The sequence below is a fragment of the Eubacteriaceae bacterium ES3 genome (assembly GCA_030586155.1).
GTDB lineage: Bacteria > Bacillota > Clostridia > Eubacteriales > Eubacteriaceae > Acetobacterium.
Genome location: CP130741.1, coordinates 461,374 through 519,044, shown reverse-complemented (window position 1 = coordinate 519,044; position 57,671 = coordinate 461,374). Strand labels below are relative to the sequence as shown.

General features: G+C 39.3%; 57 protein-coding genes and 1 riboswitch (2 of these 58 only partly in view). Of the genes, 21 read left to right on the top strand and 36 right to left on the bottom strand.

All coding sequences use genetic code 11. From position 1 onward, the window contains the following. From Q5O24_02300 to Q5O24_02290, 3 genes are all read left to right on the top strand, one after another. Positions 1-340, top strand: partial view of a transposase gene (locus Q5O24_02300; GenBank protein ID WKY48185.1) — the 3' portion only. 197 nt of this gene lie to the left of the window's left edge; the window shows 340 of its 537 coding nt (coding positions 198-537); its start codon lies off the left edge, out of view; the stop codon is at positions 338-340. Positions 341-488: 148 nt separating this feature from the next. Beyond that, on the top strand, positions 489-1,748 hold the full coding sequence (locus tag Q5O24_02295; protein ID WKY48184.1) for a DDE-type integrase/transposase/recombinase: 1,260 nt from the start codon (positions 489-491) through the stop codon (positions 1,746-1,748). Further along, a complete protein-coding gene (locus Q5O24_02290; protein ID WKY48183.1) occupies positions 1,741-2,541 on the top strand; it encodes an AAA family ATPase in 801 nt (266 codons plus the stop codon). Before Q5O24_02295 ends, Q5O24_02290 begins: the two co-directional genes overlap by 8 nt. Before the next feature lie 159 nt (positions 2,542-2,700). On the opposite strand, the gene Q5O24_02285 is transcribed toward Q5O24_02290, so the two are convergent. The 3 genes from Q5O24_02285 to Q5O24_02275 all read right to left on the bottom strand — a co-directional run bounded on the left by Q5O24_02285 (position 2,701) and on the right by Q5O24_02275 (position 5,092). Then, entirely contained in the window at positions 2,701-3,690 is a 990-nt protein-coding gene (locus Q5O24_02285; protein WKY48182.1) for a uroporphyrinogen decarboxylase family protein, read from the bottom strand. Between the two features lie 131 nt (positions 3,691-3,821). After that, a complete protein-coding gene (locus tag Q5O24_02280; GenBank protein ID WKY48181.1) occupies positions 3,822-4,652 on the bottom strand; it encodes a LysR family transcriptional regulator in 831 nt (276 codons plus the stop codon). 107 nt (positions 4,653-4,759) lie between these two features. Continuing rightward, the gene (locus Q5O24_02275; GenBank protein ID WKY48180.1) at positions 4,760-5,092 is read right to left on the bottom strand and encodes a zinc ribbon domain-containing protein YjdM; all 333 of its coding nucleotides are present in this window, start codon (positions 5,090-5,092) and stop codon (positions 4,760-4,762) included. Between the two features lie 295 nt (positions 5,093-5,387). Between Q5O24_02275 and Q5O24_02270 the strand changes: the two genes are divergently transcribed. Then, positions 5,388-6,281, top strand: a complete 894-nt coding sequence (locus Q5O24_02270) for a cysteine synthase family protein (GenBank protein WKY49194.1) — start codon at positions 5,388-5,390, stop codon at positions 6,279-6,281. Between the two features lie 156 nt (positions 6,282-6,437). Here Q5O24_02270 and Q5O24_02265 read toward each other — a convergent pair whose 3' ends face one another. Beyond that, positions 6,438-6,992, bottom strand: a complete 555-nt coding sequence (locus tag Q5O24_02265; GenBank protein WKY48179.1) for an acetate uptake transporter — start codon at positions 6,990-6,992, stop codon at positions 6,438-6,440. 495 nt (positions 6,993-7,487) lie between these two features. Next, positions 7,488-8,471 carry a uroporphyrinogen decarboxylase family protein gene (locus Q5O24_02260; protein WKY48178.1) on the bottom strand — a complete coding sequence of 328 codons (984 nt, stop codon included), beginning with the start codon at positions 8,469-8,471 and terminating at the stop codon, positions 7,488-7,490. A gap of 254 nt (positions 8,472-8,725) precedes the next feature. Between Q5O24_02260 and Q5O24_02255 the strand changes: the two genes are divergently transcribed. After that, the gene (locus Q5O24_02255) at positions 8,726-10,264 is read left to right on the top strand and encodes a helix-turn-helix domain-containing protein (protein WKY48177.1); all 1,539 of its coding nucleotides are present in this window, start codon (positions 8,726-8,728) and stop codon (positions 10,262-10,264) included. A 219-nt stretch (positions 10,265-10,483) separates the two neighbouring features. Continuing rightward, on the top strand, positions 10,484-11,170 hold the full coding sequence (locus Q5O24_02250) for a zinc dependent phospholipase C family protein (protein ID WKY48176.1): 687 nt from the start codon (positions 10,484-10,486) through the stop codon (positions 11,168-11,170). 120 nt (positions 11,171-11,290) lie between these two features. Here the strand turns inward: Q5O24_02250 and Q5O24_02245 are convergent, their stop codons facing one another. From Q5O24_02245 to Q5O24_02235, 3 genes are all read right to left on the bottom strand, one after another. Then, positions 11,291-12,040, bottom strand: coding sequence for an SDR family oxidoreductase (locus Q5O24_02245; GenBank protein WKY48175.1), 750 nt, complete (start codon positions 12,038-12,040; stop codon positions 11,291-11,293). Between the two features lie 26 nt (positions 12,041-12,066). Further along, positions 12,067-12,696, bottom strand: coding sequence for a carboxymuconolactone decarboxylase family protein (locus Q5O24_02240; GenBank protein WKY48174.1), 630 nt, complete (start codon positions 12,694-12,696; stop codon positions 12,067-12,069). Between the two features lie 78 nt (positions 12,697-12,774). Further along, positions 12,775-13,131, bottom strand: coding sequence for a DUF1801 domain-containing protein (locus Q5O24_02235; GenBank protein WKY48173.1), 357 nt, complete (start codon positions 13,129-13,131; stop codon positions 12,775-12,777). Between the two features lie 338 nt (positions 13,132-13,469). Here Q5O24_02235 and Q5O24_02230 point away from each other — a divergent pair, with 338 nt between their 5' ends. Beyond that, complete coding sequence (locus tag Q5O24_02230; GenBank protein WKY48172.1) at positions 13,470-13,997, top strand: nitroreductase family protein; 528 nt, start codon at positions 13,470-13,472, stop codon at positions 13,995-13,997. 105 nt (positions 13,998-14,102) lie between these two features. Here Q5O24_02230 and Q5O24_02225 read toward each other — a convergent pair whose 3' ends face one another. From Q5O24_02225 to Q5O24_02215, 3 genes are all read right to left on the bottom strand, one after another. Next, entirely contained in the window at positions 14,103-14,237 is a 135-nt protein-coding gene (locus Q5O24_02225) for a hypothetical protein (GenBank protein WKY48171.1), read from the bottom strand. An 84-nt stretch (positions 14,238-14,321) separates the two neighbouring features. Continuing rightward, positions 14,322-15,302, bottom strand: coding sequence for a lamin tail domain-containing protein (locus Q5O24_02220; protein ID WKY48170.1), 981 nt, complete (start codon positions 15,300-15,302; stop codon positions 14,322-14,324). A gap of 106 nt (positions 15,303-15,408) precedes the next feature. After that, positions 15,409-15,726 (bottom strand): hypothetical protein, encoded by a 318-nt coding sequence (locus Q5O24_02215; protein WKY48169.1) that lies wholly within the window; start codon positions 15,724-15,726, stop codon positions 15,409-15,411. A gap of 405 nt (positions 15,727-16,131) precedes the next feature. Between Q5O24_02215 and Q5O24_02210 the strand changes: the two genes are divergently transcribed. Further along, a complete protein-coding gene (locus Q5O24_02210) occupies positions 16,132-17,895 on the top strand; it encodes an ABC transporter ATP-binding protein (protein ID WKY48168.1) in 1,764 nt (587 codons plus the stop codon). A 79-nt stretch (positions 17,896-17,974) separates the two neighbouring features. Here the strand turns inward: Q5O24_02210 and Q5O24_02205 are convergent, their stop codons facing one another. Continuing rightward, positions 17,975-18,343: a hypothetical protein gene (locus tag Q5O24_02205; GenBank protein ID WKY48167.1), complete on the bottom strand. Its 369-nt coding sequence runs from the start codon at positions 18,341-18,343 to the stop codon at positions 17,975-17,977. Between the two features lie 216 nt (positions 18,344-18,559). Between Q5O24_02205 and Q5O24_02200 the strand changes: the two genes are divergently transcribed. Further along, positions 18,560-19,696 carry an aldo/keto reductase gene (locus tag Q5O24_02200; protein ID WKY48166.1) on the top strand — a complete coding sequence of 379 codons (1,137 nt, stop codon included), beginning with the start codon at positions 18,560-18,562 and terminating at the stop codon, positions 19,694-19,696. Positions 19,697-19,806: 110 nt separating this feature from the next. On the opposite strand, the gene Q5O24_02195 is transcribed toward Q5O24_02200, so the two are convergent. Beyond that, complete coding sequence (locus Q5O24_02195; protein WKY49193.1) at positions 19,807-20,355, bottom strand: phosphatase PAP2 family protein; 549 nt, start codon at positions 20,353-20,355, stop codon at positions 19,807-19,809. A 98-nt stretch (positions 20,356-20,453) separates the two neighbouring features. Then, positions 20,454-20,576 (bottom strand): hypothetical protein, encoded by a 123-nt coding sequence (locus Q5O24_02190; protein WKY48165.1) that lies wholly within the window; start codon positions 20,574-20,576, stop codon positions 20,454-20,456. Between the two features lie 265 nt (positions 20,577-20,841). Here Q5O24_02190 and Q5O24_02185 point away from each other — a divergent pair, with 265 nt between their 5' ends. Then, positions 20,842-21,177, top strand: coding sequence for a FlxA-like family protein (locus tag Q5O24_02185; GenBank protein ID WKY48164.1), 336 nt, complete (start codon positions 20,842-20,844; stop codon positions 21,175-21,177). 65 nt (positions 21,178-21,242) lie between these two features. Here the strand turns inward: Q5O24_02185 and recQ are convergent, their stop codons facing one another. From recQ to Q5O24_02155, 6 genes are all read right to left on the bottom strand, one after another. Next, on the bottom strand, positions 21,243-23,450 hold the full coding sequence (recQ, locus tag Q5O24_02180; protein ID WKY48163.1) for a DNA helicase RecQ: 2,208 nt from the start codon (positions 23,448-23,450) through the stop codon (positions 21,243-21,245). 36 nt (positions 23,451-23,486) lie between these two features. Next, on the bottom strand, positions 23,487-24,665 hold the full coding sequence (locus Q5O24_02175; GenBank protein WKY48162.1) for a glycoside hydrolase family 5 protein: 1,179 nt from the start codon (positions 24,663-24,665) through the stop codon (positions 23,487-23,489). 218 nt (positions 24,666-24,883) lie between these two features. Next, complete coding sequence (locus Q5O24_02170; GenBank protein ID WKY48161.1) at positions 24,884-25,993, bottom strand: iron ABC transporter substrate-binding protein; 1,110 nt, start codon at positions 25,991-25,993, stop codon at positions 24,884-24,886. 11 nt (positions 25,994-26,004) lie between these two features. Then, positions 26,005-26,757: an ABC transporter ATP-binding protein gene (locus Q5O24_02165; GenBank protein WKY48160.1), complete on the bottom strand. Its 753-nt coding sequence runs from the start codon at positions 26,755-26,757 to the stop codon at positions 26,005-26,007. Then, complete coding sequence (locus Q5O24_02160) at positions 26,754-27,845, bottom strand: iron ABC transporter permease (protein WKY48159.1); 1,092 nt, start codon at positions 27,843-27,845, stop codon at positions 26,754-26,756. The genes Q5O24_02165 and Q5O24_02160 overlap by 4 nt, the downstream gene beginning before the upstream one ends. Beyond that, positions 27,846-28,331: a hypothetical protein gene (locus Q5O24_02155; protein ID WKY48158.1), complete on the bottom strand. Its 486-nt coding sequence runs from the start codon at positions 28,329-28,331 to the stop codon at positions 27,846-27,848. Between the two features lie 147 nt (positions 28,332-28,478). Between Q5O24_02155 and Q5O24_02150 the strand changes: the two genes are divergently transcribed. Further along, the gene (locus Q5O24_02150) at positions 28,479-29,930 is read left to right on the top strand and encodes a transposase (GenBank protein ID WKY49192.1); all 1,452 of its coding nucleotides are present in this window, start codon (positions 28,479-28,481) and stop codon (positions 29,928-29,930) included. 157 nt (positions 29,931-30,087) lie between these two features. Here Q5O24_02150 and Q5O24_02145 read toward each other — a convergent pair whose 3' ends face one another. Further along, positions 30,088-30,420 (bottom strand): methyltransferase domain-containing protein, encoded by a 333-nt coding sequence (locus Q5O24_02145; GenBank protein ID WKY48157.1) that lies wholly within the window; start codon positions 30,418-30,420, stop codon positions 30,088-30,090. Between the two features lie 213 nt (positions 30,421-30,633). After that, a riboswitch (cobalamin riboswitch) is annotated at positions 30,634-30,807 on the bottom strand. A 271-nt stretch (positions 30,808-31,078) separates the two neighbouring features. Between Q5O24_02145 and Q5O24_02140 the strand changes: the two genes are divergently transcribed. From Q5O24_02140 to Q5O24_02130, 3 genes are all read left to right on the top strand, one after another. Beyond that, complete coding sequence (locus Q5O24_02140) at positions 31,079-31,903, top strand: exodeoxyribonuclease III (GenBank protein ID WKY48156.1); 825 nt, start codon at positions 31,079-31,081, stop codon at positions 31,901-31,903. Positions 31,904-32,171: 268 nt separating this feature from the next. Continuing rightward, positions 32,172-33,467 carry a metallophosphoesterase gene (locus tag Q5O24_02135; protein ID WKY48155.1) on the top strand — a complete coding sequence of 432 codons (1,296 nt, stop codon included), beginning with the start codon at positions 32,172-32,174 and terminating at the stop codon, positions 33,465-33,467. 263 nt (positions 33,468-33,730) lie between these two features. Next, a complete protein-coding gene (locus Q5O24_02130; protein ID WKY48154.1) occupies positions 33,731-34,147 on the top strand; it encodes a GNAT family N-acetyltransferase in 417 nt (138 codons plus the stop codon). 21 nt (positions 34,148-34,168) lie between these two features. On the opposite strand, the gene Q5O24_02125 is transcribed toward Q5O24_02130, so the two are convergent. Continuing rightward, complete coding sequence (locus Q5O24_02125; protein WKY48153.1) at positions 34,169-34,783, bottom strand: DUF3786 domain-containing protein; 615 nt, start codon at positions 34,781-34,783, stop codon at positions 34,169-34,171. A gap of 256 nt (positions 34,784-35,039) precedes the next feature. Between Q5O24_02125 and Q5O24_02120 the strand changes: the two genes are divergently transcribed. After that, positions 35,040-37,373 (top strand): methyl-accepting chemotaxis protein, encoded by a 2,334-nt coding sequence (locus Q5O24_02120; protein ID WKY48152.1) that lies wholly within the window; start codon positions 35,040-35,042, stop codon positions 37,371-37,373. A 93-nt stretch (positions 37,374-37,466) separates the two neighbouring features. Here the strand turns inward: Q5O24_02120 and Q5O24_02115 are convergent, their stop codons facing one another. The 11 genes from Q5O24_02115 to Q5O24_02065 form a co-directional block, all read right to left on the bottom strand. Beyond that, positions 37,467-38,273 (bottom strand): methyltetrahydrofolate cobalamin methyltransferase, encoded by an 807-nt coding sequence (locus tag Q5O24_02115; protein WKY48151.1) that lies wholly within the window; start codon positions 38,271-38,273, stop codon positions 37,467-37,469. Positions 38,274-38,324: 51 nt separating this feature from the next. After that, positions 38,325-38,954, bottom strand: coding sequence for a cobalamin-dependent protein (locus Q5O24_02110; protein ID WKY48150.1), 630 nt, complete (start codon positions 38,952-38,954; stop codon positions 38,325-38,327). A 96-nt stretch (positions 38,955-39,050) separates the two neighbouring features. After that, positions 39,051-39,176, bottom strand: a complete 126-nt coding sequence (locus tag Q5O24_02105; protein ID WKY48149.1) for a hypothetical protein — start codon at positions 39,174-39,176, stop codon at positions 39,051-39,053. 10 nt (positions 39,177-39,186) lie between these two features. Next, a complete protein-coding gene (locus Q5O24_02100) occupies positions 39,187-40,347 on the bottom strand; it encodes a uroporphyrinogen decarboxylase family protein (protein WKY48148.1) in 1,161 nt (386 codons plus the stop codon). Between the two features lie 346 nt (positions 40,348-40,693). Next, entirely contained in the window at positions 40,694-41,593 is a 900-nt protein-coding gene (locus Q5O24_02095; GenBank protein WKY48147.1) for a DMT family transporter, read from the bottom strand. 326 nt (positions 41,594-41,919) lie between these two features. Further along, a complete protein-coding gene (locus Q5O24_02090) occupies positions 41,920-43,305 on the bottom strand; it encodes a uroporphyrinogen decarboxylase family protein (protein ID WKY48146.1) in 1,386 nt (461 codons plus the stop codon). Positions 43,306-43,495: 190 nt separating this feature from the next. Next, positions 43,496-44,164 (bottom strand): Crp/Fnr family transcriptional regulator, encoded by a 669-nt coding sequence (locus tag Q5O24_02085; GenBank protein WKY48145.1) that lies wholly within the window; start codon positions 44,162-44,164, stop codon positions 43,496-43,498. Positions 44,165-44,192: 28 nt separating this feature from the next. After that, complete coding sequence (locus tag Q5O24_02080; GenBank protein WKY48144.1) at positions 44,193-45,104, bottom strand: ketopantoate reductase family protein; 912 nt, start codon at positions 45,102-45,104, stop codon at positions 44,193-44,195. A 244-nt stretch (positions 45,105-45,348) separates the two neighbouring features. After that, positions 45,349-46,332: a uroporphyrinogen decarboxylase family protein gene (locus tag Q5O24_02075; protein WKY48143.1), complete on the bottom strand. Its 984-nt coding sequence runs from the start codon at positions 46,330-46,332 to the stop codon at positions 45,349-45,351. Positions 46,333-46,426: 94 nt separating this feature from the next. Then, positions 46,427-47,056 (bottom strand): corrinoid protein, encoded by a 630-nt coding sequence (locus Q5O24_02070; GenBank protein ID WKY48142.1) that lies wholly within the window; start codon positions 47,054-47,056, stop codon positions 46,427-46,429. Positions 47,057-47,112: 56 nt separating this feature from the next. Then, complete coding sequence (locus tag Q5O24_02065; protein WKY48141.1) at positions 47,113-47,910, bottom strand: methyltetrahydrofolate cobalamin methyltransferase; 798 nt, start codon at positions 47,908-47,910, stop codon at positions 47,113-47,115. A 307-nt stretch (positions 47,911-48,217) separates the two neighbouring features. Here Q5O24_02065 and Q5O24_02060 point away from each other — a divergent pair, with 307 nt between their 5' ends. Beyond that, positions 48,218-48,877: a helix-turn-helix domain-containing protein gene (locus Q5O24_02060; protein WKY48140.1), complete on the top strand. Its 660-nt coding sequence runs from the start codon at positions 48,218-48,220 to the stop codon at positions 48,875-48,877. A gap of 34 nt (positions 48,878-48,911) precedes the next feature. Here the strand turns inward: Q5O24_02060 and Q5O24_02055 are convergent, their stop codons facing one another. Beyond that, on the bottom strand, positions 48,912-50,237 hold the full coding sequence (locus Q5O24_02055) for an ADP-ribosylglycohydrolase family protein (protein ID WKY48139.1): 1,326 nt from the start codon (positions 50,235-50,237) through the stop codon (positions 48,912-48,914). A 213-nt stretch (positions 50,238-50,450) separates the two neighbouring features. Here Q5O24_02055 and Q5O24_02050 point away from each other — a divergent pair, with 213 nt between their 5' ends. After that, positions 50,451-51,572, top strand: a complete 1,122-nt coding sequence (locus Q5O24_02050; GenBank protein WKY48138.1) for a GGDEF domain-containing protein — start codon at positions 50,451-50,453, stop codon at positions 51,570-51,572. 1 nt (position 51,573) lies between these two features. On the opposite strand, the gene Q5O24_02045 is transcribed toward Q5O24_02050, so the two are convergent. Then, on the bottom strand, positions 51,574-52,308 hold the full coding sequence (locus Q5O24_02045; protein WKY48137.1) for a hypothetical protein: 735 nt from the start codon (positions 52,306-52,308) through the stop codon (positions 51,574-51,576). Between the two features lie 212 nt (positions 52,309-52,520). On the opposite strand from Q5O24_02045, the gene Q5O24_02040 reads away from it, so the two are divergent. Continuing rightward, complete coding sequence (locus tag Q5O24_02040; GenBank protein WKY48136.1) at positions 52,521-53,150, top strand: DUF2179 domain-containing protein; 630 nt, start codon at positions 52,521-52,523, stop codon at positions 53,148-53,150. Positions 53,151-53,189: 39 nt separating this feature from the next. Here the strand turns inward: Q5O24_02040 and Q5O24_02035 are convergent, their stop codons facing one another. Beyond that, positions 53,190-53,777, bottom strand: coding sequence for a hypothetical protein (locus tag Q5O24_02035; protein ID WKY48135.1), 588 nt, complete (start codon positions 53,775-53,777; stop codon positions 53,190-53,192). Between the two features lie 225 nt (positions 53,778-54,002). Between Q5O24_02035 and Q5O24_02030 the strand changes: the two genes are divergently transcribed. The 3 genes in view from Q5O24_02030 to Q5O24_02020 are tightly spaced (at most 13 nt apart) and all read left to right on the top strand, a layout consistent with a single transcriptional unit that may run on beyond the window. Beyond that, positions 54,003-56,819, top strand: coding sequence for a cation-transporting P-type ATPase (locus Q5O24_02030; GenBank protein WKY48134.1), 2,817 nt, complete (start codon positions 54,003-54,005; stop codon positions 56,817-56,819). Between the two features lie 2 nt (positions 56,820-56,821). Further along, positions 56,822-57,463 carry a TrkA family potassium uptake protein gene (locus tag Q5O24_02025; protein ID WKY48133.1) on the top strand — a complete coding sequence of 214 codons (642 nt, stop codon included), beginning with the start codon at positions 56,822-56,824 and terminating at the stop codon, positions 57,461-57,463. Positions 57,464-57,476: 13 nt separating this feature from the next. Continuing rightward, positions 57,477-57,671, top strand: the beginning of a protein-coding gene (locus Q5O24_02020; GenBank protein WKY48132.1) for a TrkA family potassium uptake protein. It continues 477 nt past the right edge of the window; only the first 195 of its 672 coding nucleotides appear in the window; its start codon is at positions 57,477-57,479; the stop codon falls past the right edge of the window.

Here is a 57,671-nt window from a genome sequence, read left to right as displayed (position 1 = left end):
TTGCGGTAAGACAGTCAGTGTCCTGCCTTCTTTCTGTCATCCAGGATTTCAGCTGGCGCTTCCATTTCTGCTGGAACTGCTTTGGGCCTTCTTTAACGGGGCTCATTATGCCAATACTTTAGCGCATCAGCATCGTCGCTTTATCACCCGGCGTTTTTTACTTTGTCTGAACCGGCTGATTGAATTTTTTCGCATCTGCCATGATCCTTTAATCGACTTTCCTGATTTTTGGCATAAAAAAGCCATAAAGCTTCTTGAAATGGTCTACTCGGTGGGCAAGCCCCCCATCTTCGGCAAAAGATATCACGATCATTTTAAGAAAGGATTTATGGCACATTAATTGTACCATCCTTCCGCATTTTTTTGAAGAACTATTTAGCCCACAGAGCTTTTGCTTTGCCTTTTATCCATTGATCCGTTATGCTCTATTTACTGAGTTTTATGGATCCTTAAAACCTCAATTCTTTAAAAACGGAGGTTTTTTTACAATGACTGAAAAAGACAAAGAACTGATTGCTTTATTTCGCTATGGCCTGATTGCGCCATTGCTTACGGATACCGTCTCGTCCCACGCCGCTTATCTGGATGAGATCAGTGCCAAAACCCATGATGTTCCGCATTATGGCACGCGCACCTACAACCGCAAAACCCTGCTGGAATGGCTCCGTCTGTACCGGCGTCATGGTTTTGATGCGCTCAAGCCCAAGGTTCGGACAGACAAGGGTTCTTCCCGGGCTTTATCAGCGGAATCGACTAAACTGCTCCTTACGTTACGAACGGAAAACATCCATTTATCGGTGAAGTTGTTCCATGAGTGGCTCATTCATGAAGGGCACTTCACCAGCTCTGACTGTTCCTATTCCACAGTGTATCGGCTGCTGAAAAAACATCAGCTGTTAAAGCCATCCCAGACGGATACGGCTGACCGCCGCCGTTTTGCCCATGTTGATATCAACACCCTGTGGCAGACCGATGTTTCCCACGGCCCATATCTGACTCTTAACGGTAAAAAGCGCAAAACCTATCTGATCGCTTTTATCGATGATGCTTCCCGGCGAATTACCGGGGCTCAGTTCATGCTGGCTGAAAAGAATGAAGATCTCCTTCATGTCCTTAAATCTGCTTTACTTACCTGTGGCAAGCCCACCATGCTTTATGCTGATAATGGCAAGATTTTCCGTTCTCACCAACTGAATACTTCCTGTGCCACTCTGGGCATTGCACTGGTCAATACCAGACCTTACGATCCCAAAAGCAAAGGCAAAATCGAGCGCTTTTTCAAAACCGTCCGCAGTCGTTTTTATCCGCTTTTGACGGATTCCGACCTGATGGATCTGGATGTCCTCAACCAGCGCTTTGAGGCCTGGCTGGCCCGGGATTATCATCATAAGCTTCATTCAAGTCTCAATGAAGCACCGATGGTCTTTTATATGCGGGGGAGCGACCGAATCAAACATTTCTCTGATCCCCGGATCATTGATGAAGCCTTTCTGATCCGGGCAACCAGAAAGGTCAAGTCGGATGCCACCATTTCGCTGCACAACGCCCTTTTCGAAGCTTCGCCAATGTTTATCGGCAAGAGCGTGGATATCCGCTATCCCAATGAATGCCCTGATGAGATCTATCTTTATGAAAACAGTGTCCGGATTCTTACCTGCAAAAAAGTCATCATGGCGGACAATGCCATTGCCAAACGCAATAACAATGTTATCAGCTACAGCACGTTAGGCGGTGTTCCTCATGTATAAATCATTTTTCGGGTTCCGGCAGGCACCCTTTGACAAAAGCATTGATTCATCGATGCTCTTTCAGTCCGAAGCTTACAGGGAAGTTCTGGCCCGACTGGATTATCTCAAAACCACCAAAGGTTTTGGTCTGATTACCGGTGACCCCGGGGTTGGTAAAACATCGACCCTGCGGGTCTTTGCCGACAATTTGAATCCGTCCTTATATAAGGTCATGTATTTCCCGATGTCTTCCGGAACAACTATGGACTTTTACCGGGGTCTGGCCTTTTCGCTCGGGGAACAGCCGAAATTCCGCAAAGTGGAGCTGTTCTTTCAGATTCAGAACGCGATTATCGATCTTTATGATAAGCGCCGCATCACGCCTGTCTTTATCCTCGATGAGATGCAGTCGGCTTCAGCTCAGTTTCTTCACGATCTGAGCATCATTTTTAACTTTGACATGGACAAACGCAATCCTTTTATTCTGATACTCACCGGTTTACCAACGCTGGCCAACCGCCTGGCTTTAAACCAGAACCGTTCGCTGGATCAGCGGCTGGTGACCCGTTTTCATTTTTCACCACTGACACCGGATGAGGTCAGAGACTATATCAAACACCGCTTTAAACATGCCGGTGTTTCACGAAATCTGATCAACGAGAATGCTTATGCAGCTATTTCGTCTTCGACTGGCGGTTATCCTCGATTAGTCGGCAATCTCGTTACCCAATGTCTGATTCTCGCCTTTCAAAAGCAAACTGATCTCATCGATGAAGAGATTGTTTTTGCCGCTTCGGCAGAAGCCGGGATTTAACGCCTGACAGCGTTATCTCCCTTTTTTTCTGGAAAAATGGAACGTGATTATGTGATTAAAAACGAGATTTATATTCTTAATAAGCCATTATTTTCGCATTATTTCTTCCTTTTTCATCCGATTTATTGTGACTAATTCAGTCCGAAATAATGTGAAAATTTACACTACATAATCAAAGCCAATGGTGATGGGAAATACTACAAAACTACCGGCTGGGGCGAGACCATCGACAACCCTACGATACTCTGCTTTGATCTCATCTTCAGTAACATCGGGAAGCTCAAGAACTCCCTGATTATCAAATCCACCACAAAATGTTATTCGATCGCCAAATTCTTTTTTTAGGGCAACTAAATTTTTATTGCTTCCACCTTGTAATGTATCAATTGCATCAACCCCAATTTCAACCAGATCCTCTAAAATTGGCTCGATATGTCCACAAGAATGATGCTGATATAAGACACCTGATTCATGACAGGCTTCCACCATCCGCTTGAGATGAGGTTTAATTAATTTTCGCCATGTGTCCGGTGACATAAACATCCGATCTTTGGACCCATAGTCATCATGACCGTTAATTACATCAACTTTATAATACTTGGCAATTTTTTTAAAGTATTCTATTTTCCAGTCAGCCACTGCTTTAAAGTATTCGTAACACTCTTCAGGCTCAGTCGCCAAAGCAATCAGGGCATTTTCAAACCCCATCAGTGCATGAAGTCGCTCAAACGGACCATTAATGACCATGCATAAAACCAACTTATCTTCATCATAAGCACTTTTCCCATCAGCCATGGGAACAAGCCCAGCGCCTGCAACCAAGGCCATAAAGTCAGTATGAACATCAATATCCGCCTGTTTTTCCCAATCTATTTTTTCCAGGTCAGGAAAATTCACGTATTCTCGCCAGTCTGAAATCTCATCGAAGAGTATTTTTCCAGGTGTTGTCATCGGCGCATGAGCGTTTTCTACATAAGTCCATTCAACGCCAAATCCGTCCACACCTGATGTACTACCACAATATCGTTCCATTGACGGATTTGCCTGTATCATTGTTATGTCAGTAAAAAGTGTCGGGATATAAGCAGGAACGCCATGTTTATAGGCGATCAAGGCGTTCTCCCTGGGCGATAACTGTCTTTCTTCCATAAATAAAAGCCTCCTTAGAATAATCGATTTTAATATCATTATAACGATTACATAGAGGCTGTAAAATGCTTATAGCTGTTAGTCATCATGCCTTTTGAGCATAATAATTTTTTAGCAGGTTTAAAGCAAAATTATGATTTCCGTCCTTTAATATCACTAAAACGTTCTTCTAGTTCAAAGGGATATATTTTCACTACATCTGAATGTTTTAAAACCATATCTGTGTTCAAAAGAGCGCATCGCATTCCCGACTCGACCCATAAAAGCACATCCGCCATCGACTCAAGAAAATGCAATCGCGGATAAAAGCCCGCATTTTTAAGAAATGAGTTAATCACCAGTTCCACACCACTGGGACATTCTTCTTTTCTGACAATAGCCAGCGGTTCATCTTTAAAATCTGAAAAAGTAAGCTTTTCCTTTTTCGACAAAGGGTTTTTTATTGGCACAATAAAAGCTGGAATATTTTTTTTAATCCAAATTGTTTTAAGTTCTGGATATTCTTTGAGATGAAAATCAAAAGAAATGGAAGCATCCAGCCTGCCATTATTTAAATCTTCCAGCAGAGCGAAAAAACTTTTTCGGTGAAAAATAATCTCAATGTTGGGATGATTAATTTCAAAATAAGTGACCATTTGGGGGATAAAACTTTTAATTTCCAGCCCATCCACTATTCCAATATTTAGTACTCCAGCAATGCACTGACTGGCTAACGTGGCCTTTTTGACCGCCTGACCGTAATCATCAATAATTTTCGAAAATTCTTCATATAAAACAATTCCGGCTGGCGTTAATGTAAGGCCCTTATTACTTCTGATAAATAACAGTGTATTGAGTTCAGTTTCAATTTTTGAAATTTGTCTGCCTAAGGTTGGCTGAGTAATAAACAGGTTTTGAGCCGCTTTGGAGATATTGAGACATTTCGCTGTTTCCAGGAAATACTCTATTTGCGATATATTCATATTTAAATATCCTTCTAAACACTATCAAATCAGCAAAATACAAATGATAATTTGATAGTGTTCCAAAAATTTTCATTATTGAATCATCACAGTTTTTAATGAAGCTGCTAGGCTTTCTTGACAAACTCCGATTTTAAAGACATGGCGCCAAAGCCATCAATCTTGCAGTCAATGTTGTGATCGCCATCAACCAGGCGAATGTTCTTGACCTTTGTTCCTTTTTTAAGGTCCTGGGAACTGCCTTTGACTTTTAGATCTTTAATTAGAATAACGGTATCACCATCGCTTAAAATATTTCCGTTGGCATCTTTAATAGTTACTTCTTTTTCGGCCATAGAATCCACAGTCCATTCATGTGCACATTCCGGACATATAAGCAAAACACCGTCTTCATAAGTATATTCAGAATTACATTTTGGGCAATTAGGTAACTGTTCCATTAATTGTTCTCCATTCATTATTTTTCATTTGGGTTTTTCATACTATCATACTATTTAGAAAATAACAAGTTATTCGCCCTTATCTAAATCACAATAGCCTTAACCATGCCTCCCCTATTATAATGATACTAATTGATACTAGTTTGCTTCAAAGTGATTTTATCGAACTCATTATCGATATCCTGACTAAGTAATATCAATGCTAAATTTTAATCTCTTGTTTTCCACTGCGTTTTTATACTATAATGGAGATACACCATACCTGAATAGAGAGGACAAAAAATTGCACAAGTTAATTTATGACAATATTTTAGAAACCATCGGCAATACACCAATGGTTCGCATTAATCATTTAAACCCCAATCCCAACGTGGAAATTCTTGCCAAAGTTGAGGGCTTCAACCCTACCGGCAGTATTAAAGACCGGATTGCTCTAAAAATGCTGGAACAGGCTGAGGCAGAAGGTACGTTAACCAAAGACAAAATTATCATTGAACCAACCAGCGGTAATACCGGCATTGGTCTGGCTATGATTGGAGCCGTTAAGGGTTATCAGGTAGAAATCGTAATGAGCGAAGCCGTCTCAATCGAAAGACGAAAAATGATTCAGGCTTTTGGCGCTACCGTTACCCTAACATCACCCGATGAAGGAACCGACGGTGCAATTCGTAAGGTTCGGGAACTGACAGCGCAATATCCTGACCGCTACTTCAATCCTGACCAATTCAGCAATCAGTACAATAAACTGGCCCATTATACGACAACAGCCGAAGAAATCTGGGAGCAGACAGAGGGAAAAGTGACCCACCTGGTTTCTTCATTAGGGACTTCCGGAACCATTATGGGCATCGGCATGGGCCTGCGCAAACATAATCCAGATGTGAAAATTATCGAAGCCTTTCCTGAACTTGGACATTATATCCAGGGGCTTAAAAACATGGAAGAAGCTATCGTCCCAGCTTTGTATCAGCCTGAAGAAATTGATGAGCATATCATGATTGAATCAGAGGTTGCTTTCGAATATGCCCGACAAATTGTTAAACAGGAAGGGATCTTTGTCGGCATGAGTAGCGGTGCTGCCATGTTTGCCGCCGCCGAGGTAGCAAAGAAAATTGATTCTGGTCTAATAGTTGTCATCTTCCCTGATCGCGGTGAAAAATACCTAAGTACAGATTTGTTCAAACTGTAATTTTTATATTATTTGAAAAGTAATTCTAAATTATGAACGCAATAATGAAATCGGCAGCCATCTTTTTTGCATCAAAAAAATCAGTATAGGTCTTATGGACCATACTGATTTTTTGTGGGCAGTTTACCGACTCCCCCTTAAAGCTATTATAAAAAATTATAATGGCATAATGGTTTTACCGAATTCCTGGTTAATAATCTGAGCGACAGCATTGTAGAAAGCACAAAGACCGCAGAAAATTCCAACATATCCGGCAATAACGTGTACAGCCGAAGATTCAGTAAAATTTGCGACAGCCAGCAGTAAAAATAAAGCTGTAAGCGAACCAAATACGAATTGGGAAGTCCGATTGTGTTTTAGTGTTCCAAAAAACATAAAAACAGTGAATAGTCCCCAGAGTCCCAGATAAAAGCCTAAACTTAAAGAATCAGCGGCTTCAATAGTGGAAAAAGGATTTATCCAGATTATAACCAGTGACAACCAGAAGAAACCATACGCGGTAAAAGCAGTTGCACCAAAGGTATTGTTTTTCAGAAATTCCATGATTCCAGCGATAATCTGAGAGATACCACCGATAGTAATACCCATTGAGACGATAACAATAGAAAGTGGCAGAAATCCAGCATTGTGTAAATTTAAAAGAATTGTGGTCATGGCAAAACCGATTAGACCAAGAGGAGCTGGATTAGCAATGTTTGATTGATTTGACATGTTAAATGAGTTCCTTTCGAGATTTATTAAAATTAGTCAGACTTTTGATAGAATAACATCTTTTTAATAAAAATACAATGGATATTTTCAGCAGATAGTGGCTCTAAAAGAAATATTTATATTAAGCCTACAAAAAAGATTTAATGCATTTATGTTTGATCTTTTACAGTATAGAAAAATATTGCAGTGCTAAAAGCGCTTCACTGCGGATCGTGTGAAGCCTCCTGAATATCAAAGCACCCGGTTTTCAAAATGAAAATCGGGCGCTTTGCATACAAAGAGCGAAATATATAAAGTCTTTGACCTTCCATAGTGCCAGCTTATTCATATTTATACCAGCCTATTTAAATCGAATTTAGGGGATTTTACACTAGACACTTAGGATACTAATCTGAAGCTGAGTATAACGTCCAGTTACTTTTTATAAAGTTCATTAAACACCTAACTGTCATGAACATTTCTAGCGTCACAAAGACATAATGTATACACCGCCTATTATAAATTTTTATACTTTTCCACGGCAGCATTAATTGGTATAACGCCTTCCATAAAGCTTTCCGGACCTGCTCCGCTCATCAGTCTGAAGCCCATAAAGGCATAGCTGCCCTGCGGTCCGTAGGTTTCCATACAGCGTTTGACCTCTGTATCCATTTCTTCCTGAGTTGCTGTTTCCAGTCCTGGTTTTCCATTCGTATCGTATCCGCCGATAACTGAAATTTGCGAACCATATTTTTTTTGTATTCCTACAATATCGTTCATCGGCTGGGCCGAAGACCAGCCAACTGTACCAATTTCCACATAATCTGGAATGACCGCTTCAACACAGCCACAGGTATGGATAAAAGGAATGATATCCAAAGATTTAATGGCATCGTTTAGGCGTTTATGCTCAGGTTTAATCAATTCACGATAAGTAACCGGCGACATAAACAAACTCTTTTCCGTCGCAATATCATCAAAATTGGTGATAATGTCCGGTTTAAAGTGTTTAGCAATTCGTTCAACCAAATTGATCTTATAATCAGTGATTGCAGAAAATAAGGCCTGGCAGGCTTCGGGCTCCTCAACCATGGCACACAAAGCGTTCTCAAATCCCATCAGATGCGTCAATCTTAAAAACTGTCCATTCCAAATACCATATTCAACGACACGTTGATCGCGGTCTGCCCCCATAATCCCAAACTGCATAGCCGCACTGCCTTCCCAGTCAACGGCATCAAGCTCGGGGAAAGTCACCAGATCTTCCCAGGCCGTTACATCTTCAAGAACTGGCTTCCCACCTGGAACCGGTTGTCCGCCAGCCGATTCAGTCGCATGCCAGGTCACTCCAAAGCCATCAAGTCCTCCTCCTAGCGGGCCATTCTCAAAAACTTCAAAAGATCCTCCAACCAATATTACATCACTCATTTCGTTGGGAACCCATTCTGGTTTCTTATGTTCAACAGTAGCCATTAAAAAATTCTCTCGTGGTGTAAGCATTTCTATACCTCCGTAATCATTTTCATTGTAATTTTTTCTAATTATATCGATATTTTTACGAAATGTATATACAGCACAATAGCAGTTTTTTTTCTTAACTTATCCTACACATTGTAGGTCTTTTGAAAATTTCGCTTGCATATTAAAAACCACTGACCTAAAATGAATACTAAAGCTCAACAGTCATTACTCGGTCCGCCAAACTAATTATAACCTGTTTATACAAAATTCAATTTTTATAGAAAGGCTCCGCTATGAATCTGTCTCAGGATATCATCTACTACCAGCTGCAAAAGAAATTTTCTCTGCGCTACCTAAAAAAAAGCAGTCAAAATTCAAGTTATTCTCGACCAGTTTTTTGGGAACCAGCTATTGAAGATTCTAATTTAACGCTTCTGGTCGATTCCAAGGATTTTAACGACCAATTACCGGCTAAATCACTGTTCATTCTTACTCAGCCACCACTTTTCGACCTGACACATATTGACGCTACGATCCTTCTTATCGACACCAAACTCTCAATGCATACGCTTTTTAATACACTGCAAAAGATATTCAATCTGTTTGATCACTGGGATGCCCACCTTCAGAAGTCGGTCTTTGAAAACGGCAATTACCAGGATCAGATTAACAGCTGTGAACAGGTTTTAGATGAGTGGATTATGCTGGTCGATCATAAATTTCACTATGCTGCCTTTTCAAAGGCCTGCGAAGAACTTTTTGATGACACGGTCATTGATGAACACTACAATATGCCCATCGATGCGGTCAACGATTTTATTTCTGATCAGAAATTTCAGGCCCTTTATGACGAACGTGATATTTTTCTTTATGAGGCTATCACTCCTGATGGAACAGACCAAATGTTATGCCGCAACTTTTTTAACCAGAACACCTATGCCGGACGACTCATTATTATGCTGGTAACTGGTCGAGATGAATTTTTGAAAGCCTATATCCGTTCTATTCTGGAACACTTATATTATTATAGTAACTTGCTTTTTGAAAAATATCAGTCTTTGGATATTAAATATATTGTTTTGAACAATATGCGGGAGCCGCTAATCAATCTACTGAATGACTTACAAAATCCAATCGGCCAATGGGAACGAATTGCCTTGGAAAACGGCTGGAAGAAGGCCGATTCACTGCAGCTGCTCCAGTTTTCTTCAAAAGCATCTTATACAATGAATATTTACAGCGAATTCTTAGGTTTTGAAATCGAATCCCAATGGCCGGGATGCATCTCGCTTTTTTTTGATGAAAAACTATTACTATTAATTAACCTCAATTTATACAAACAATCCTGTAAAAATGATTTTTACCAGCAGCTTCCTTTATTTCTGCGAGAAAGTCTATTGATTGCTGGGCTAAGCCGAATTTTTGACGATATCAATGGTTTAAAAACAGCTTATCAGCAAACAAAAATTGCCCTTGAAACAGGAAAGATTCATGCTTCAACAGCCTGGATTCATTATTTTGATGATTTCGCTTATTATCAAATGCTCAAAAATTGCACCGGCCACTTTAATGATCAGCAGATTTGCAATCCTAAGCTACTTGAACTTAAAGCCTACGATGACCGTAAGCACACTGAATACTATCAGACCTTGTCTATTTATTTTCAATGCCGTCTCAACGCCTCTCTAACGGCAAAAACCTTACATATTCATCGCAGCTCGCTGCTGACTCGCCTGGAACGGATGAAAAAACTGTTTGATATTGATTTAGAATCTAATCATGAACTGCTCTACCTTCTGCTTTCCTGGCAGGTACTGGAAGAAAATCAGTAGTACTTATTAAAACACCAACAATTGCATAAAGAAGAAAGGACTAAAACAAATGTTTAGCTCCTTTCTTCTTTTGTTTAAATGCTTATGTAACCCTAGTTTATTAAATTAATATTTTGCAGATTAATTCCTCTGAAATTTAACAAAACTTTATCCAATTCTAACATTAATAGAAATCTTTTTTTACAGCAGAATGCTAGACTTGTTATGGAGGTGAAGACTATGTTTTTTGCAACCCATATACATATTGGCCAGTTTTTGTATGAGCAGTTGAATAAACAGGAGTTTGATAGTTTTCAAATCATCAAGTCCGCATTCGTATATGGCAATGTTAAGCCCGATATTACAAAAATGCTTTTTCTGAAACACCAATTTTCTCACATCTATGATTTGTTTTGTAATCAGGTTTATACAGTAAAAGATACTTCCCTCAGCGACTGGGATCGGTCTGTCGCTCTGGGAGTCGTTGCTCATTTTCTTTGTGACTTCTTTTGTAAATTCCACGCCAAGAACCCATATAATGAATCGTCCAAATGGACTCATTTCTGGTATGAATGGGATCTCCACATCACCGTTCTGCAGGATCTGATTAACAGAAATCCATCTGAAAAGCAGACTATCGCTGATCCTTTTAAGTACCAGGTCAGTTTTTCAAATATAAACGGCCAAATTGATGGCTTTGTCCAGGGTGATCCTGATTTTCAATATCTTGTTGACTTAATCAACCGTTATTGTATTAAAGAAGAACATACAGTCGTTGATAAGGACTTTGCCTTTTATGCAATCAATAAAACTTTTGAAAAAATCTTCGGATTTGAACTATTTATGAGCAGAGAAAATGAAATGCAGAAAGCCAGTTATACTCCTTCACCGGATGAGGAATTCTTGAAACGAAAGGCAGTGGTTTAGAAGATTAATACGAGAACAGCAATCTTTACAATAACTTTTTTACCGCAAGTCAATGGTGTAAACAATACTCTGGGACGTATGGTTGCTATTTTAAATCAAAAAACGCTGAATACATCTTTATCACACCGGATCAGAAAAATGATATTCCCAGTTCCAGTCCCCGTGATAAATCATTCGCTTATTCATGCCACCATCAACATTTATGGTTTCACCTGTAATAAAATCCTGTTCTGACAAAAAAAGTACCATCTGCGAAATATCCTCAGGTCTTCCAACTTTCCCGGCTGGTATCGCCGATTTGTCAGTGTGGCTGTGTTCATCACATCCATCCACCTCAATCCACCCCGGTGCTATGCCATTGACCAAAACTTCTGGCCCCAATGAAATGGCCAGTGCGTGTGTCAGCGCCACAATCCCTCCTTTGGCACTGGCATAAGCTTCCGTATCCGGTTCTGACTGAAAAGCCCGGGTTGAGGCAATATTTATAATTTTACCTTTATTCCGGGTTAGTTCTTCACGACAAAGCCGACTAAGTTCATAAGGAGCTTTTAAGCCCACTGCCAATACATAATCAAAGTCCTCATAGCTAAGATCCGATAATATTCCACTATTTCCTTTGCATGCGTTATTGACCAGTACGTCTATTTTTTTTATTTTTTCTTTAGCGTATATTACAAATTCTCTCAAACTATCCGGGTTCGCAACATCGCCATAAAAAAAGTACAGATCTGAGTACTGATCTGCAAAGCTCTTGCCTGCATCCTCGTTAAAATCGATAAAACAAACCTGTTCACCTTTATTTAGGAAATCCAAGCAGATTTGGCGACCAATACCATGAGCACCCCCGGTTACAACAACTCCTCTTTTCATAGTTTCTCCTTGTATAATATCAATAATCAGCTTTTTCTCAGTTTATCTTCTGAATACAGTAAGCAACGATCTGAAAAACCTGCCGGAGGAATGCCAAGTCCCTGATTCAATCGAGCCCAGTAATTAACGCTGGCAATGGTACTGGCCAGCATGACGATTTCTCTTTCTGAGAATTCACGAGTCAGGTTACTGATAAATCGTTCAGAGAAATTTGGTGGGGTTATAGATAGACTGACCGCGTACTCCAGCGCCAGAAGCTCTCGCAGGCTGAAGGAATTGACATCCTGAATATCTCGTTTCCCCTGCAGCACTTCCAGTTCTTCGTCGGTGATGCCATTCTTTTCAATCCCAACAGCGTTCATATCGATACAAAACCTGCAGGAGCAAATCAACGATGCCTGCAGTCTGACTAGATTTAAGAGCCTTTGTACCTCTTCATTTTTCCCTTTTGCTGTCAATATCTCAAGAACGCCAGAACCGATGGCTGCTCGTGGATACCAGGTCAAAAGACGGGCCGGCAATAGATCTTTCCCGGTTTCTTTTTTAGCAATTAATAGCCCCAGCCGAAATAATAATGGGATTTTTTTCGGCGGATTGATAAATGTATTTTTGATAGCAACCTCTTCAATGGAAACATTTTCTCTTTCTTTTTTCATAACTAACCTCCGTTTTTGAATTCATACAACTCCGACTATTTGATCAATAATTATCGACATTTTTAATAATCCATTGATTTATTTACGCAGATTCTCCTCAACTCTAAATGCTACGATTTTTTTGATCAGCTCAATCGGCATCGGCTCATCGATGGGAAACTGAACCGAGCCTTTCGCACTTTTGTAACCCGACAGTTCCTCTTTAAATGCTTCAATCCCCGAAGGTGCGGGATAAAATCCAATATGTTTTTTATAAGCCGCAAAATGGACCAGGTTCCCATTTAAATAAAAAGTTGGCATCTGATAAGAGATTTTTTCCATTGCTTGTGGCGCCTGCACAGCAATCGCCTGCCTGATCTGTTCAAGCATGAGCTGTACTGATTCCGGAAATTGTGAAATGTAGGCATCAATTGTTTTGAATTTTTCGACTGTCATCATCTTCCCCTTTTCTAATAGTCTTACACTGCTATTAATACCCGCTTTCAGATGAAAGTCTTCATTAAATTTGTTCCTGTTCTGCAATTAAAATCGATCTTAGATATAATGGCACTTTCCTCCACCTATTGAATACTTATATTAATTTTCTTTTTCTCTGTTTATTCCTGATATAAATGCCTATAAATCTTATATAATCTATGTCTTACCGATTTCTCCAGGACAAATTCATTCTGAATTTATTTTTAAATTAATTGCTTAAAACAAGGCTTCCTGGAAAATCAAAAATCCGAAAAAGATACACTTTACGCAAAAATCTACAAACGGAGGATTAGCAAATGGAAACCAAACAATTATTCAGAGTCAGAAAGTCAGTAAGAGACTACACCGGAAAATTATCTGAAGAAGCCCTGCAGTCGGTACTGGATGCTGCTCAGCTCTCGCCTGTCGGTAGGGGGGATTTTAAATCTATGCACCTGACCGTCATTCGCAACAAATCACTTCTAGCTGATATTGAAAAAAATGCTGGTGAATTTTTCGATGACACCAGCCGACAAATTCTTTACGGTGCCCCTTGCCTGATTCTAGTTTCAACTATTCTGGGCGATGTCAAGACCATCAATGTTCCCTATTCTAATGCGGCTATCATGGCCAATAATATGGCCTTAGCTGCAATCGATTCTAATATTGGGAGCTGCCTGATCTGGGGGGCAGTTATGGCAATGATCTATAATCCAGACCTTCTTAAAAAGCTGGAGCTGCCTGAAGGCTTTTTACCCTGCTGTGGCGTTGTTCTAGGTGAGACTGATGAGAATTTTAAGGAAAGAACCGTTCCGCTCAATCGGATTGCGGTTGAATATATATAAGAATCAACACGCTTGAATATCTAAAAGAGAAGGGGAAATCAGACCAAGCAGTTTCCCCTTCTTCATTACCTATTCAAATTTAAAAAGCAACTGAAAATCACGTAATTACTCTTTCTTTTCTTTTTCATCCTTTTCATCAGGAATCTGACAGGTTGGAAAGCTTTCTGGATAACCGGCTTCCTTTTCTTTTTTAATCAGATAGTAAGAAGTTTCAGCTGTAACTTTAAACAATCCCATCATTATATGTTGACTTTATATAACAACTACACCCTTATTGCATGTTCATTCTACTACAACATTCTCTTTCTTATAGTTTGCTATGCTTCAATCATTATACCGATCAACAAGTTGTCCGATGCTGTCATACAGCTCTGCCGGATCACTCTGACTATTATTCCAGGTACCACCGCCATCGAGCCAGTGGAAATCAATGCCGGTACTGTTCGCCGAATCTCCAACCTTAACCGAAGCACCTGGCTCTAAGCTGAAATCCGGAAAGATAAATGACTGGTTCCCTCTCACGGAAACAATTTTCCAGTCAGTCAGATCAACCGCATCAGTGCCGGTATTTTTAATTATAATATATTCGGCTTTTTTATCCAGCTCACTAATAAAAACGTCGGAATCTTTCTCTTCAGACAATTCTGCTGTACCATTAAGCTCTTCATTCACCTCATCCGGGTTTACATTGTCAAATTCATCATGAATCACTTCACCCTTTAAAGTATAAGTATAAGAATAATGGCTTGGAATCTGCGTCGTTGTTGAAGGATACGTGATAATCGCCGTAAAATCTGTACAACCTCCAGCATCTCTGATAACTTTTTCCATATATGCCTGGTCGCCATCACGATTTAGTGTACTTTCCTGTGGTGTAATATTATAGGCATTGGAAACGCCGCCAAGAGAATCTGCAATCACATGACCTTCATCCAGTGTTGGGCTCTCAACACCAGGAACCTTAGCTTCATCCGAATAATAACGACCCGTTGAAAGAACCGGCTCTATATCATCATCCTGTAAAATTATTTCTTCTGCGGTCACTTTGACCAGTTGACCATATTCATTGGTAAAGGCCCAGTATTCCCTATCCCCATAGCCAACATCAACAACCACATTTGCTTCACGTTCACCAGATAAATCTCCACCATCGACTTCGATTAGTGTATATCCCGCGAAATCCGCTCCATTATCAAGCGCAGAAAAATCACATCCTGCCGATATAAATAAAGATAATATAATTAAAATGAATACTGCTGTCTTTTTCAACTCTATCCTTTTATACATAACTTTGTTTTTTTTCATATTTAGTTCCTTTAATTGATTAGTCCCAGTAACTTTACAGATCATTATAAATTGTTCACTTTTGTTTAAATCCGCTTAAAATCAAATTTATCAAATAAGGTTCTTATTATTCAAGATTCCACGTTTCTAATTCTCGAAGACATTCCGAAACTGTAATCGGCTGAAAAAAGACTTTATCATTTTCATAGTCTGCACTGATCTTCATTTTCCGGGCAATTGTTTTTTCGTTATCCTTCACCGTCAGTTTCAGCATTTCCTGCATCACTTCATCAGAAAATGACCAGTCAACGATTGGATAATATCCTTCATAGACAGACTGATTAGAACGTCTTATCTGAATCATATGACTGCGCATCAAAACCCCTTTTGTCAGCAATATGTTTAACTCATCGATTTTCTCTCTATAACCATAAAATGCATTCATCAGATTCTCCTTCTTATTCTTTAATCAATCACTATAAAAGTTCAAACAAGCTTTATCTATCATTTTTTTCAATATAAACCTCTATTTTATTATAGGGTTTAATTTCTAAAATGACAAGTGTCGATAACTGGTCGCACAAATTTTTTTGAGTTCACAACTTGACGATTTTTTTGAAATCTATTATACTGACTTTACTAAAAATTCTTCACAAATATAAGTTGACCATAAATGGGCAGTTGAAAAAATTTCATCACATTTGTCGAAAAGCTAAGGTGATGATGCTTTTCAATTGCCTTGAATTTTTTAACATCAACACTACTCTAACTCCATATCTCAAGATATAGTGTGAAATATAAGAAATCACCGATATTGATTCTTAAATTTGAAAAAGAAAGAAGGACTATTTTGACAAACAGCCAATTAATCAGACGTTTTATTCCCTACTACCAAAAATATAAGTGGATCCTGGTGCTGGATCTTTTTTGCGCAACCTTAACCACCATGTGCGACCTGATTCTACCTCTAATCGTACGCTATATCACCAACTCTGCTATTAACGACCTGTCCGCTCTAACTATTTCGACCATTCTCAAATTGGGGCTTCTCTATTTAATTCTTAGGCTAATTGACGGCGTAGCAAACTATTTTATGGCCGATATCGGCCATGTAATGGGTGCTCGAATTGAAACCGATATGCGACGTGACCTCTTCTCCCATCTGCAAAAGCTGCCCTTTTCTTTTTATAGTGACACCAAGATCGGCCAGCTGATGTCTCGAATTACTACAGACCTTTTTGATGTTACCGAATTTGCTCATCACTGTCCCGAAGAATTCTTCATCGCTGCCTTAAAAATCGGAATGGCCTTTGCCATCCTCGGTTCAATCAATATTTGGCTGACTTTAATCGTCTTTATGGCTTTGCCGGTAATGCTTTTTGCCACCACTCATTTCAGACGACAGATGCGTAAACAAATGATGCGCACCCGGATTCAGACTGGAGAGATCAATGCTCAGGTAGAAGACAGTCTGCTGGGTATTCGGGTGGTCAAGTCTTTTGCTAATGAAAATATTGAGGAAATCAAATTCGACTTTGGCAACAGCCAATTTCTTGACATCAAGAAAAAAACCTATCGCTATTTTGCGGGATTTCAGACAACAACTCGACTTTTTGACGGACTAATGTATTTGCTGGTGGTGGTTTTTGGTGGAATCTTCATGGTTCAGGATGCCATTAATCCCGGCGATTATGTGGCCTACCTGATGTATGTCACGACACTTTTAACTTCAATTCGCCGAATTGTCGAATTTGCCGAACAGTTTCAACGGGGAATGACCGGCTTTGAACGTTTTGTCGAAATTCTTGATCAGCCTACAGAATATGAAAATCTGGAAAATGAAGTCCCACTTAAAAATGTAATAGGCGAGATTACTTTTGACCAGGTCAGCTTCCACTACAATGATGGTGCTGACGAAGTCCTCTCAAATATTGCTTTTAACGTTAATGCGGGTCAGAACGTTGCCATAGTCGGACCTTCCGGAAGTGGTAAAACAACCCTCTGTCATCTGATCCCCCGCTTCTATAATGTTACCAGCGGGAAAATTTTAATCGATGATCAGGATATCAAAACCCTAACCCTTGATTCACTTCGTTCTCAAATCGGCGTTGTCCAGCAAGATGTCTATCTCTTTGCCGGTTCAGTCTATGATAATATTGTTTACGGCAGACTGGATGCTGATCGGGAGGCAGTCATTGATGCTGCCCGTCTGGCCGGAGCCGATGAATTTATTAAAAAACTCCCAGACGGTTACGACACCTATATCGGGGAGCGCGGAATTAAATTATCTGGCGGCCAGAAGCAGCGTATCAGTATTGCCCGGGTATTTTTGAAAAACCCACCAATTCTGATTCTGGATGAAGCCACTTCAGCACTTGATAATGAAAGCGAACGAATTATTCAGGCGTCCTTAAAAGAATTGACTAAAGGTCGCACTACTCTAACAATTGCCCATCGCCTGACTACCATTAAAAACGCCGACCATATCCTGGTTCTGACAGAAGACGGAATTGTTGAGCAAGGCTCTCATACCCAACTTTTAAAAGAAGAAGGGCTCTATTACGATCTCTATCAGATGTATCGGGAACTGGATGAGCTTAATGAGGAATTTTAAGCGACCTCATTTCTATATTTTTCCTCGATTTTTAAATTATTTTTTGAGCACAGGTTTTTATCTGCATGAATAATGTTAATTAAACGCCGGCCAACCATTCAAGAAGGGCCAATTCAATAACCAGAATAAAAAATGTCAGACATAATCCAAAACCAATATTTCGGGCGATTTCTTTTTTTCCTGCAATCATCAACACAAATGCAACCAGTATTCCAGCACCTAGGCCAAAAAATCCGCCTATAAAAAGGTTGTTGGAAATCTCTGAAACAGAAATTTCACCAGCAGTATTATGAATAATCTGGACCACAACTGAAACTAAAGCAAGAACAAAAGATAAAATCATTACGCCAAGGCCAAATAGACGGGCATGTTTCGTGTCCGTCGAACGGGGTCTGAAAAGATAAGCTAAAACCCCAATCAACACTGACAAAGGAATTATTATAATCATCTGCTTAGCTCCTTTTCTTTCTTCAATTCAATATATTTAACGTTCTCTTCTTACTAATTTATACCACTCTTATGCCGGTTTTATCATCTATTTATGGTCTCAATAATACTTTTACAAATTCATTTTCCCTATCTTTTCTTTGTAATAAAATACTTGACATAAACATCAATCAGTGAGTAAATTTTATTAACAACAATTTTCAGGAGGAGCAGAGTTATGAATAATAAAAAATGGTCAACCACTGGAATCGAAACCTCACAGCTGGGTTTTGGCTGTATGCGTCTGCCCGTACAGGCAGATGGAAAAATAGACGAAGCTTTAGCCACAAAGATGCTTGACAAGGCCTATGCGGCTGGTATCAATTACTATGATACCGCTTACGTCTACCATAATGGTGAAAGCGAAAGCTTTTTAGGCAAGTGGATGAAAAATCAGGAACGGGAAAAACTCTATGTAACCACGAAGATGCCTATGATGATTATTCAAAGTCTTGATCAGGCTAAAGCAATTTTTGAAGAACAGTTACAAAGGCTTCAAACTGACTACATCGACTGTTATCTGATGCACGGCCTGAATGAAAACTTTTTTAAAACTGCAAAAGATCTGGGTATCATTGATTATGCCGAAAAATTAAAAAAAGAAGGAAAAATTAAAGCATTAGGTTTTTCATTCCACGATAATTACAAAACTTTCGAGGAGATTATAAATTATCGAGACTGGGATTTGTGTCAGATTCAGTTAAACTACATGGATGTAGACATTCAAGCCGGACTGAAAGGCAGTCAACTGGCAACCCAAAAGGGAATTCCCTTAATCATAATGGAACCGCTAAAAGGCGGTTCGCTTACCAATTTACCAGATGATATTGCTGTTTTTCTGAAAGAAATTGACCCCGCCTCTTCGCTGGCCTCTTTTGCCTTCAGATGGTTTGCGGATCTGGAAACTGCAGTAATTTTAAGTGGAATGTCGACAATGGAACAGCTTGATGAAAATCTTCAAATCTTTGAGAATCTGACGCCACTGGGTAAGGATGAAAAAAATGCCATCGAAAAAATACGAACAATTATTGGTCAAAAGGTTAATAACGGCTGCACTGCCTGCCGTTATTGTATGCCATGCCCGGCCGGAGTCGATATTCCCCAAAACTTTTCATTATGGAATGATTATGGGATGTATCATGATGACGGCTTAGTTAAACGCCGATGGGGTGGCTTTATGCCTGACAGTGTAAAAGCCAAGCACTGTATTGACTGCGGAAAATGCGAAGAATTATGCCCGCAAGAACTCAGGATTCGGGCAGACCTGGCCAAACTTCAAAAAGAGTTTGATGCTGTTTGCGGTATAACCGACTAGTATATCAGACTGTTTACTTTTTAAGTCGAATTTAAAACCGTCAGCCTTAAAGACTGGCGTTTTTTTTATTACTTAAGGGGTTAAGTATAGAAGACAAATATTTAAATAATTCATACCATTGGTTTTTTTTGCATTAAAAACTCACTGCTTTTATAAACTAAAACTGCAACAAAGCTGCCAATTAGCGCACCACACAAAACATCCGATAGATAATGAACGCCTACATATAGTCTTGAAAAAGCTATCAGGGTCGCTAAAATCAAAGCCGGAACCCCAAATTTTTTGGGCAGATTCAAAAATATTGTGACTGCTGCAGTGAAAGAAGAACCACTGTGGCCTGATGGAAATGAATATGTATTTTGTTTTTCTATCAGATATTGAAGGCCGGGAACCACTTCATAGGGTCTGGGTCTAGCCACAAGATTTTTTAATAGCACTTCGTCAATCAGCGAAGTAATCGCTAAGGCTGCAATAATCATGATTCCGACCTTCCGGGTATTTTCAGAAATCATTAAGAGCATCGCTGTAATAATCCAGATAACACCAGCATTTCCAAGTTTTGTTATCATTATAAAGAAGGGCGTTAAAAAATCATTACGGACACTTTCCTGAATCCATATTAAAATATTCTGATCTAATGTTATTAAAAATGGAAGCATTTTTTTCATCTCCAAAGGTTTTTAACAAAGTATAGCTGTTTTTTATTGAACTGTCGATGCTATTTCTAAATATTTTCTAAACTTTATCCTAATCCATATTAATTGCTAAAGACCCTTAAAAGGCTGGCAATACTTTCTGCCAAACCTTCAATAATCCCTACCATCACTGGTATTGCACCAAAGACTGCCGTCAGATAGATCGGAATAATCGGATAAACCATTTATGAACTGATGTCAGAAAAAAACTGATATTCCAATTAATACTCTATTATTCATTTGATCATCTTCCCGTTCATCACACATCTATATTTATAATGAACCGTTCCGCTGCTACTCCTCAGTTTTCACGCTAAAAACAGGTTCTCTTCACCTGATCTTCACATTCAAAAACGATTTCTGTGATAATCTATAGATAACAGTATGTATAAAAAAAAATCTATAGCCCTAGCTTTTCTTTATTTTTTTAAATCTATTAAGGAGGATACCATGAACATTTCAGCGATTTCGTCAACGTCATCAAGCTCCAGCACAACGACAACGACCACCACTACAACCACTATTAAAAATCTGGAGAACCAGATCAGGATACTCCAGAAGAAAATCACCAAAATCAACTCAGGTAACGGTGATACTGAAACCAAACAAACCCAGGTCGAACTGGTTCAGTCTCAGATACAGCAGCTGGAATCAAGAATTGCTCAGATTGAAAAACAACAGGCACAAAAAACTGCCAGCGAGCAACAGGCCACTACTGCAACTACAGAACAAACCACCAGCACCCAGACAAAACCAGTTGAAAACATTCTGGATGTTTATGCTTAAAATTCTAATTTATTTAAACCTTTCTTCCATGACAAAAGCATCGTTCTCTATCAACGGTGTTTTTGTCATTTTTTTTGCAAACCATTTTTATATATTACCACTTTTATCTCATCGTACGAAAAATCTGCTGGCAAAGCTTCCTTAATGCTCTTTAGGCCATCCAGTCCGACCTCTTTAATGATATCCAAAACTTTAACTTCCCGCGCATTTTCTACCAACCCAGACCAGTCGACACACTCCCCTTCATCCGCACAACGGCAGAGATGACCAAGAATCGTCGTTTCTGTGTAGCCCCGTTCTTTTGCAATTTCAGGAATAGATCTACCTTCTTTAAACAGTTCAAAACTGATAATATTTGACGATCTTTTTTTAACCTGCGTCCCCTTAATTTTAGTATCCTGTTCAGCTTCTGATCTTTGTTCAACCGGTTCAGGTCTGACACGGGCTTTGACTGAGTGGTCATTAGTGTAGTCTTTTATTATTTTAATAAATAAATCGCCATAAGTCTCAAAGCGTTTTTGTCCAGCTCCATTGATTAATAAAAAATCTGCCTGATCCACCGGAAAATAAGCGGCCATTTCTTTTAAGCTGGAATCCGGAAAAATAACATAAGGGGGCAGTCCTTTTTCTCTGGCAATCTCTGATCTGAGGCTTCTCAAATTTTCAAACAATTTATTGTCATAATCTTCTGAGACTGCAGTATTCCTGTTTTTTTCAGTTTGTTTGCGGTTAGAAGAACTTGAAGTGACTATCAGCTGCTTTTTAAGAAAAATCTGTTCTTCCCCTTTCAATACACGGCGAGCGTTATTAGTCAGTTTAAGAACAGGATAATCATCTGCTGTAATCATAATATATCCTTTAGCCACCAGGGTCATAATAATTTCCCGCAGGTATTCGGGTCGACTTTCTTTCATGATTCCATAAGTTGAAAGGGATTCAAATCCTAAATCCAACACCCTTTTGTTTTTTGATCCGCGAAGAACCGCAATCACCATATTAAGCCCAAAACGTTTGTTCATCCGATAGATACATGACATTACCTTCTGAGCTTCTATTGTAATATCAAGCGACTCAGACTGATCCAAACAATTCCCGCAGTGACCACATTTTTCATAATCGGCATTTTCACCAAAATACTCAAGAATTTTTCTTCTCAAACATTCATCAGTATGGCAGTAGTCTACCAGATACTGCAGGTTTTCAAAAAGAATCTTTTCACGTTCGGGTGATGTGTTATTAAGACCAATTAACTGCTTCTGCCTGACAATATCTGATGGCGAATACAATATCGTACAATGGCAAATTTCTCCATCTCGGCCGCCGCGACCAGCCTCCTGATAATAGGCCTCCATATTCTGGGGCATATTATAATGAATAATAAAACGGACATCAGGTTTATTAATTCCCATCCCAAAGGCATTCGTTGCCACCATTACATCAATTTCATCATTGATAAACGCCTGCTGACTCTTAGCCCGATTTTCCGCACTCATGCCACCATGATATGCAGCCACAGAAATTTTCATCTGTTTAAGCTTCTCAGTAACACTTTCAACGGCTTTGCGGGTGGCACAATAGATAATCCCGGACTGATTGGGAAATTCCTGAATCGTTGTTTCGATAAATGATAACTTATCACCTGTTTTTACTACCCTATATAAAAGATTTGGCCGATCGAATCCAATAATTGATTCCACCGGATTTTCAAGTTCTAATAACTTTTTGATCTCTTCTGTCACCTTTTGGGTCGCTGTAGCCGTATAAGCTGCTACCACCGGTCGGGGAGATATTTTTTTAATAAAGCCGGGTATATCGCGATAACTAGGTCTGAAATCATGGCCCCACTGGCTGATGCAGTGGGCCTCATCTACAGCTAATAACACAATTGAAGTCTTTTCGACAAGCTGCAAAAACTCCGGATCATTAAGCCTTTCGGGCGCAATATACAATAATTTGTACTGACTTTTTCGAACCCCCTCTAATCGGCGCAAATAAGTAGACTGGTCAAGACTACTGTTTAAAAATGTTGCTGAAATACCCATCTCTATCAGAGCGTCAACCTGATCCTTCATCAAAGATATCAGTGGTGAAATTACAATTGTAAGGCCTTCAAGCGTCACCGCAGGCAGCTGATAACATAGCGATTTCCCGCCACCTGTTGGCATTATGCCCAAAACATCCTGGCCATTAACTACCGCTCTGACTATTTTTTCCTGTCCTACTTTAAAGGTCTGATAGCCAAAATATTTGCTTAGATTTTTTTCGAGGGTCATTATTGCCTTCTTTCCATAATACTTCAGAATTTTCGCCTATTTAACCAATATATCACGAATTTCCGGGAAATCAAAACTCAAATTATTCCGATTTAAAATCCGAAAATTATTCTGTTCCGCATTTCCACCATTATCCCACCATATTAACTCAACATTATTTTGATCTGCTTTGTTTTTAAAATAATTTAACCAGACAAGTCTTGCTTCAAGATTATCTTTATCCAGCGCGCCAAATTCTGTAATAACTACCGGAATTTCCTGTTCCAGAAAAAGCTCCTTAAGATTTTCAAACAGCTCATCGATGTCGTTGGTATCTTCGGGATTCCCGGTACTCCAAGTATTTCTGCCTTCCTGATTCAAAGCAAAGTCATATGGAATATAGGCATGTACCGATACGATCAGATATTCGTCATCAGGCAATGATATTGCCTCTAATGCTGCCCTTTGAAATGATGCACAATAACCAGGCAGTAAGAGATAACGAGACTCATTACCACCTCCAGATTCACGAATTACTTTTACAAATTGTGCATTTAACTCATTGACAGTTTGTCGGGCCGATTCAGTTCCTGCAGTCCATTCATCAGCAGTACCAATCAGTCTTGGTTCATTCATCGATTCGAATAAAAGATGGTCATCATAATCCTTAAAAAACTCCGCGAGCTGTTGCCAGACTATAGTTAATGTTGAACTCGCTATCTCCTTATTTTCGATAGACGGCATTAACCAGTCATCATGATGAACATTTATGATCACATACATTCCTTCATCGATCCCATAGTCAACCACTTCTTTCACCCGACTAAGAAATGCTTGATCAATATTCCCCGATGCATCCATATGCTCCGACCAGCTGACAGGCACTCTAAGTGTAGAAAAACCGGCTTCATGAACAGCCCTTATCATTTCCCTGGTTGTAACCGGATTTCCCCAATATGTTTCTATACCCGATATATCTTCGCCTGACAGCCCAGTATGGGCAACATCCAGTGAATTACCCAGATTCCATCCTGAACCCATTTTTTCGACAAAACTGAGTCCTTCGCTTTTTTCAGGATTCCCGATCTCCTTTGCAAACTCATTTTCCTGGACACTTTCATTTTCATTAACGATTTGACTTTGATCAGATTGAATTCCACAACTACAGCATAATAAAAGAATCGCAGCCAAAAATAAGCACATTGTTTTTAACTTAAACCATGTCTGTTTGAACACGTCGCAAAGCCCTCCTTCTATATCTTTTAGCAATTTCATTAAAAGTATATTAAGTTTATTCTAACCTGATTAGTAAAAAAATTACAACTATTCTTTTTTACTCATTTCAACTCACATCAAAAACCAAGCCAGATATCTAACTAATCTTCACTTTCATTCCCAATAAAAAGCCGCCAAATTGCGGCAGCCATTTTTAAAAATTCCTAAAATCTATTTTATTAGTCAATCATCATTTTACCAAAAGTACCGTAATCAGCAACCATCTGTTCATAAACTGCTTCTCCCAAAAGATTTTCAGAGACTTCATCCATGATCTGGTCCGGTTCCACATCGGTAAATTTATCGGGATATAGTACCTTGCCAATATAATAGGCATCAGCAATGGCCACTTCGATGTTTGTCCCGTAAAGGATATACGGCAAGATATTATAAACTTCACCGTTCTTAAATGCTTCCAGGGCCTCATAATATTCTGAATTAGCAGCCGTATTTTCATAGACCTTTTCAATTCCATCATAATCAATAAAAATAGTATTCGGATTCCATTCAAGAAGTTGTTCCTTATCAATCATCAAGCTGCCAGAGGTTCCCGTCTCATCTACTACATTTTTGGCACTCACGGCCACAAAAGGCGGATACTCCGCTCTGGTGCTCTCTATCCCCTGTGGCCCTTTAGATCCTAAAGCGCCTACATAACTGGTTAATTTCGTCGATTCTTCAATACCTTCGGTTCGCATATTCAGATCTTTTTCATAGTCTTTTATAGATGCAATGATTTCTTCACTTTTCCCGCTATTACCAGTTACATCCCCTATCAGTTCCAGGGATTGATATAAAGTATCATCGAACAAGCATGTTGATCCGCTAATTAAGGCCACTACCGGAATACCTGTCTTCGACTGCAGTTCATCAGCAGTAGATGCATCTGTTGCCAGAGTTGTAAAAATTACATCTGGTTCAACCGACAGAATTTGTTCCGGATCAATTGTAGCATTTGGACCACCTGTTCCAATAACCGGTAATTCTAAAAACAGTTCCCTATTAGCTATGACATAAGGTTTTCCCACAAAAGATTTCTGATCAATTTCTTCGATACCCACCAAATCTTCAACATTTCCGACATAAGTATAAAGCCTTAGTGCACCGACACCGATAGCCACTGCCGTTTCTGGAACACTCCCAAATTCAACTGTTCTACCAGTTACATCCGTAACCGCAAAGCCACCTTCTGTTGTTTGACTTTCTGTTGTTTCCGCGGTTGTACAACCTGACAAAGCAAATACCATCACCATTACCAGCACGATCGAAATAAATCTTATTCTTTTCATCTCTTCTCCTCTTACATAGGAACTACTACAGTTCTTTGTTCAACTGTTTCCACTTTTACTAAAACCTCATACACTTCTCTGATATTTTCCTTAGTAATAACCTCCTTGCCACCAGCAGCATGAATCACACCGTTTTTAAGCATAATAAATTTATCTGCAAAACGCAGGGCTAAATTTAAATCATGAATTGTCACAACAGCCGCAATCTGTCTCTGTTCTGCGATTTCTTTAATAAGTTCCAAAACCTCCAGCTGATTTTTCAAATCCAAACTGCTGGTTGGCTCATCCAGCATCAAAACATCTGTTTCCTGAGCCAGAGCCCTGCCAATAAGAACTTTCTGAAATTCTCCACCACTGAGTTCGTCAACATTTTTGAGGGCATACTTTTCCAGCGACAAAGTTTTAATGGTATGATTGACAATTTCCAAATCTTTTTTGCCAACATCCCATTTTATATAAGGTCTTCTACCGATAAGGATCGAATCAAATACTGTAGTCGTAGAGCTCTGATTCGTTTGAGACACATAGGCGATTTTTTGAGCCAATTGATTTCCTTTAAGGCCTTTAACATCATTTTCTTTAATCAAAACCTCACCCCTCTGAGGCTTAAGTATTTTATTGATGCATTTTAAAAGGGTTGATTTCCCTGCTCCATTGGTTCCAAGAATCGCCAGACATTCACCTTTTTTAAGTGAAAAAGAAATTTCCTTTAAAACATCCTGACTTGGATAAGTGAATGCCAGTCCTTCAACCTGTAAATTCATTTTCCTTTTCCTCCTTTAATAAGTAAGTACAGAAACAATGGCGCCCCCAAGAATGATGTAATGGCACCAACCGGCAAAACAATAGGCGAAACAATTGTCCGGGCCAATGTATCTGAAAGCAGGAGAATCACTGCACCCATTAAAGCCGAAATCGGAATCAGAAAACGATGGTCACCACCAATTATTCTTCTTACCATATGTGGTGCGACCAGGCCTACAAATCCAATACTACCTAGAAAAGCAACTGTCACCGCAGTAATCAAAGATGAAACCATCATCCCGCCAAAACGGCTCTGTTCCACATTTACACCTAAACTCCTGGCCGCATCCTCCCCAGAATCCATGGCATTGTAGTCCCAACGCTTAAACATAAAATAAATCATTCCTGCCCCAACAACCAGGACAATCATACCAACTTCTTCCCAGCTGGCTCTACCCAAATCTCCAAATGACCAAAATACGGCTGCCGCTAATTGAACAGAATCAGCAAAATACTGAATCAATGTAGTTCCTGCCGAAAAAAGAGACGTTAAAGCCACACCTGCCAGCACGATAGATTCCGGCGAAAAACTTTTCATTCTTGCCAGCATTAAAATAACAAATGTCGCCAGGATTGAAAAACTAAAAGCAAAAATTGCTACCAGATAAGGATTGTTAACAACAATCGGCTGGGAAGCTGAAGTTTGCACTGTTCCAGCCCCCAATACAATAATCGCAATATTAGCCCCAAATGCTGCTGCACTGGTAATACCCAGTGTTGAGGGAGAAGCAATTGGATTTTTCAAATTATTCTGCATGACACAACCGGCAACAGCAAGTCCTGCTCCAGTAATCATAGCAGCCATAATTCTTGGTAATCTGATTTTCCAGACCACCACATTGGACATTTCTGTGCCTATACTCATCAGTGTTTTTAAAATATCTGTAGATCCCACATCAAAGGCTCCACTATTTACTGCAAAAATTGAAGAAATCAGCAATACGACCAGAAGAATAATGCTTAACAATGTTTTTTTGACGGTAAATTTCTGGTACAATTCGATACTGTCACCATCAATTTCCAGCTTTTCTTTTGGTTTTTTTAGCATCTATGTCCCTTTCTGATCAAGCACCGACCAGAATAGCCAGCCATTTTTCGACTCATTGGCATCCTCTATTAAACCATCGACACATTTTTTCTTAAGATATTCCTTTAACTTGTCTTGTTCTTCTTTACCCTCTAAAATCTGTTTATAATAATTAAAAGCACTCTCCAGTTTCCAGGTCTTTTTTCGTGCATAATCCTGATGTGTGAATTCAGCAAAATAACCTTTTTCCCATAATATATTAAAGGCGTAATATAGATTTTTACGGTAGTTTGCCTTTCTGTTATTTAAATGAAACTGGTCTTTCAATTCCTCTCCAATCAAATCTTTTTTATAAAGATGACTGCTCATAAAACAGAAATTACGTGACGCCTCAATCATCTTTAGCAAATCTTCCGGTCCATTAATAGCAGGACTCATAGATGCAAAAACCAGGTCAAATGCTTTTTCCCATCCTTCTTTTTTAAGATCAGCCTCCTCCCATGTCATTACTTTAAATAGGCATTTGCGAAATGCCATAACCCGCATAATAGCGGGATATTTTTAACATAAAAAAATATAACTCCTCACCAGATTATGATAAAATTGAGTTACAACCACAACAATCCATCATCCTGAAAGGAGTTATATATGGATATTTTACCACAAAAACAGCTTTCGTTTGCTGAAATTTATGCTGATTGCACTCATTTTTTTGAACAGGACAAACATCACTTTCTTTCACTGCTGGAAGAAAAACTTGACCTTCATGCTCTGGTTCCACATTCTTTTTACAGTCATTACTATGCTTGTAATGGGCGACACCGTGATTTTGAGCTTTGTTCCATTCTTTGGGCATTCATTCTGCAGCGAATTTTTTCCATTCCCACTGACACCCTGCTGATCACTTTTCTCAAGTTTTCCAGCGAATTAAGGGATTTCTGCGGTTTCAGCAGAGTTCCCCACGCATCCCAGCTGACTCGCTTCAAGCAAGATTATCTTCCGGACTTACAATCGTTTTTTCATCAACTTGTTGATGTAACTGAACCAATCTGCCAAAAGATCGATGCTCATAAGGCCATGATGACCATCTTTGATACTTCGGGAATTGAAGCCTATGTTACTGAAAATAATCCCAAATTTGCCAATAAAATCATCAAACAGCTCAAAGCTTTCAAGAAAACCCATCAGCTGAATGATTCCTATGATCCCTACAAGGCCGCCTATGGCGCCATGCCCACCCACGCTAAAGCCAATTCTTCTATTAAACAGCTTTATATCAACGGTCATTTCTGTTATGTCTATAAATTCGGCATGATCACCAACGGCCTTGGCATTGTCCGGGATATCTCTTTTTATGATGCCAACTTTCTGGTTGATCATCCTGATATTGCTGTTGAGAAAAAGTCTGATTCTCCCGACGAGGACAAGTCGCTCCATGATACCAAAGCACTTATTCCTGTTCTTTCCGACTTTTTTAAAAAGCATCCGCTGATTGTTCCCAAACTTTTTATTGGTGATGCCGCTTTTGACAGCTCAGTCATTTATCACTCGCTGCTGACTGATTTAAAGTTTGAAAAAGCCTTCATTCCCCTCAATTCGCGGGGCTCCCTTTCTTATTCCGATTGCCCGGTTAATGAGCATGGTATCCCCTGTTGTCCGGACAACCCTTCACTTCCCATGAAACCGGAAGGTAAAACCAGGCGTAAAAATGGTCTCGTCCGCTTTAAATTTACCTGTCCCAAAACCCGATGGGTCAGGCAGCAATCCGGTAAATCCAAACGTCAGTGTTTCTGCGAAAAACCCTGCACACCTTCTTCCTGTGGCCGGATGTTCTATGTTTACCCTGAAAAAAACCTTAGAGCTTACCCAGGTACGCTTCGGGGTACTGACGAGTGGCAGCAAATCTATAAAATTCGCGGTGTTGTTGAACAGTCACTCAATCATTTCAAAGATTCTTTCTGTGTTGCCGGTCGCAAAACAAGAAATGCTCGGACGCTTCGCGCGGATCTGCTCCTGGCTGGCATTACCCAGCTGATTACTGTCATTCTTGCTGACAACATTCATCAGCTTCAATACATCCGCAGTCTTAAAAAACTGATTGCCTAACTGCTAAAATAAAGTTTTTTTCAGGCTTTTCTCAGGCTTTTATTTTTGCGCCTTTTTTTTGCAACGCTTCCTGCTTTTTTTGTCATACTTTTTTAATCAGCTCTCTTCATGCTCTACTTTCTCATTTTTTTCATTTTTGTTTTCATTTCGCAATTACCTACATTACTTTAAAGATAAAGCGATCCGGATCATAAGCATTTGCATTTTCCTTAGAAAAATCAATCATATTTGGTGAGATATCTATACCGGTTACCTCACAACCTGCTTTCAGAAATAATTTAGAATATCGTCCAGCTCCACAACCAATATCCAAAACTCTAGCCCCTTTAAAAATTGCGCCTTTGGAAAGAAGCATATTTATGACTGCATCATTTTCGTCACGTCGTTTTCCAATTTCATTAAATTCCTCAGCCCGAAAATCCCAAAATTTTCGGGTTTCATCTATATCTTTCAGTTCCTGCATTTCTCGCCATTCGTTTTCAAAGTTCATACGTTTCTCCCTTTTTATTGATATAGTTCTGTCTTCTAGCCAAATCTCAAAATCCCCTTTTATTTAACGTTGAAAATACAACGGAATTCGGCTTTTGCTCTACTTCTGCCTCATCGCCAGTTTCAACCGGCTTAATTTTTTACACAAAAAAGACTCCTGTAAAAAAACAGAAGCCTTCCCATCTTAAGGTAGTTCTTTTTCCATTAGTCCCCTGGAATTTTCTTGCATTAAGGCAGGTCTCCTGACTAACAGTTCATCCTATTCTAGCCTTCCCAGTTTTATCCAGTGGCCTGTTAAGAATTCGTCCCTGTTTACAGTGGTGGGTCCGTGCTTTCTAAGCTTCCCTATTCTCCAATTAATATTGGCACCTTAATTTTATATTCATATTGTTAGGATTGAATTACATATTATCACCATTATAAACATTTGTCAATAATTAATACCTATTTTTATTTATGGTTAATGAACATAAAATACTATCAAGCAATCATTTTCATAAAACTATAATATTGACTTTTCGTGAAATAAGTTTTCTTTCTTGACCTAGTGGCACCTTGACGCCTGATACAATTTTAATATACAATTTATTTAATCCTGCCAAAACACTGTAAATTTAAATTTGCTTACTGTGTTTACGCAGTAAAAACGAGGTGAAAATTTGAAATTTATTTCATGGAATATTGATTCATTAAATGCTGCCCTGACTAGTGATTCAGCCAGAGCCTTATTATCTAAGCAGGTTTTACAAACTATTATTGAATATCAGCCTGAAGTCATTGCCATTCAGGAAACCAAGTTATCTGCTAACGGACCAACCAAAAAACATTCAGAAATTTTAAACACCTTATTCCCGGGATATCAATTTGTCTGGAATTCGTCAGTCGAACCGGCCCGCAAGGGTTATGCCGGTACGATGTTTCTGTATAAAACCGATTTAAGCCCCAGTGTCACCCTTCCTTCAATTGGAGCACCTGGCACCATGGACTCAGAAGGACGGATCATTACTCTGGAGTTCGATGATTTTTTTCTGACTCAGGTTTATACCCCCAATGCCGGTGATGGTTTGAACCGACTTAAAGATCGTCAAGTCTGGGATCGGAAGTATGCCGATTATCTGGCTTCTCTGGATCAACACAAGCCGGTCATTGCCACCGGTGATTTCAATGTCGCTCATCAGGAAATCGATTTAGCTCATCCTGAAAACAACCGCCAATCTGCAGGTTTTACCGAAGAAGAACGACAGGGATTTACGGCACTTCTGGAAAAAGGTTTCACCGATACTTTCCGCAGTCTGCACGGAGATATACCAGGGGTTTACTCCTGGTGGGCTCAACGGGTCAAAACCAGTAAAATCAATAACTCCGGTTGGAGAATTGATTACTGGCTGGTCAGTGACCGCTTGATCAATCGGGTCATCAAATCGGAAATGATAGATTCCGGGGCGAGACAGGATCATACACCTTTATTGTTTGAAATAGACTAAAGAATTTCGATTCATCGATCTTGCGTTTAGTTCAGTCGCAATACTTCTATTTAAGTCACCCTAGCAAGGATACCCTTTTATACCTGATAAAAGGGTATCCTTGCTATTATAAACTACTGGAAAACTTCTGATTTCATCTGTCAATGCAGTATTTTGGTGAAATTTGTAATTTTTTTTTTAATCACTATCTTTTCACCTTCAGTTCTGTTATAATTCGTGAAAGCACGTACAGATTTCCATTTTAAAAATTCGAAAAGGAGTACTTATTATGAAATGGACAAAACACAATCTATTATTACCGCTCTCTCTTATTTTAATCGTGACCACTTCCGGTTGTTCAAACCCTTCTGCTTCAGCCGCCTCTTTAAACCTGTTTGAAAATGATTCTGAGCATGAATCAAGCCGAATTGTCGTCATCAGTGATCTCCATCTGGGAATTGATGACAGTTTTTCCGAGACTGTAACCAACAAAGCAGCACTGGTCTCCTTTTTGGAGCAACTCAGATCCAGCGAAGTTGACGAAATTGTCATCGATGGTGATCTTTTAGACCAATGGTTTGTCCCCGCAAACTATGAAAGTCCAGATGATCTTAGTATATTTTTCAAGAATGTTGCTGACAACAATGCTCAAGTAATCGATGAGTTTAAAACACTCATCAAAAACGATGTCAAGGTGACCTATGTACCTGGAAATCACGATCTACTTCTAACTGAAGAAATTCTTGCAGAACTGATTCCCGGCATAGAGCAGGCCCGTGATGTAGATGGACTTGGCACCTACCGCACTGGAACTCGTTCGGAAATCGTCATTGAACATGGCCACCGCTATAATACTTTCTGCGCTCCCGATACCCTATCAAACAAAGAATTCACTGGTGACTACCCGTCAATATTGCCCCCTGGCTATTTCTTTACCCGAGTAGCTGCCACTTCTGTTGTTGAAGAAAAATCTGGCGCGCAAAAAGATTTACCTCAGGTTACCCAGCCAGCTTCCGACAATATCGACCAACTTGGCGCCTACATCTATTACCAGACCTGGGCTGGAACTATTCAAGGCTTCCCAATTGTAGCGGACTTTAACGATCCTGTTATCAATGTCAACCTTGATGGCTATAACAACAACTTTTCCTTATCTGATCTTTTACCGACTCAACAGACTGATGGTCGTATCAGTGCTGTTTTATACGCTGATGTTCAAAGTCGATGGGATGCCCTTCAGGAGCTCAACAATGTGGCTGTTAAACTTCCTTATGCCGAAGCAACCGCCAAGGCTCAGGATTCAACCTACACTGATGAACAGGCTGTTACCCAGTATTTTGATATTGATTCAACGGTTGATGTGGTTATCTTCGGACATACTCATGTACCTGTACTCAATACCTTTAGCGAAGGTTACAACAGCGAAAAAATCTACGCTAACACCGGAACCTGGATTGATGAAAACCTGCTCGGTGATGATATGACTTTTGTGGTCATCGAATCCGGCCAGGATACAACAGATGTTCGTTTGATGCAATACAATGCTTCAGAGCAAACCGCCAGCCAACTGGATTCTGCCTCATGATTTTAAAAACGGCTACCAAAAGTTTTCACTTTTGCAGCCGTTTTTATACTTTCTGTTATCAACTAAAGCAATATGACTACCCTAAGCATATAATGCTTCTTATCACATTTTCCATACTGATGAATTCTTGACAAGAGAAACTCGACTTGCTATAATAATCGGAAAATTTATATTGTTTATCACTTTGAGAGTAAATCAGTACCCACTAAATTAAAAAAGTGCCTGGCATTCAATGTGGATGGCTATATCATAAGGAGCATAAAATGATACAAAGAATTACAAGCTTAACAGAAGCAGAGATTGAAATTCGTACAGAAGTTTTTGTAGATGAACAGGGGTTTAATGAAGAATTTGACACAATTGATGGTCAGGCAGTACACCTGCTCTATTACCTGGACAAACTTGCCGTCGCAGTCTGCAGATATTACCCCGATAAAGAAAGCGGAACCTTTATCCTTGGAAGGTTTGCTGTAAGAAAACCCTATCGCGGCAAAAATCTTGGAAAAGAACTGCTTGCAGGTGCAGAAAAAGAAGTTCTAAAAGACGGTGGACATAAAATCGTTCTTTCATCACAAGTTACTGCCCGATCTTTTTATGAAAAATGCGGATTTACAGCGATTGGTGAAGTCTATTTAGATGAACATTGCCCACATATAAGAATGGAAAAAACGCTTTCCTAAAAGGATCTGGCTTAAAATCCATTATTCGGAAGCATTTATTATACGTTTAACCAGATCATCCCCTATCATGATCACTGTTTCCGGATGCGTAAAATCGGTGACTTTGTCATCGAATAAAATTGTAGCTTCAGCTGGCAATTCATCATCACCATCCCAGAAATAAAACTTTACCGGCATACAGGAAAAAGCCATCGCCTTAAAACCAGCATCAGAGTTTTTCAGGCGCTCAAAACCCATTTTCTCTGCTGTATTTATCAACATATCGAGTTTACCTTCAAAGTGTTTAGCAAATGGAATCAGCGTTTGTCTTTTAAAAGCAGCAGCAAATGGTGCTGCCCCTTTTAATTCGTGTAAAGGTACAAAATAACCTGAATTTTTAGGTGTTTCTTGGGAATAATAAAAGAGATGATAAATGGCAAACTGGGTAGTTGAATCAATTTCTTTTTCTTGATTATCTGCTTCGTAAAGACGGGCATCTTCCCGGTCGAGCAGATAATCAACCCCAAAATACTTAATGGACAGCATTTTTTCATCGTAACCGGACAGCTTTAAAGCCTGATAACGCTCTTTATAATCGATTTCTAGAGCTTTTAATCGCCATTCTTCACATCTTAACTGATATTGGTTTGTTTCCATATTATTTTCCTTCTTATTCTTTAATTAAAATTCATTTTTATATCTGTCGCTTACTCGTCTTTTTATGATACCGCATAAAACTGTCAACCGCAATAATCTTCCCAATCTGTCATTAAATTTTCGTTAAAATTTGCGCTCAATAAATCTACAGGGACAAAATTATATCCTTAAAAATTCTGGTTGCACATCTCATTAATCGTTATAATATTAATGTAAACGTATTAATATACTAAATAATTGTTTTTGAGGAGAAAAGATGGACGTACAAGATTTTCAAATTACCCAGCTAAAAGCAGATTTTCAAAAAGGCATGAACCTTTCAAAAAAATTTATGATCTTCAATTTTTTTCTATTAATCATTCCTTTATGCATTATGGGCTTAGTATCCTACCGATGCGGATTGCCGTCTTCAATCATTGTCATTGTCGGCTTACTTATCCTCACAGGTGGGAGCAGTGTCGCATACTTTGTCTCAAAAAAATTGACCGATCCTTTGGTCGAACTAACGCAAATTGCCGACAAAATAGCTCTAGGTGAAACTGAACTGGAAATTAGTATTGACTCAAGGGATGAAATTGGCTACCTGGCCAATGCATTTAAAAAAATAATTTCCCACTGTCACCTTCAATCTGAAACAACCAGACAAATATCACTTGGCGATTTATCTTCACAAATCAATCCCAAATCGGAATACGATATTTTATCACACTCACTCAATCAGGTCGTATCAGAAATTTCTCAGGTCAGCCAGTCTATACAGGATGCTAAAAAGCAAGTCCTCAATGGTAATTGGGATTACCGGATCGATCCAGAAAATTTTTCTGGTGATTTCAAGGAAATGGCTGTTGGTATGAACGCTGTCATTACCGCCTATGTGAAACCGCTTAAAGTTGCTTCTAAAACAATCGAACGTATTGGTCGTGGTCAGATTCCACCCCGTTTGGTCATTGATTACAAAGGTGATTTTAATGATTTAAAAGACAATATCAATGCCTGTATTGATGGTCTGGGCGCTTTAACTGAAGGCAATCACGTCCTTAGGAAAATGCAGCAAAATGATTTATCCCAAAAAATCGAAGCCGATTATCAGGGCATTTATGCTGAGATTGCCGAGTCCATCAACAGCCTACGGGGCAATTTGATTACCATCGTTAAAATCACCAATCATATCGCGCAAGGCGATATGCAGGATCTCGATGATTTGATTAATATTGGTTCCTTAAGCGAAGAGGACCGGCTGGTTCCGGGACTTATTCAAATGATGGAAGCCATCATCGGTCTGGTCAATCAAACTGATACGCTCTCTCAAATGGCCATTTCAGGAAATCTTTCAAACCGCGGTGATGAAAGCAAGTTCCAGGGCGAATTTGCACGTGTGATCAGCGGTTTTAATCAGACGCTAGATGCAATCATCGCACCAATTGAAGAGGCATCAGCAGTCCTTGGACAACTCGCCAAGGGTCATCTTAACACCTTAATGGAAGGTGATTATCAGGGCGACAACGGACGGATTAAAGAAGATCTTAATAATACCGTTAAATTCCTGAAACGCTATATCGACGAAATTTCCGCCACTCTCACAACAATGGGTAAAGGCAATCTGGATCAGGAAATTATGTCCTACTATCATGGCGATTTCGTCAATATTAAAATAGCCATTAACGAAATTTCAACCAGCCTGAGCCAGACCATGAACGATATCAATATTGCTGCCGATCAGGTTGAAACTGGAGCCAGCCAAATTTCCGAAGGCAGCCAGGTTCTTTCTCAGGGGACTACCGAACAGGCTTCTTCCATACAGGAACTTTCAGCATCAATTGAAGAGATTGCATCCGAAACCCGACAGAATGCTAAGAATGCCAATGATGCCAATGCTTTAACAACAATCGTTTATAAAAATGCTGAACAAGGTAACCTTCAAATTGAAAAAATGATGATGGCCATGAACGATATCAATGATTCATCCAATAGTATTTCCAAGGTAATTAAAGTTATTGATGATATCGCATTCCAGACTAATATTCTGGCTTTAAATGCCGCAGTGGAAGCAGCCCGGGCAGGGGAACACGGTAAAGGGTTTGCTGTTGTTGCTGAAGAAGTCAGAACACTGGCCGCCAGAAGTGCAGAAGCCGCCAGAGAAACTGACGGACTCATCGGTGGCTCCATTGAGAAAGTAGAAAATGGGACTAAAATTGCTGATGAAACGGCAAACAGCCTGAAGAAAATTCTTGAACAGATTGAGCGAGTGACCGAACTCGTCGATAAAATTGCCAAAGCCTCTAATGATCAGGCGGCTGAAATTACCCAGATCACTCAAGGTATTGATGCGGTGGCCAGTGTAGTTCAGACTAACTCCGCCACAGCAGAGGAAAGCGCTGCTTCCAGCCAAGAACTTTCAAGTCAAGCACAGCTGCTTAAAGAAATGATCGCTGCTTTTAAAATCAAACAAAAAGACAAAATTGGAAGTGGAATGAAAACACCTCCCATTGAACTTGAAAAAAAGGTGGCACTTAAAGAAGATACTTTTGTAGTTAATAAAAATGAGCCGCCTGCAATTCATCTCAATATCATTGAAGCAGACAAATACTAAAAATTTGATGAAGATAAAAGACTGATCCACCTTTAAACAGTGGATCAGTCTTTTTTCAAATCTTGACTTTGCTAATCAATAATCGCCCAACACTTATTTTTTTACTGTCCCAATTTGCCCGGAACGATAAGCCTTACTGTATTTTCGGCAATGACGATCCTGTCCCATTAAAGCATAGGTTGCAAAAATAGTTTCCATCATGGCCCGGTTTAAGGGGTCCATAACGGCAGAATCCATACCCGCTTCAATAGCGAAAGCCATGGCCGTTTTGTTTAAAAGCGGTCTCACCGGCAGGCCAAATGAAATATTACTGATAGCTCCAGTCACATGAATAGAAGGATATAATTCTTTGATGGCTCTTATTTCATCCCCAAAATCTAACATTGCAGAATTTTGGGTGGACAGCGCCATTACACATGGGTCAATATGGATGCGGTCTGTACTTATCCCTAGTTTGTCTGCTTTTTCCACCATACTTTTTGTGATTTCAAGCTTGGTTTCCAGATTATCGGGAATTCCCTTATTATCGCAGGTCAAGCCCACAACCTCCCAGGTATTTCCCTGCAACAGCGGTAAAAGAATTTCGCACTTATCACCTTCTTCAGAGATAGAATTAATCATCCCTGGCTTATTTGCGTACTTAAAAACTGCCTCAATTGCTCGCGGATTAGGACTGTCGATGGAAAGTGGTATTTCCGTTGCCTCCTGCACCACCTCCATCAGCCATCTAAGGGTTTCCACTTCCAGCTCAGGAGATGTGCTGGCGCAGACATCAATATAATCTGCTCCGGCTTCAGCCTGTTTCACCGCCCGATCTGCAATAAATGCTGCATCCCGATTTTCAATCGCTTCTTTAACCACAGGTATGGTTCCGTTTATTTTTTCTCCGATAATAATCATAACTTCCTCCGTCTAAAATCTCCATCATTTATTATACACTGTTCGATGCCACTAAATCCAGCCCTGACAGATTTTAACACCCTCCGCTGCATTAGTAGTAAAGTCATCAGCTCCGATAAATTCACAGGCCTCTTTAGTCACCGGATTGCCACCAATGATAATCTTTGCCGGAATACCAGCCGCTTTTAAAGCTTCTGCTGTATCCTTCATAGAATCAAGAGCCAGGGTTAAAACCCCGCTCATCCCAATTATTTCCGGATTTAGTTCTTTTGCTTTGCTAACAAATTCATCAGTCGCCACATCAATTCCCAAATCAACCACTTCAAAACCGGCAGCTTCAGACATACTTTTGAAGATATTTTTGCCGATATCGTGCAGGTCTCCATGGACAGTACCCAAAAGAATTTTACCGGAAGTTCCCTGACTATCGCTTCCCAACGCCGGTTTTAAAACGTTAATTGCCTCAGTCAACAGCTCTCCTGCAAAAATCAAATCACCGACAAAATATTCTCCCTGCTCAAACAGTTCTCCTACGATAGCCATTCCCGCTTGACAAGCTGCAACTGCTTCTAATGCATCATCTTCAGATGGATTGGTGGACATAAAATCATTCAACATATCCATCACTTCATCTTCTTCCAGCTCTCCCAATACCTCAGTTAATTTTTTTAAATCCAACATATTATACCCTTCCTTATTTATAATTAAATTGCCGATTATATAAATTTTCCAGCTTCTCCCAAACTGAATTCATTTACTTTTGTGTTCAGCTATTTTTTATGAAGCCAGCATCATAAATTTAATCAGCTCCATAAAACCGGCTTTTGCTTCTTCCGGAAAGCCTTCCAATTCATTTTCTTTAATCTCTTCCAGTACTTCCAATACAGTTTTTTCCGTTTCCATTTTTTTCTCCTTATTTATAAACGCCATATTCATGGACAAAATTAAAGGTCTCAATCAGATTTTCAGCTTTTGCATCGCCTCCTGAAAGCATCGCCCGGTCAGTTGAGAAAATATAGCCCCCGCCCGGAGCCAATTCGTCAATCAGTTTTTTCGCGTAATCCTTACATTCCTCTTTAGTTCCCAGTTTTAATTTCTCCATTGGCATCCCACCAGCAATAGTAATGTTATCACCGATTTTCTTTTTTGCTTCAAAAATATCATCATCTTCGATAATTCCTACAGCAAAATTCTTGGGTAAACTGTTAAGCCAATCATATTTGGATTCCCAATTACCTTCCAGAAACATGACCAGTTTCCCACCGCGTTCATGTATCTTATAAATCAGTTTTTCGTAGGTCGGCAGAAAAAACCTTTCAAACTGTTTAGGATTGATAAAGGTTGGTATATGCATCATTGTTGCATAAAACGGGAATTCCGGCACTGACATCACTTGGTCGGGCACACCCATAAAACCATCAGCTATTTTATACATAGCTTCACAGGCCGCTTCCACTTCTTTGGGATGACGACGTAAGTCCATCGAAATTCCTTTAAACCCTCTTAGATAATCAAAAATATAATCTAATGGCGGATAAGCAAATCCGGCAATCATGGTTGGCAACTGATATTCAGTTTTAAGTTTTTCTATCAGCTGGCCTTGAACCATTCCCTTCATCTTCCAGTGATCGACTAAAGCTTTGATAGCAGCATATTTTTCTTCATTGTTTCCCGCCAGTTTTTTTGCTTTTCTTGGCAGCATTTTATTAAAAATATAAGCTTCCGGATCTGCAATCAACTCCGGATATTCATCCGCTTCCATTGGTGTCATTTCCTTATGCTGAACAGTCGTCCCATCTTCAGAAACAAAGTGACTTTCACTGCCCATACACTCGGCACTTTTAGCATCAAATACCAGTCCAGCCGCTAATAAAACGTCAGAATAAATATCTTTATGCGGGGCACAATAGTATTCAATTTCCTTTTCCGGATGATCAGTCATCTCCTGAACCGTTCCGCCCGCATAAGCAATTGAATAAGTCTCAAATAGTGATAAAATCGGCACCTTATCCGGTTCCTGATGATTTACCGTTGTTATAATCCTTTTTATTTTCTCTTCATAAGTATCGCCCATTTTTTCCTCCTCTATACATTTCAATACTGATTTTTTTCAAATTGCCGGCTTATAAAAAAATCCGTTCCTAAAAACAATCGTTTTCATCTAATGCTTTAGATCATAGCAAATTTTAGTTTTGAAGTACTACCTTCTAAAAGACATTCGGAAACTTTATTTGTAAATTTTTATATTTTATGAACATTTAAAAAGCCAGCCTATTTTGGCTGACCCAGGTATCTTTAAAAAAGCAAATTGTTAGGAATGCGAGACAAAAGGCTCTATAACATTTCATTTTACAACAAAATATATTACATAAATAATTCAAATTATTTTTCAAGACTCATATCTTGTAATAAAATGGATTTTACGTTTCTACTTCGATCAAATTTTTCTGGTCTCGATTCAGAATCAGCACGGAAATCAGAATCACCACCCCACCAATCATTTGGTTAAGACTTGGCATAGTCCCATAAATTAAAAAGGTTACAAGCACCGTAATCACCGGGAAAAAATTCATCAGTAAGTTGGAAAAGGTCAGTCCAATATGACGAATTGCATAGATACAAAGAAAGTAAGCCACCGTCGCATTCAGTACACCCAACACCAGCATATTAATAATTACTATCGGATTAGTTAATGAAGAACGGGCTACCGGATAAACAAATAAAAAGGGCATGGTTGTCATGACACCTACCAAGGCCTGGTAGTTTAACACCACTGTTTTTTCACAAGCTGAAGAAACTCGATCTGAAAAAAAGCAGAATAAGACCCAGGCGATAATGCTTAAAAGACTTAGAAAATAGCCGATTAAGTTTGTTTCCAGCAATTCTGCCGGATTTAAGCCCATTAGGATATAAACACCAACCAAAGAAAGCGCTACGCTCACTATACTAAGCACAGTTCGCTTGCGTCTGTAAAAGACAAATTCGATGACCAATGAAAGCACTGCTGCCAGACCGAATAATAACGAAGAAACCGTTCCACCAATGTAGCGAATGCTCATAACACTGAAGAGATTAAAAAATGTCGTACCAAATAGCCCTGACAGAACAATCATCCAGATATCTTTCTTCTCAACCGCAAAACTTATCTTTCTGGCAAAATTATAGACGGTTAAGAGACCAGCCATAATAATCAGCTGCAAGGCTACAACTACGATGGGATTCAAATAATCTACAATGATATCTTTTGAAATATAGGCCACGCCCGATATCAGTACCACTCCAAGAATTGCTAAAATTCCAAGCTTTCGATTCTGTTCCATTCGCTCTCCAAATTAAATATTATCTTTTTTTATATCACTAAAATAATTATCAATGAAAATCAGTAAAACATTTTATACTTTTTTCCCACGCAAAAAGACGTCACAATTGTGACGCCTTTGTCTTGGGAACATTCTATATTGCAAACGCTGTTCTGTCAATTTTTCGCATTTTCATTATAATATCTCAATATTGTTAAATTATTCATTTCAAGAACTTTATTGTCGTTTTTGCTTTATTTTTATGTATTGTATCTATTATTATTTGCTATTTGTTTAGTTTGGCTATTTAAACGAAACTTCATTCATGCATAAATAGTCATTCTAATTTAAATTAGTAAATTCATATAAAAATCAAAGGTTTCATTACTGAATCGTTCAAAATTAACCTTAGCAAAATTCGTTGTTAAGGGGTATTTTGCCTTAAAAGAAGCCCAATCAAACAGATATTGAGATTTAGGTTTGGGCACCAGATTTTCATCAGGCTTAAAACCCTCGGAATTGAGTGTCGTCCCAAAGCTTTGGCCTACATTTTCAAAAGTCCCATAGTCTCTCATCGTTTCGGCAAGGGCTGCCAAGGTTTCTATGTTTACTTCTTTTAAAGTCAGCGGGTTTTTATCAAATCCAAAAATATATCCACCGCCAGGAAGCATAATATCAAGGAAGGCCTTAGCACGGTCAACGATCTGCTCCGGTGTATCAGTTTTTAAGGCACTGCTGGGGAATAAACCAGTCAAGATAAATTTCTTGCCTAATTTATCTTTAATCGTTTGAGGATCTCCATATTCAAAAGCAAGTTGCGATCCGGCTGGTATTTCTGATAAAAGAATATCCAGATAACGACTCCAGTCATGTTCACAAAACATATTTGGGCGAGCACCAGCAGCAGCAAACTGTTGCAGCATTTTTTTATAGGATGGCATATAGATTTCAGTAAAATCTTTTTCCCGCATAAATGTTGGCATATGCAAGGGGATAAATACTGAACCCTCAGGATGAACATTAGCTGGCATACCCCAGTGGAATAAAAGCGGCATCATTACATCAGCAGCTTCTTTAAGTTGTGTTCGATGCCGCCGAACATCCATGCTGATGCCAGAAAAACTTCTAAGCTGATCAGCTATGAAATCCATTGGCGCTTCTGTAAAATTAAAGGATCCTAAAGGACTTCCCATGTAATAACCATGGGTCTGAATCAGTTCGAAAAATGTTGGTAAAAAAGCTGCTTCATCGTTTTGCATTGCCATTTTTCCCATCTGAATCGAAGTTGCCATCAGAATTGGATTGGCAGGATCTAAATTTTTATGCTGGCGGGGGATAACGGTTTCTACCAGAAAATCAAAACCCTTTTCAATCAGCAAATCATACTCATTGTCCTGCATCCCTACGACTTCCGGATGCTGAACAAAACCGCCGTTACCCATCACGAACGACTGCGACCCAAATAATTGATACATTGAGGGGGTGCGGGATAATAAAAAGTTGGCTGGCGCAATTGGACAGCTATCAGAATAGACTTTTTCACACAATTTTCTGGCCGGATCAGCCATCAGTGAATAATCAAACTGAAAATCAAACAAATTTTGTTCACCGTACTCAGCTACAATATGCTGTCCAAAACTGATTCCAACAGGCATTCTTTGGGGAATAATGTTTGAATAAAAATCACTGTACAATTGACCGCGTTCTTGCTGCAAAGCTAACACATCACTCATTCTATCCTCCATCTTAAATCGTATTTTCAAAACACAGCATTTTTTATAAAATCATCAGCCACATTGAATATACTGGCGAATCTCCAAAAATTAAATGCTGTTTAATAAAATAATAGCAAATTACGAAATCCGACTCTGTCTTTAAAAAGACATAATCGGATTTTATTTGTAAATTTTGTATTTTTATGATTTATAGAACGCTTTTAGTGCATAATTCTTTTAATTTTTCTATATTTTTGACAATAATATAGTTTCGATGGGTTTCAATAATATCTTTTTCTCTGAGAATTTTAAGATACTTAGCAACATTAGCCCGATTTAAACCAACAAAATCGCCAATCTCATACTGATTGAAAGGCAGTCGATTTTCGTGATCTTCTGTATTTTTTAAATAAATGTAGATAAAATTACAAATCTTTTCCTGTCCTGATGAAAAAAGCTGGATGGAAAGTTCCAGACTTTGTAGCGTAACCAGTTTAATATATGCCTCATACATTGCAATGTTTAATTCACTGTTCTCATTAATATATTTGGCAAAAGTCTTACGTTCCAAAACATATACTGTAAGATCCGTTACTGCCGTAAATGAAAATGACAATAGAATTCTATTTTCTCCCGGAAAATAAAGTGGTGCTAAATAACCCTTTCCATAAAAGGCCGAAGTCTTAACATTACCGGATTCATGAAGAAAAGCGCCTGACATGGTACCTGAGATAATGTAGTACATCTCATCCATCATTTCTCCGAAACCGTTTACTGCCTCATTTTTCCTGTAGGTTCGGGTTGTCTTTTTAATCGAACCAAAGTAATCCTCAAATTCTGAAAAATCATCTCTAAAATAATATTGAAGTAACATCATTAACCTGCCTGTAAATTTTTGATTTTTATCAATAATCGGATTCCAGTGCTTTTATTTTTTCAAATAAATCTTTATTTACCGGGGAAGCAATTCCATGTTTTCGCGAAAGCTTTAAAACTGTACCTGAAAACAGATCAACTTCACTTTTTCGTTTTGCTTCCACATCCTGGCGCATTGAAGGTTTTCCGCTGCAGTCCAATGAGTCAATAAGATCAAGCCAATAAAAAATATCTTCTTCCGATAATTTCACACCTTCACACTCAGCAACAGGTATTACTTCTCGCATGGCGGCAATCATCATATCTCGCAGCTCACCAGGTTTTTGAACACTTCCAAAATCTTGTCCATAAACTGCTACCACTTGATTTATACCGACATTCAGCATAAATTTTGACCAGATTTTTTCTTCCATGTTATCATTAATTTCGCTGACAATGCCAACTCGATTAAAAAAGTCTTTTACCGCTTTTACTTTGGGAGAGTAGTCATTACCATTTTGTTCCCCAAAGCAGATCATTCCAGGATTCGTATAAGTCAGACGATTTCCTTCTTTAATAGTGTCCATCCCCAGGGCCACAGACCAGATCAGATTTTTATCACCAAACGTTTCAGCAATCACATTCTCACTGATGATGCCATTAAGCAGAGAAATAAAGATAGTCTTTTCATCCACGTGGTTTTGAGCTGCTTGAATTGCATCTTCCAGACCATCATATTTAACACTGAAGATAATCAAATCAGCAACTTGTTCTTCTTCAGGCAATTGATAGGAAAATTCACAAACTTGACTGTTACAAAAAACACCCTGGCTTTTGTATTTTTCGATTCGCTGCTGATCGGCAATCACGGAAAAATCCGAACCAATATTTTTTGCAATCTGATGACCAAACAGAATCCCCAATGCACCCAGACCAATAATAGAAACCTTTTGTATCTCCATTTTTCCCTCACCGATAAAGTACTTAGCTTTTGACCTTAATATATGTTCTTAAGTGTATCACTGCATTTCGAATCAGTCAATTTTAACAAAGGCTTGGCCTCTGATATTGAAATAAAATAATCCTAACCTGGGCTGTCGCTAACCTGGTATTATATAAAATCAGTTAACAATTTATCCATATAAAACAACAAGCCAGTTCTTTTGAACTGACTTGTTGAAGGGGATTATAAGTTGTGAAATTGATTTAGAACAGTTCTTTGCTCATTTCATCGAGACACTCATCAATATAAGCAATAACGCCTTCGAAGTTCTCAATTGGCAGACCCGATGTCTGGCAAGGAATAAACGAAGTCTTTCCATTTGCACGACAAGTTTCTTCAACCTGCTTTTTAACAACATCTTTTTCCCAATCTGGGTAATCGACGGTTCCACTATGAAGACCGCCCATGAATGTAATTTGACCATCATATTTTTCAACCAGTTCTGAAATGTTATTAGTGTTCATAACTCCCTGCCATACATCAATTCCCATTTCGATCATGTATGGTACAAGTGTTGCTGCATAAGAGTCACTATGATGTACAATCACTTCAATTCCGTTTTCTTTATAGAAGCCATAGATTTTTTTGTAAGCTGGTAAGAAGAACTCTTCGAACATTGCTGGAGAAACAAATGTCGAAATCTGGCTACCCCAGTCATCATGGTGAAGAATGGCATCAATATCGAGTTTTTCCATCATTACTTTGGCAAATGCAAGTTCATATTCTGCCAAGAACTCAATCAGTTCTTCCATCGCTTCAGGTTCTTCGTAAAGAGCCATCAGTGCATTTTCGATTCCCATTAAATGATGGGTCATTTCAAAAATTCCTGGTGCAAAGAAAGCAGTCGCATATTTTTCATTTCGGTCAACTTTGCTCACATGCTCAACGGCTGCTGCCCAAGCTTCATCAGAAGTCGGGATTTCAGGTTTTTTAAGGACTGATTTCCACTCAGTAATATCTTTAATAACTGCTAATCCATCAGAATGTACTGGGAACATACCAAGTTGTCCTTCTGGCCACTGCCATGTGATACCCCAATGATCTTTCCATGTTTCACCGTATCTAAATTCTACTCCCAAAGGCACTTCCATAATTACTTCAAATGGTTCATACTGTTTAACAAATCTGTCGGGTTTTCCGGCAGAACCCTTCATAACTTCTTTAAGATTTTCTTTTATCGTTAACATTTTTTCCCTCAATTTCTGTATATTATGATTTTACTTATCTAAAAACCCTAATCTATCTAGTTTCTTGCTCAAACTAAACAGTCCCAAAATGAACTTATGCGCCAATCAGTTCTTTAGCTTTAGAAGCAGAGCTACCAGCATCTGGTGCGTATCCGTCGGCACCGATTTCTGCAGCGTACTCAGGTGTTACAGGAGCTCCACCAACGATAACTGGAAGTTCAGGATAAGCAGCTTTTACAGTCTGAACTGCTTCTTTTAAAGCTGGCATTGTAGTAGTTAACAGACCAGAGCAGGCAACTAAAACTACATTATCGTTTTCTTTAACCGCTTCAACGAATTTGTCTGCTGGTACATCCACACCCAGGTCGACCATGTCAAATCCTGAGCTTTCAAGCATCATAACAACCAGGTTTTTACCGATATCATGCAGGTCTCCGGCAACAGTTCCCATAATACAGGTTCCTAAAGAAGTAGAATTTTCACCAGCCATAACCGGTTTTAAAATATCTACGCCTTTTGACATTGCTTTGGCAGCAATCAGCATTTCTGGAACAAAAATTTCACCAGCTGAGAATTTTTCTCCGACAACGCCCATGGATTCGATCATGCCATCCAGGATTTCCTGAGCAACTACGCCTGCATCCAAAGCAGCCTGTACAGCAGCTCCTACTTTTTTAGATTTTCCAGTTTCTACCAGTGTTTTTACTTCTGCAATTGTTGACATATTCTTTCTCCTTAGAATTTAATTTTATTTTTTATCTTTGTGTGTGCAAAAATTATTTATTTTACAAAAATACCTTCGCGGAAAGCGCCGATATATTCCATACAGTACTCATCTTCACCCATCATGGCTTCAGTGGCAAAAAGCATTCCCATCATGTCCTTGTTTAGTGGATCCAGGATGAAGGAGTCCATGCCGGCATTCATAGCAAGCACTGCAAAAGCCTGGTTGGCAATTCGACGAGCTGGCAGGTTGAAGGAAATATTTGAAACCGCACCGGTGACATGAATAGTCGGGTAGGCTTTTTTAATTTCACGGATAACTTCAGTAACCATATTGATACCATCTTCTGATGTACAAAGCATTTCAATCAATGGATCGATGTGCATACGGGAAGGATCAATGCCGTATTCTTTACATTTAGCCATAATGTCGTGGAATACATCCAGACGGTCTTTGGCTGTTTTAGGAATCCCTTTGTCACTGTTTAACAGAGCAACACATTCCCATTCGGTATCAGCCAGCGCTTTAAAAGCCGCGTCAATTTTGTCCCCTTCCATGGAAACTGAATTGAATAATCCCGGTTTTTTGCAAAGTTTCATGGATTCAATACAAGTGAAAACATTAGGACTGTCTACAGCAATAGGGGTATCTACCGCTTCCTGTACGATATCAATTAACCATTTCATGGTTTCCATTTCAATGTCATCATCCACTGATGCACAGACATCAATATAATCTGCGCCTGCTTCTGCCTGTTTAATGGCCAGATTCTTAATGAATTCAGCATCCTTAGCCGCAATCGCTTTGGCGGTTGACGGAATCGCTCCGTTAATTTTTTCTCCAATAATAATCAACTTTTTTCTCCTTTTTTGCCGCATTTACTGATTCTGAACAATCAGATTAAATGATGGGCCATCGTTTACAATCCTGTTATAACTTACTTTTCGTTTAACTTAAAATGCTGCGTTCAATCAAGCATTTGTAGTTCATAATCGATTTACAAATATTTTACCGGTAAAGTAACTGCAGTATAACGCTGAATTTACGAATTGTCAATAGTAAAATTTTACCGGTAAAGTTTTTTGACTGAAATTAAAACATTTCTTGATCTTAACTATGTTACAGTATACAATGAAAGTATCAAAATAAAGTGAGACTATAATGAAAAATCAAAAAGAAAACATCCTACAGGTTGCCACTGAGTTATTTTACGAGAAAGGCTATAAGGCGACCTATCTGGGTGAAATTGCCGAAAGATGTGAAATTACCAAACCCTTAATCACTTATTATTTTAAGTCCAAATCTCAACTGGCTGGAGAAGTCGGCGATAAAATGGTAATCGACCTTAAAAATCGGGTAGCTTTAAAACTTTATGTCGAATACTTCAAGGATAATCCTACCGATTTACAAGTCAGTACCGCTGTTGAAATCAGGCTCTTCGATATGATGCATCTCTACGATGAAAAAGTTATGCGTTTTGCCAGAGAACGGGCAGATGATCGGTTTGCCGATAATTTTACCAAAGCTAATGTCTATCTGTACAAAATTCATGACCGTCATTACGGTCTCAATCTTAAACGGTGTCCAGATGAAATATCCATGATCGCCCATGCTGCCATGTCATCTTCATTGGCTGTCAAACTAGCCTACGACAGTGGTGAATTTGACTGCACGGCTGACGAGTGTCTTGACTATCTAACCAGTCTGCACTTTACCATGATGCATATCGATGAAAGTCGAATTGACGAAATCATCTCTGAAAGCAAGCGAATCCATAAACTGATCCCCTTTGAAATCAAACCCTATTTTAAAGTTGAATAAAAAAAACCTCTAAAATTATAGAGGTGTCTGAATACTAAAAGTATTCTGGTATACTTTCACAGGAAACTGAAAGAAGTTTTTCCCAGTTAGCTTCCCCGCACCTGACCATACAGGTGCTTTTTTCTATTTTCTGAAGTGTTTGAGGTAGAATTTTAAAGAATAATTTTTGATAAAATTCTGGTCTGATGTCTGAATATAAAAAAATATATCCGTCCGATTTTATTTCAATCTGACTAATGCAAGTTTTTAATAATGTAGTCGCATAACCTTTTCCTGTCAGATTATCATGGGTTATCAACGAACCAATCCCAAAAACTGGAAGTCCTGCTATTGATTTAAGTCTTAAAATAATAAGGGAACAAAGAATTTCCCCCTTATTTTCCAGTACATAACGGTTTCCATATGCATCTTCCTGAGAATTATCACTCATGTATTCTTCAAGACTGCGATCTTTAGGAAAATGTTTATACCCTTCTTTGATAATCTTATTTATTTCATCCTGATAGGCTTCTCTAACCACAAGCCGCTCAGGTCCTTCTTTCATAAACTTCAAAAATTCCTGATAGATTAAAAGCATTTCTTCATCCAGATAAGAAAGTGCCTGGCGACTTATCTCTTCAGGAACCCCATAATAAGCTTCTGCAATAGAGCCAGTAATTGCAGCTAAAGTATCCGAATCCCCTCCTACAGAGATAGCTGTTCGAATGGCATCTTCAAAGGAATCTGACTCCAGAAATGCAACAATTGCCTGGGGAACAGTTTCCTGACAGGTTTCATTAAAAGCATAGCTTCCTCTTATTTCATCAATTGTAAAATCCAGCTGATAAAAATAATCCATTCGCTCGCGTATCTCGTCTTTCGATGCATTATTTTTAGCCATAAATACTGCCAGTGCTACCGCCTCAGCACCTTTAAGTCCTTCCGGATGGTTATGGGTCACTCTGGTAATAATTTCGGAAAAAAGCCTTGCTTCCTGTTCACTTCCGGCTGCCCAGGCAGCCGGGCTGATCCGCATAGCTGCTCCATTACCAAATGAGTTATAGGGTTTGGGGTCGATACTAAAAATCCACTGCCCAAAACGTCCCCCATATCCGCAACCTGGATATTTACGTCCGATCTTTTGCATATAATAGACTACATCTTTTTCCAGCCGCAGATAGTATTCTCGGTTAGCAAAACCTTCTCCCTGTCCCAATGCTCCAGCTTTTCCTGCTTCCATTATTGCTTTAGCAACTGCTAAAGTTATAATACTATCATCAGTTACAAAACAGTCTTTAGTAAACAATTCAAAGTCTTTACTTCTGAAGTTATCAAATTCAAAGCGAGAACCAACAACGTCCCCAATGATTGCACCAATCATCTTTTTCTCCTTTTTCTAGTCATATAATATAATTAATTTTTATCATTATGCTTTACTCATAATTCTTTCAGCCTGCCTTCACCATTATAAATTAGCCTGTATTTCCATCATAATTCTTCATTTTTTCTAAGGAATATTCAAATTTGAATTTTATAAAAAATAGGTTATAATATGCTTTAGAAACATTCTAATCTTTTCCTGAAAGCAGAATTTATGAAAAATAATATCTTTAGTAAAAACATCGCACCTGACCCCTTTGCAAAATCAATCAGGCAGCAAACTAATATAACAAATTTTAATCGCGTCACTTATTTTTTTATCGCTATGCTGTTCATTGAACCTTTACTGATTTTATTCAATGATATCAGCGGTTTAATCAATGGCCCTTTTGAAAGCTGGCTTTATTATTTTTATCTCTGTCTTCACTCTATACTTTTGTTAATTGCAATTTTTTGGATTCTGTTCAGAAAAACTTTGTCCGCAAAATGTGCCGACTGGGATGCACTAATCCCCGTGACGATATCCGTCATTCTTGTTCTATTGAGTCTAATAAACGGCCTGGATCAGCTGCACAACGATTCTATCAACGTCTACATTACCAATCTTTTAATGGCGTGTGTAGCACTACTGATAGCCTTTCCGACTAATCTATATGTTCTTTTTCCACCATATGTTATTTTTGTAGCAGGTCTTTTTATTTTTCAGAACAATGAGGCCTCGCGCTTTAACAGTTTAATTAATGGCAGTATTTTCTTTATTGCTGTTGTTGTTATTTCAACCTATCTTTACCGCTATTATTTTGAAAATTCCCTGCAAAACCTGGAATTAACCCAAGCCAATGAAAAGCTCAATTATATGTCTGCCCATGACGGACTTACAGGGCTTTTAAACCGTAAAGAATTCGAAAATCGTCTGCTCCAAATGCAGGCAAATAAAAGAATCGCATTAATTCTTCTTGATATTGATCATTTCAAGCTGGTCAACGATACTTATGGCCATCTTGCCGGTGATCAGGTCCTGATTCAAGTTGCCAAAACCTTGAAAGAATCTGTTCCTGACTTATTTATCGTATCACGCTGGGGTGGTGAGGAATTTCAAATTGCTGGTCCCGTCGAAAACCTGACCGAAGCTACCGAAATTGCCGAAACAATCCGTATTCACATCGAAAACCTCAGCCTTGCTTCTGAACAGGGTCAAATCCGTTTTACCTCAAGTTTTGGTGTTACCTTAATAAGCAGTCAGTTTGGAAACCATCTGGATACCTGCTTTAAAAGAGCCGATGATGCTCTTTATCTGGCCAAATCAAATGGCCGAAACCGTGTTGAAATGGCCTGAATCAGGCAATTTCAACACTCCCAAGTGGTTTTAGCGGATTTTTTCTTAAAAGCAGGGAATACATATAGGGATATTCATCTTTTAAGTGATTCATATACATCAGCCATTCAAGCAGAAGAAACTTAAGAAATCGCTCAATATCAACCATTATGTGTTCGGCATCATTTTTTCCGAGCTGCCTAAGATCATTTCGATGACTCAGCTCCTGTTGAGCATGCGAAATCGACAATACCAGATCTGAAAAGGTATCATGCTCACTCATAATGGGATTTTGCAGCATTTCTACAAACAGTCTTTCATTTGCAGTCAACAGTTTTTCAAGTTGGACCAGATCATCGCCTTTCAGTGCCAGCTTAATACGACTATTTTTTAATATCTTCAGCGCATTTTTATAGTCTTTTTCTTCCCAGTTCGATTCAATAACCACTGCTTCCTTCTCATCAAAAACTGCCGTCTCCCTAAATAAGCGAATCAGCTCTACTCCCACTTCTGAAAAGAACACACCTACAACCATATTAATTTTTTTTAGCCGCTCTTCCTTGTCCCGATCCTCAATTATCTTATGAAAAATTATTGAGACCAGCAATACGTCTACGGGTAAAAATGCAATATCACCAAGTAAATAAATGAAAATATGATGGGCATCGTGAAATAAAAGATAATGCAGACTGTATAAGAGTGTCGATAAAAGAACGAAACTTACCCCTATCAGAATGCCATTTAAATGTTTCTTCATGTTTGACTCCTTTAACTAATATCGTTTCATTATAACTGAATACCGATGCTAATTAAAGATTAATTTTTTCACATTTTCTAATTTCTTATCAATATTCTAATGTGCTTTAATAATGTTTTTTTGCCAGCCTGGTAATCAGAACAAAAGGCCATTCGAACTTTAGGCGTTTTTATGTTACCATATAAATGTAATTCAATTCGAGGAGGTTTTCCATGACCAAACTTTTTCTAATTCTTTTTGTTCAGCTGCTATATGTTCCCATGCTTACACTCAGAACCATCTCAATGGTCAAAAATCTGAAGGTCCTTACCGGTTTTTTTGGTTTTATGGAAGCTTTGATCTATATCTTTGGCTTGGCTATTGTCTTATCTGGAGAACAGAGTATTATTGAAATGATCGTCTATGCTGTCGGTTTTGCTCTCGGTCTGATCCTGGGGATTTATGTCGAACAAAAAATGGCAATTGGATTTTCCAGTCTATCCGTTAATATTGAGCATAATAACGATGAACTCGTTGAAAAACTCCGACATGAAGGTTTTGGAGTTACTGTTTATTCTGGTCAGGGAAAGGCCGGAAAAAGGACAAACCTTGATATTCTAACTCGCCGAAAACATGAAAAGCGTTTATTTGAAATTATCAGTGAATATGAACCCAAGGCCTTTATCATGTCTTTTGAACCAAAAATGTTTCAAGGTGGTTATCTGGCTGAAATAATGAATCGCCGTTCAAAGCTGCTTAAGCGACATTCTTCAAAAAATGACAGTAAAAATATTTTTGCAAAAACTGTAGATGAGATAAAAAATGAAGCCAGCACTTTGACTGAAGACTGGGATGAAGAATAAAAATAACGCCATAAGACATTTTGTCTTATGGCGTTAACTTTATTTTTTTAATGATACAACCCCGATGGTCGATCGTCCCGGCAGTACAAAGAAATTTTCACCGAGACTTACGCCAATTTTTTTCGTTTGGCCTTCAAACATTTCAAATAATCTGCTCTGTTCCTCAGTTGACCATTCCTCGCCGTTTCCCGGCACATAATCCTGAATTCTTGGCCAAGCTGTTTCTGCTTGCACTTGTTTAAAAACAAATACTTTTCCGGTATTCACTAAAAGGTTCATGACTTCATCAATCAGGAAAAGCTCCATAGAATCCTTTAATCCCTGATAGAATTCATCAATCTCAGTACCGGCTGTAACAATATAAGGAAAAACAGTATCGCCTTCCTCCACATAGCCGTGCAGCAGCTGACTCTCAAACTTTACGTCATCAATTTTTACGTAGTCTTCAGTTTTTTCAGTAATCTTGGCCTCAAAGTATATCGCTTTGGGTCTGGTAATCCTTTTAACCGTTTCATAAAGCTCTTCCAGAATGTCAAGCATCGCTTCATTTCCACGTAAATGTAATTCTTTATCCAGCGTTTCCATATCATAGGAAAAAGGAAATTCTTCAAATATCCGATAGCTCATCGTACCACTCCTTTTTTATACTCGCAGGTAAACACCCTATTGTAAAACGTTTACTACATTATATCACAAAAATTAAATTAATCTAATATTTTTAACTGTATTTTATCTGTTTCGATGAATATTTTATCTTCACATCTTTGAATTCATGTTCGCGGACCCATAAATAGGGTATATTCAGATTGAACAAATCTCTCCCTATTTTGGCTGCCAAAAGAGGTGATCGCAATGCAGTCACAAACAATACCCGACTTAGAATCGACTGTAGAAAATATTTCTGCAAACGATGTTTATCCCTTTCTTAAAACCTCTATTTCTGGTTTAAGCACCCAGGAAGCTACAGATCGACTCAAAACCTCGGGCCCCAACACCCTCCAGGAAAAAAAAGGAAAGCCGCTGTTCTTAAAACTTTTTGCCAATTTTACTCACCTCATGGCTATCCTTTTATGGATTGGCGGAGTGGTGGCTCTGATTGCAGGTCTTCCCCAACTGGCCATCGCTATTTGGCTGGTAAATATCATCAACGGCCTGTTCAGCTTCTGGCAGGAATTTCAGGCTGAAAAAGCCGTAGAAGCCCTTAATAAGCTACTCCCTACCTATGCTCGAGTAATTCGTGATGGTCAGGAAACGAAGGTCTCAGCCGATGAACTGGTACCTGGAGACCTGATGATTCTTTCCGAAGGCGATCGTATATCTGCCGACGCCCGGCTAGTGGATTCCAACGATTTCAAGGCCGATCAGTCCGTGCTGACCGGCGAGTCTCATCCCGTTCACAAAACAAAAGATTCCAGTCTTCGCAGCGATCTCGGTCGTTCCGAACAGCCCAATCTGATTTTTGCCGGTACCAGTGCTGCTTCTGGCTCATGTAAAGCGGTCGTTTTTGCCACAGGAATGAATACTGAATTCGGGAAAATTGCTGATCTCACCCAAAACCTGGTTGAGTCCCCCAGTCCCCTGCAGATAGAAATGGGACGTATTACCCGTCTGGTATCCACAATGGCTATCAGTATGGGGATTCTCTTTTTTATTCTGGCCATCCTTTTGGCTCAGGTTAACATCACCGAAAGCTTTATCTTTGCCATGGGGATGATCGTCGCCTTTATTCCCGAAGGCCTTTTGCCTACAGTCACCCTTTCACTGGCTATGGGTGTCAAGCGAATGGCTAAAAGAAATGCCCTGATTAAAAGACTTTCAGCCGTGGAAACCTTGGGTTGTACAACTGTTATCTGTACCGATAAAACTGGAACGCTTACGCAAAATGAAATGACCGTCAGTGATGTTTTTTTAATTGGCAATCAGGTTCATTTATCAGGGGTTGGTTACGACCCTGCAGGCCAGCTTCTAATCAATGAAGAAAGTATCAGTCTGGCAGATATACCGGATCTAAAAAGCCTTCTTAGATGCGCCAGTTTTTGCAATAATGCCCGCCTGCTGGCTCCCGACCAGGAGAAAAAGCACTATTCGATCCTAGGTGATCCGACTGAAGCAGCACTTATTGTTGCTGCTCAAAAGGCTGGTCTTGATCTGGAAGCCGAGCTTAAAAAACAGCCCCGGATTCGTGAATTGCCTTTTGAATCTTATCGCAAACGAATGTCTACCGTCCATCAGGTTTCTGAAGAAGAGTCGGATTTGAAACAGCTTGCCTGTGTAAAAGGGGCTCCCAAAGAAGTTTTGGATTTGTGCAGCTTTTATCAGCAGGACGGGAATATTCTGCCCCTTAAAGAATCAATCCGTAACAGCATTATGAACCAGAACGATGCTTATGCCCGCAAAGGACTTAGAGTGTTATCTATCGCAATGAGACCACTGACTAAAGATATGCAGCTGCCTGAGCGCTTAAGTGCCTATACACCCGAAACGATTGAGCGAGAACTTACTTTTCTTGGCCTGATAGCAATGGCTGATCCACCACGACCGGAAGTCAGTGAAGCGGTTAAAAAATGTCACCAGGCAGGAATTAAGATCATCATGATTACCGGTGATTACGGCCTGACAGCTGAAAGCATTGCCCGTCGCATCGGAATAGTAGAAAGCGACCATCCCATAATTGTAACTGGTGTAGAGCTCGATGCTATGGATGACGACGCTTTAAAAAATGTTCTTGGCAATGATATCATCTTTGCCCGAGTTGCACCGGAACAAAAACTTCGGGTTGTAACAGCCCTTCAGGAAATGGAAAATGTTGTTGCTGTAACCGGGGACGGTGTTAATGACTCTCCAGCCCTTAAAAAAGCTGATATCGGTATAGCAATGGGAATCAGCGGAACTGATGTGGCCAAGGAAGCCGCTGATATGATTCTTACTGATGATAATTTCGCCTCGATTGTCAATGCCGTGGAAGAAGGCCGGGGGGTATACAGTAATATCAGAAAATTTGCCACCTATATTTTAAACAGCAACGTCCCGGAAGCAGTGCCCTTTATTTTCTTTCTCTTTTCTCAAGGCACTATCCCCCTCCCCCTGACAATAATGCAGATTCTGGCAGTTGATTTAGGAACCGATATGATACCTGCCATCGCCCTGGGGGTTGAATTGCCGGAAGAAGGCGTCATGGAGCGTCCCCCGCGGTCCAGAAAAGAACATCTTCTCCATCGGCCACTATTAATCCGAGCTTTTCTGTTTTACGGCATCATGGAAGGTTCTATTGCCATGTCAGCATTTTTCTTTAAATATATGCAGTACGGCTGGCCGCAAATTCCTATGGTCGGATCAGGTGAACTATATCGGGTTGCCACTACCATGACACTGGGAGCTATTGTTTTTACACAAATAGCTATTGTATTTAACTGCCGGACCGAACGGGCTTCTATTTTTTACGTTGGCCCTTTTCGCAACCGGATGATATTAGTTGGGATTGCCTGCGAATTGACCCTGTTTTCTATTCTCTCATATACCCCATTCCTTCACGGAATTTTCAACACCGGTCCGCTACTGCCCATAGACTGGCTATATCTGACGATCTGGGTTCCGGTTTTAATTCTGGTGGATGAGATCAGAAAAGCCATCCTAAGAATGCTTAGTAAAAAACAAAAGAAAGGAGCATGAAGATGCGAATAATTATTGTAGGTTGCGGCCGAATTGGATCTGGACTGGCCAAAAGGCTAGGACAAGATGATGTGGGACTTGCTGTTATCGATCAGGACCCCCGTACTTTTTCCCATCTGGAAAAAGACTTTAAAGGTACTCAAATAACCGGCGTAGGTTTTGATCGCGATGTCCTGTTAAAAGCAGGCATTGAGCAGTGTGATGCCCTGGCTGCAGTAACTTCTAATGATGAAGCCAACGTCTTAATCGCCAGAATTGCACGTCTTTTTTTCAACGTCCCCCGGGTCGTATGCGCCTTACACGATCCGCGCAAATCAGATATTTACAATCGCCTGGGCTTACTGGTTTTTGACCCAATGTCCTGGGGAGTCAACCGAGTAGCTGATCTAATCAGCTTTTCCCATTTTAATGTCTCAATGAGCATCGGCAATGTGGATATATTGGAAATTGAAATACCAACCCTATTGGTTGGTCGAAAAGTTGCTGATCTGTCAATTCCCGGAGAAATCTCAGTTATTTCCATCAATCGTGGAAATCAGACACTTATTCCACTATTGAATACGACTTTTGAAAACCGGGACCGCCTGCATCTGGTAGTCTCATCCCTGTCTGTCAATAAGCTTGAGTCTCTGCTGGGACTGTGAAAGGTGGTGTACTATGAAAATTATTATCGTAGGTGGCGGGAAAGTGGGATCATATCTGGCATCACTTCTTCTGGAAGCCGGACATGAGGTCCGGCTGATCGAAAATAGAATAAAACAGATCGAACAGCTTAAAAACGACTTTCAGACTCAAAACCTGATTCTTGGAAGTGGCTCTCATCCCGAAATTTTAGAGTCTGCCGGTATCATT

Excerpts from the sequence above, each read along its gene's own strand:
- Q5O24_02295 (WKY48184.1), top strand. The coding sequence starts at position 489 with ATGACTGAAAAAGACAAAGAACTGATTGCTTTATTTCGCTATGGCCTG.
- Q5O24_02290 (WKY48183.1), top strand. The coding sequence starts at position 1,741 with ATGTATAAATCATTTTTCGGGTTCCGGCAGGCACCCTTTGACAAAAGC.
- Q5O24_02285 (WKY48182.1), bottom strand. The coding sequence starts at position 3,690 with ATGGAAGAAAGACAGTTATCGCCCAGGGAGAACGCCTTGATCGCCTAT.
- Q5O24_02280 (WKY48181.1), bottom strand. The coding sequence starts at position 4,652 with ATGAATATATCGCAAATAGAGTATTTCCTGGAAACAGCGAAATGTCTC.
- Q5O24_02275 (WKY48180.1), bottom strand. The coding sequence starts at position 5,092 with ATGGAACAGTTACCTAATTGCCCAAAATGTAATTCTGAATATACTTAT.
- Q5O24_02265 (WKY48179.1), bottom strand. The coding sequence starts at position 6,992 with ATGTCAAATCAATCAAACATTGCTAATCCAGCTCCTCTTGGTCTAATC.
- Q5O24_02260 (WKY48178.1), bottom strand. The coding sequence starts at position 8,471 with ATGCTTACACCACGAGAGAATTTTTTAATGGCTACTGTTGAACATAAG.
- Q5O24_02255 (WKY48177.1), top strand. The coding sequence starts at position 8,726 with ATGAATCTGTCTCAGGATATCATCTACTACCAGCTGCAAAAGAAATTT.
- Q5O24_02250 (WKY48176.1), top strand. The coding sequence starts at position 10,484 with ATGTTTTTTGCAACCCATATACATATTGGCCAGTTTTTGTATGAGCAG.
- Q5O24_02245 (WKY48175.1), bottom strand. The coding sequence starts at position 12,040 with ATGAAAAGAGGAGTTGTTGTAACCGGGGGTGCTCATGGTATTGGTCGC.
- Q5O24_02240 (WKY48174.1), bottom strand. The coding sequence starts at position 12,696 with ATGAAAAAAGAAAGAGAAAATGTTTCCATTGAAGAGGTTGCTATCAAA.
- Q5O24_02235 (WKY48173.1), bottom strand. The coding sequence starts at position 13,131 with ATGACAGTCGAAAAATTCAAAACAATTGATGCCTACATTTCACAATTT.
- Q5O24_02230 (WKY48172.1), top strand. The coding sequence starts at position 13,470 with ATGGAAACCAAACAATTATTCAGAGTCAGAAAGTCAGTAAGAGACTAC.
- Q5O24_02225 (WKY48171.1), bottom strand. The coding sequence starts at position 14,237 with ATGATGGGATTGTTTAAAGTTACAGCTGAAACTTCTTACTATCTGATT.
- Q5O24_02220 (WKY48170.1), bottom strand. The coding sequence starts at position 15,302 with ATGAAAAAAAACAAAGTTATGTATAAAAGGATAGAGTTGAAAAAGACA.
- Q5O24_02215 (WKY48169.1), bottom strand. The coding sequence starts at position 15,726 with ATGAATGCATTTTATGGTTATAGAGAGAAAATCGATGAGTTAAACATA.
- Q5O24_02205 (WKY48167.1), bottom strand. The coding sequence starts at position 18,343 with ATGATTATAATAATTCCTTTGTCAGTGTTGATTGGGGTTTTAGCTTAT.
- Q5O24_02200 (WKY48166.1), top strand. The coding sequence starts at position 18,560 with ATGAATAATAAAAAATGGTCAACCACTGGAATCGAAACCTCACAGCTG.
- Q5O24_02195 (WKY49193.1), bottom strand. The coding sequence starts at position 20,355 with ATGCTTCCATTTTTAATAACATTAGATCAGAATATTTTAATATGGATT.
- Q5O24_02190 (WKY48165.1), bottom strand. The coding sequence starts at position 20,576 with ATGGTTTATCCGATTATTCCGATCTATCTGACGGCAGTCTTTGGTGCA.
- Q5O24_02185 (WKY48164.1), top strand. The coding sequence starts at position 20,842 with ATGAACATTTCAGCGATTTCGTCAACGTCATCAAGCTCCAGCACAACG.
- recQ (WKY48163.1), bottom strand. The coding sequence starts at position 23,450 with ATGACCCTCGAAAAAAATCTAAGCAAATATTTTGGCTATCAGACCTTT.
- Q5O24_02170 (WKY48161.1), bottom strand. The coding sequence starts at position 25,993 with ATGAAAAGAATAAGATTTATTTCGATCGTGCTGGTAATGGTGATGGTA.
- Q5O24_02165 (WKY48160.1), bottom strand. The coding sequence starts at position 26,757 with ATGAATTTACAGGTTGAAGGACTGGCATTCACTTATCCAAGTCAGGAT.
- Q5O24_02160 (WKY48159.1), bottom strand. The coding sequence starts at position 27,845 with ATGCTAAAAAAACCAAAAGAAAAGCTGGAAATTGATGGTGACAGTATC.
- Q5O24_02155 (WKY48158.1), bottom strand. The coding sequence starts at position 28,331 with ATGACATGGGAGGAGGCTGATCTTAAAAAAGAAGGATGGGAAAAAGCA.
- Q5O24_02145 (WKY48157.1), bottom strand. The coding sequence starts at position 30,420 with ATGAACTTTGAAAACGAATGGCGAGAAATGCAGGAACTGAAAGATATA.
- Q5O24_02135 (WKY48155.1), top strand. The coding sequence starts at position 32,172 with ATGAAATGGACAAAACACAATCTATTATTACCGCTCTCTCTTATTTTA.
- Q5O24_02130 (WKY48154.1), top strand. The coding sequence starts at position 33,731 with ATGATACAAAGAATTACAAGCTTAACAGAAGCAGAGATTGAAATTCGT.
- Q5O24_02125 (WKY48153.1), bottom strand. The coding sequence starts at position 34,783 with ATGGAAACAAACCAATATCAGTTAAGATGTGAAGAATGGCGATTAAAA.
- Q5O24_02120 (WKY48152.1), top strand. The coding sequence starts at position 35,040 with ATGGACGTACAAGATTTTCAAATTACCCAGCTAAAAGCAGATTTTCAA.
- Q5O24_02115 (WKY48151.1), bottom strand. The coding sequence starts at position 38,273 with ATGATTATTATCGGAGAAAAAATAAACGGAACCATACCTGTGGTTAAA.
- Q5O24_02110 (WKY48150.1), bottom strand. The coding sequence starts at position 38,954 with ATGTTGGATTTAAAAAAATTAACTGAGGTATTGGGAGAGCTGGAAGAA.
- Q5O24_02105 (WKY48149.1), bottom strand. The coding sequence starts at position 39,176 with ATGGAAACGGAAAAAACTGTATTGGAAGTACTGGAAGAGATTAAAGAA.
- Q5O24_02100 (WKY48148.1), bottom strand. The coding sequence starts at position 40,347 with ATGGGCGATACTTATGAAGAGAAAATAAAAAGGATTATAACAACGGTA.
- Q5O24_02095 (WKY48147.1), bottom strand. The coding sequence starts at position 41,593 with ATGGAACAGAATCGAAAGCTTGGAATTTTAGCAATTCTTGGAGTGGTA.
- Q5O24_02090 (WKY48146.1), bottom strand. The coding sequence starts at position 43,305 with ATGAGTGATGTGTTAGCTTTGCAGCAAGAACGCGGTCAATTGTACAGT.
- Q5O24_02085 (WKY48145.1), bottom strand. The coding sequence starts at position 44,164 with ATGATGTTACTTCAATATTATTTTAGAGATGATTTTTCAGAATTTGAG.
- Q5O24_02080 (WKY48144.1), bottom strand. The coding sequence starts at position 45,104 with ATGGAGATACAAAAGGTTTCTATTATTGGTCTGGGTGCATTGGGGATT.
- Q5O24_02075 (WKY48143.1), bottom strand. The coding sequence starts at position 46,332 with ATGTTAACGATAAAAGAAAATCTTAAAGAAGTTATGAAGGGTTCTGCC.
- Q5O24_02070 (WKY48142.1), bottom strand. The coding sequence starts at position 47,056 with ATGTCAACAATTGCAGAAGTAAAAACACTGGTAGAAACTGGAAAATCT.
- Q5O24_02060 (WKY48140.1), top strand. The coding sequence starts at position 48,218 with ATGAAAAATCAAAAAGAAAACATCCTACAGGTTGCCACTGAGTTATTT.
- Q5O24_02055 (WKY48139.1), bottom strand. The coding sequence starts at position 50,237 with ATGATTGGTGCAATCATTGGGGACGTTGTTGGTTCTCGCTTTGAATTT.
- Q5O24_02050 (WKY48138.1), top strand. The coding sequence starts at position 50,451 with ATGAAAAATAATATCTTTAGTAAAAACATCGCACCTGACCCCTTTGCA.
- Q5O24_02045 (WKY48137.1), bottom strand. The coding sequence starts at position 52,308 with ATGAAGAAACATTTAAATGGCATTCTGATAGGGGTAAGTTTCGTTCTT.
- Q5O24_02040 (WKY48136.1), top strand. The coding sequence starts at position 52,521 with ATGACCAAACTTTTTCTAATTCTTTTTGTTCAGCTGCTATATGTTCCC.
- Q5O24_02035 (WKY48135.1), bottom strand. The coding sequence starts at position 53,777 with ATGAGCTATCGGATATTTGAAGAATTTCCTTTTTCCTATGATATGGAA.
- Q5O24_02030 (WKY48134.1), top strand. The coding sequence starts at position 54,003 with ATGCAGTCACAAACAATACCCGACTTAGAATCGACTGTAGAAAATATT.
- Q5O24_02025 (WKY48133.1), top strand. The coding sequence starts at position 56,822 with ATGCGAATAATTATTGTAGGTTGCGGCCGAATTGGATCTGGACTGGCC.